This is a genomic window from Modicisalibacter sp. (genome assembly GCF_055145905.1).
This window is the reverse complement of record NZ_JBSREH010000053.1, coordinates 1-56,553: the sequence shown is the minus strand read 5'-3', so window position 1 is coordinate 56,553 and position 56,553 is coordinate 1. Positions and strand designations below refer to the sequence as shown.

The following is a 56,553-nucleotide window of genomic DNA, read 5'->3' as shown; positions in this document are numbered from 1 at the left end:
CCGGCGCTGACGCTGCCGCGCACCGCCCTTGTGGCCGGCACGGTCGGCGTGACCCTGAGTCTGGCCGTCTGGCTGACCAGCGGCTGGGTACAGCACCATGAACGCCTGGATGCAGCCGACAAGCTGGCCGCCAATGTCGCGAAAGGCTTCGTCCAGCGGCTCAGCGACAGAGTGCACATGCTCGAACGCCTCACGGAACGCTGGGAGGCACAGGACGGCCTGCCTGACTCGCGACTGCGCAATGTCGAGGCGCGCACCTACCTGAGCGATGAACCCAGCCTGAAGGCCATGGCCTATCTGGCCGCCAACGGCGCCCAGAACTGGCGCATCGGCCGTTCTACCGAGGACCTGCAGTGGCTGATGGCGCAGCTGGCGCAACCGGCCACACAAAGCTGGTTACATCGACAGAACGAACTCAGCAGCACGACCTTCTGGCGTTTTCCGGACCCGGAGCGACCGTATCTGGGCCTGCTCGCCATCACCCTGAACGGTGGGGTCGGCACCATGCTGGCCACCCTGGACATGCGCGATATCGTGCAACTGCAGGCCCATGTCGATACCGGCGGCTTTACCCTCCATTTCATGCTCGACAGCCAGCCGTGGGCCACTCTTTCCGACCGGGACTGGAGCAACAGCATCACTCCCCAGACGTTCGCCGCCCGGCAAATCCCGCTCCCCGGCGGCCCGGTCTTCACGCTCACGGTGCTCGATGGGCCGATGCCCCTGAGCAGCCTGGAGGGCACCCTGCCGTTCATCTTCGGTCTGCTGGGGCTGCTGTTCAGTCATCAGTTGATCCTGAGCCGCGCCCTGCTCGCCGTGCGTGCGGCGCAGGCCCAGGCGCTCGACTACAGCGAGCAGCGGTTTCGCTCCCTGTTCACCCGCCACCCCGATGCCGCCTTCGCCTACAATCTCGACGGCGCCTACACCGCCATCAACCCCATCACCGAGGCGATCGTGGGCGTGCCGGAACACAAGCTGCTGGGGCGCCACTTCCGCACCCTGATTTGCGAGCCGGCCTGCTCGAAGGCGGATATCCGGCGTACCGAAGCCGCCTTCCGACACGCCGCCAGCGGCCGTACCGACACCTACACCCTGCGTTTCTGGCGTGATGCCAGGACGGTGCAGGATCTCGAAGTCGTCATGGTGCCCATTATCGTCAACGGCACGGTGGACGGCGTCTTCGGCATCGCCAAGGACATCAGCGCGCGCGTCAGCTCGGAAGAACGCATGCGGGTGCTGGAGCGCAGCGTGGAAGCCAGCAGCAACGCGATCGTCATCCTCGACGCCCGGACCGCCGGGTATCCCGTGGCCTATATCAACCCGGCCTTCACCGCCATCACCGGCCACCAGAAACAGGATGTTCTCGGCCGCCCACCCCATGCCCTGACCGGCCACGCGGCAACCAGCGACATCGCCACCGCGATTCGCCAGACCATCGAGCAAGGCGAGACGCTGACCACAACCTTCCGTGCCCACAAGGCCGATGGCAGCCCCTACTGGAACCAACTGCTCATGTCGCCGGTACGCGATGCCGACCAGGGGATCACCCATTTCGTCGGTATCATGACCGACGTCACCGAACATCGTGAACAGGAACGCAAGCTGGCCTACCAGGCCACCCACGACGCGCTCACCGGGCTCGCCAATCGCGCCCTGTTCAGCGAACGGCTGAGCCAGGACGTGGACTTCGCCGCGCGCAAGGGGCGCACCGTCGCCGTGCTGTTCATCGACCTCGACGGCTTCAAGCCGATCAACGACACCCTCGGCCACAAGGTGGGCGACGAGCTGCTGGTCAGCGTGGCTCGTATCCTGACGCATAGCCTGCGCACCAGCGACACCCTCGCCCGCCTGGGCGGCGATGAGTTCGTGCTGCTGCTGCCCGACCTCAACACGCCCGAGGAAGCCGAGGATGTTGCAGGGCGCCTGCTCGACGAACTCAACAAGCCGCATCGAGTCGGCCCGCACGAACTGCACATCTCGGCGAGCATCGGCATCGCGACCCACACCGGGCCGCTGCATGAACCGGAAGAACTGCTGCAACATGCCGACATGGCCATGTACAAGGCCAAGCAGCAGGGACGCAACGCCTGGGAGCGCTATACCGTGGACCTCGACAGCCGGCAGAGCGGGCGCGTCACCCTGCGCACCCAGCTCCAGGAGGCCATCGAGCAACACCAACTCAGCCTGCACTACCAGCCGCTTCTCGACCGCCATGGCCGCGTCGAAAGCCTGGAGGCCCTGGTTCGCTGGCACCACCCCACCGAGGGGGTGATCTCGCCGGGTGTCTTCATCCCCTTGGCCGAGGAAACCGGGCAAATCATCGCCCTGAGCCGCTGGGTGATGCGCCAGGCCTGTCAAGACGCCTGTCGGCTGGTCGACGAGGGGCTTCTCCACGGCCGGATGGCCGTCAACCTTTCTCCGCTGCAGTTCCACCGCGCCAACTTCCTCACCGCCCTTCGCGACACCCTGGCCGCTACGGGATTGAGCGCTCGCCACCTGGAGCTGGAGTTGACCGAAGGCATCCTGATGCACGATACCGGCGGCGCCATCGACACCCTCAACGCGCTGCGCGGCATGGGCGTCAGCACCGCCATCGACGACTTCGGCACCGGCTTCTCCAGCCTCAGCTATCTGCGCGACCTGCCCATCGACAAGATCAAGATCGATCGCAGCTTCGTCACCGACGTGGCGACCAGCGACAAGGATGCCGCCATCTGCCGCAGCGTCATCACCCTGGCTCGGGATCTGAACCTGAAGATCGTGGCGGAAGGGGTCGAAACCGAGGAGCAGCATGGCTACCTGCTGTCGCTCGGCTGCCATACCTTCCAGGGCTATCTGTTCGCCAAGCCCATGCCGCTGGAAATGCTGATGCCCTGGCTGGCACAACGGGCCGAGTCCGTCGGTACGAGCCCATCGGTATCGCGACCGGCCTCACCTGAGCCATCTCCGGCTTCTCCCGGGCATCTCGGCCCGGGAGCGCGGCACCGACACCCGGCACGCTCCCGGCGACACCCCGCCTATCATTTTGCCAAACGATGTTTTAGGATCAGCGCTCCTTTGGGGAGTAGCCGATCCTCGACCCTGACATCGAGGAGGCCTGCATCAACAAACTCGACACCACCGTGTCGTGGTGCAGGCGACCGACTCCGGTTGGCGAGACCAAGGGTATGCCGTGTGCTCGAGGTCGGGCGCGCGCGGCATGCCCCTGGCCAATCGCCCGACCCGGAGATAACCATGACCCTGGCTTCCACCCTCCTGCTGGCCTTTGCCATGTCCACGGACGCCTTCGCCGCCGCCATCGGCAAGGGAGCGGCCCTCCAGCGCCCCCACTTCCGTGAAGCCCTGCGTACCGGCCTCATATTCGGCACCATCGAAGCCACTACCCCCGTCATCGGCTGGGCCATGGGCATGGCCGCCTCGCGCTACGTCGCCGAGTGGGACCACTGGATCGCCTTCACCCTGCTGCTGCTGCTCGGTGGCCACATGATCAAGGAAGGCTTCTCCCAGAACGACGACGAGGCCGATGAGCGCCCCACGCAGCACTCCTTTTTGCGCCTGGCGCTGACCGGCTTCGCCACCAGCATCGACGCGATGGCGGTGGGCGTCGGGCTCGCCTTCGTCGACGTCAATATCGTCTCCACCGCCGCGTTCATCGGTCTGGCGACCCTGACCATGGTGACGCTGGGCGTCATGCTCGGCCGCGTGCTCGGCCATGTGGTCGGTCAGCGTGCCGAGATCGTCGGCGGCGTGATCCTGATCGGCATCGGCACGCTGCTACTGATGGAGCACCTCGGCATGCTGGCCTGAGCCGGGCCATGGGCGCCACAGTGGCCCGCAGGCGGCGACTCGCGTAGGGTATAGCCTGCGTCGACGGCCATCCCGGCAGGACGCGCAGGCCCTCGGCAGTGACAGGACCCGGCACCATGAACTCTCCTTCTCTCCATCTCCAGGACTGGCGCGCCTGGCTCCCCGACGGCGATGCCGGAGGCGACACCCGCATCGCCACCGACACCCGACCCGGCGGCCGCTCGCTGCCGGCGATGCTGCGCCGCCGCGTCAACCTCGCCGGGCGGGCGGTCGCCGACCTGCTCGCCGAGCTCGACCCCGACGCGGACAGCATCCTGCTGCACGCGTCGCGTCATGGGGATGGCGAGCGCACACTCGAACTGCTCTACGCGCTGGCCGAGGATGCTCCCCTGTCACCGGCCCGCTTCGGCCTATCCGTGCACAACGCCGTGCTGGGTGTCTACTCCATCGCCAGCGGCAACCGCCGCTCGCTGCAGGCGATCGCCGCCGGCGGCGACGAGCTGGCCGCCCTGTTCAGCGAGGCCCGCGGCTACCTGGCCGAGGGCGCACCGCAGGTCATCGCCGTGTTCAGCGATGTACCGGTACCGCCGCGCTTTGCCGATCATGCTCCCGCCTCCCGCGGGGCGGCGGCACTCGCCATGCGTCTGTCGCTCGACAACGGCCGGGCGATCCACGAATCCCCCTGGCAGGGCGGCGGCGACCCGCCGCAGCCCGTCGACGTCATCGCCTGGCTGCGGGACGGCGGCGAGCTGGGCAGCCCCCTGCGAGGCCGCGCCTGGACGCTGGCCCCCTGATGGCGCTTGCCTCGAATCCGGCGCCTCGCATGATTCGTCACCTCGACCCGCTATGGCGCCGGCTGATCACCCCGCTGGCCTTCGTCGGCTTCGCCGTCGCCGCCCTCACGATCGGTGCCCTGTTCGCACCGATGACGCGGCTGATCAGCCCCGACCGGGCTACCGCCCAGCGTCGCACCCGACATCTGGTGCGCCTGACCTGTCGCGCCTACCTGGCCTCGCTGCGTCATGCCCGGCTGATCGACTACCGGGTGTCCGGCATCGATCGGCTGGCCGGCGGTGGCCGCCTGCTGCTGGCCAACCACCCCACCCTGCTCGACGCCCTGTTCCTGCTCGCCTACACGCCGAATGCCAACTGCATCGTCAAGGGCCCGCTCGCCCGTCACCCGGTGACGAGTGGCGTGATTCGCGCCGCCGGCTTCATCACCAACCGCCGGCCATGCGCCACGTTCAAGGCCGCCTGCCGGGCACTGCGCGGCGGCCAGTCGCTGATCGTGTTTCCCGAAGGCACGCGTTCGACGCCCGGCCAGCCGGTACGCCTGCGCCGCGGCGGCGCCGCCATCGCCGTGACCAGTCGCACCGCCGTCACGCCGGTCCGCATTCGCTGCCGTCCCAGTACCCTGACCAAGGGCGAGCCGTGGTATCGTGTGCCGCCGCGCCGCCCCGACTTCCGTATCGAGGTCGGCCGACCGCTCCCGTCCACCGTGCCGTCGCCGACGACACAAGAGGCGGTCGGCGACCTGACGCAGCGCCTGGAAACCTATTTCAACCGCCCCCACAAGGGATGAGGGAGCCCATGACGACAGAACTGGAACTCGAGCTCAAGCAGCTGATCATCGACACCCTGGAACTCGAGGACGTCACCCCCGAGGATATCGACCCCGACGAACCGCTGTTCGTCGAAGGCCTGGGACTCGATTCCATCGACGCGCTCGAACTGGGCCTGGCCCTGCAGAAACGCTACGGCATCCAGCTGGAGGCCGACAGCGAGGAAACCCGGCGCCATTTCGCCAACCTGCGCACCCTGGCGGCGCTGGTCGAGGCGCGCCGTACCCAGTAACCCGGCCACTGACGCACGCCCCTCATGGACCGGCCCTCCGTCTCACGCTCGCCCGCCGGCCTGCTGATCGGCGCCGCGACCCTGGCCTGGCCGTGGCTCGTCACCCGCTGGCAACCGGCCGGCGGTTGGCCCTGGCTGGTGCTGCTGACCGCACTCGTCGCCTGGCGCCTGCCGGTCGGACACAAGCGCTGGGCCCTCGGGCTGGGCATCCCCGCCGTGCTGCTGGCGGCCGGCGGACAGGCGACTCTGGTCATGCGGCTCTGGCCGGTGCTGGCCAACGCCGCCCTGCTGGGCCTGTTCGCCCGCTCGCTGCGTCACCCGCCGAGTGTCATCGAACGGCTCGCGCGGCGTCAGACGCCGGACCTGCCGCCCAGCGGCGTGCGCTATACCTACCGGGTCACCCAACTGTGGTGCGGTTTCTTCGCCGTCAATGGCACGCTGGCGCTGGCCACGGTGATCCATGGCGACCCCGCGTTATGGTCGCTGTACAACGGCGGGCTGGCCTATCTGGCGATGGCCCTGTTGTTCGCCGGTGAATGGCTCGTGCGCCAGCGCGTCAAGAAGAGGGCTTCGTGATGAACGACTCCCCCCTGCGCCAGGCTCGCTGGCGCGACCCGGACCCGTCGCGGTGCGTCGGCTGGCTGCCCGCCGGCCGCGTCACGCTGGCCGACTTCCAGCGGCGCATCGGTGCCTGGCAGGCCTGCCTCGACACGCTCGCCGCCCCCGGCCGCTGCTATGCCCTGCATGACCGCGACCCGCTGGCCTTCGCCAGCGCCCTGCTGGCCCTGTGGGAGCGCGGCGACAGTGTCCTGCTGCCCGCCGACGACCGCCCCGAGACCCTGGCCGGCGTGGATGCCCTGACCCAGGCCCGACTGGGCGATGTGCCCGGCGGCCATCGCCCGGGCACCGGCGCCGCCCCGCGCTGGGGAACACTGAATGCCGGGCGCACGGCGCTCTGGCTGTACACCTCCGGCTCCACCGGCGCGGCGAAGCGCATCCCCAAGTCCTTCGCCCAGCTCGATGCCGAACTGGCCACGCACCGCGACCTCTGGCCGCTCGAAGGGCGGCTGACGATCAGCCAGGTCAGCCACCAGCACATCTACGGCCTGCTGTTCGCCATCCTGCGCCCGCTGGGCGAGGCGGCGCCGATGGCCGGCGTCCTGTGCCGCTACCCGGAAACCCTGCACGCCTGGCTCGCCGCGCTGGACGATACCGGTCAGGCCGAACTGATCAGCGCCCCGCCGCCGCTGGAGCGGCTGCCCGATACGCTCGACTGGCCCCGGGTGCGACAGCGCCTGGCCGCCGTCTACAGCTCCGGCGCCCCGCTGCCGGCCGCGGACGGGCAGCGCGCCCACCGGCTGCTGGATGCCCCGGTTCGCGAGCTCTACGGCAGTTCGGAGACCGGCGGCATCGCCTGGCGCGACACCCATCGGCAGGACGACGCCTGGACGCCGCTGCCCGGCGTCGCAGTGCGCGCCGACCGCGACGATGACCACCTGTGGCTGCATTCGCCCTATCTCGACACCCGCGACTGGCAACGCCAGGCCGATCGCATCCGGGAAGCCGCCGACGGCCGCTTTCACTTGCTCGGCCGTGCCGACCGTATCGCCAAGGTCGGTGGCAAGCGGTTGTCGTTGACCGCCATGGACTGCGCCCTGGAGGCCGCCCCCGGCGTGCACCGGGCCCGTACCGTGGTACTGCCCGACCACAGCGGCCGGCTCGGCGCGATCGTTCAGCTCGACCCGGCCGACATCCCTGTCGAGCACGGCGCCCGTCGGCGCCGCATCGCGGCCTTGCGCGAGCCACTGATACGCGCCTTCGAGCCCACGGTGATCCCCCGCGCCTGGCGCTTCGTCGAGACCTGGCCGGTCAATGCCCAGGGCAAGCTCACCGCTGAGCGCGTCGAACGATTGTTCCGCGACCGCCGGGACCCCACGCAGCCGCGCTGGCTGGGCGTCGACACGCCCGGCGACGCCCACTGCCGCGTTACCCTCGAGGTGCCGGAACGCCTGGCTCACCTAGCCGGGCATTTCCCCGGCCGGCCGGTGGTGCCGGGTGTGGTGATGGTCCAATGGGCGTCCGATCTGGCCCGCGAGCACCTCGGCGTGACGGGGGCCTTTTCGCACCTGGAACGGGTCAAGTTCCCCCAGCTGCTGCTCCCCGGCGAGCGCGTCACCCTGGCCCTAGAGTGGCACGGCGACACGCAGCGACTGGACTTCCGCCTCACCGGCCGTCACGGCTGCCATGCCAGCGGCCGGATGTACTTCCGTGCAGGAGACCCGCCATGACAACGGCTCGCCCCTGCGTACTGATCCCGGTCTACAACCACGAACACGCCATCGGCCGCACCTACGCGGCGATCCGGGAGCGTCTCGGCTTGCCACTGCTGCTGGTCGATGACGGCAGCGACCCGGCGTGCGCCGCGACTCTCGATGCCCTGGCGGCGGCCGAAGATATCCAGCTGATTCGCCTGCCGCGCAATCGCGGCAAGGGCGCGGCGGTCAAGGCCGGTCTCGCCGAGGCGGCACGCCTGGGCTATACCCACGCCCTGCAGGTCGATGCCGACGGGCAGCACGACCCTGCCGACCTGCCCGCCTTCGTCGCCGACCTGTCCGCCGACGACGCGCGACTGCGCATCGGCTATCCGCGCTTCGATGCCAGCGTCCCGCGCCATCGTTTCTACGCCCGCTACCTGACCCATGGCATGGTCTGGCTCGATACCCTGTCGTTCGCGCTGCGCGACACCATGTGCGGCGTCAAGCTGTTTCCCGTGGCCGCCACGCGCCGGCTTCTCGCCCGTCACGGCTGTGGCGAGCGCATGCAGCTCGATACCGAACTCCCGGTGCGCTGGGTCTGGGCGGGCGGTGAGGTGCTCAACCTGCCGGTTCGGGTACACTATCCGCTCGACGGGGTGTCGCACTTCGCCCTCGGCCGCGACAACGCGCTGCTGGTGGCGATGCACCTGCGGCTGTTCGCCGGCATGCTCTATCGCCTGCCGCGCCTGGTGTGGCGCCTCGTCCAACGAGCCACCGGGAGGAACGACGCGTGAACGCCACGGAAAAGGCGCCGCGCCACTGGGCGCGCATCCAGGAATCGGGCAGCGTCGCCGGCATGCGGATCATGGTCTGGATCCGCCGCCGGCTGGGCCCCCTGCCGTTTCGCTTCATGCTGGCATGGGTGATTCTCTACTACTATCTGCGCCGCCCGCTGGCCCGGCGTGCCTCGCGGCGCTATCTCAAGCGCATCTGGCCGTACCATGCCGGCGGCGCGCCCGGCGGCATGGCGTTGCTGGTGATGCGCCACTTCTGGGCCTTCGGGCGCTCACTGATGGACAAGGTCGACGTCTGGAGCGGCCTGGCGCTGGATGTACGCATCCCCGATGCCGACCGCGCCCGGCTGGACGCCGCCATCCGCAGCGGCCGGGGCGGGCTGATGCTGGTCTCGCATCACGGCAACCTCGAGATCTGCAGCGCCATGAGCCACACCCGGGACGACTTCCACGTCACCCAGCTGATGCACACCCGCAACGCCGAGAAGTTCAACACCCTGCTGGCCCAGGCGACCCACCGTCGCCCCCCCGAGATCGTCGAGGTCAGCGAGATCACGCCCGCCACCGCGATGCGCCTGGCCCGGCGCATCGATGCCGGCGGCTTCGTGGTGATCGCCGCCGATCGCGTGCCGGTGGGCGAGTCCGGGCGCACCCGGGACCTGGACTTCCTCGGCGACGCCGCGCCCTTTCCCGAAGGCCCGTTCCGGCTGGCCGCGCTGCTGCGCTGTCCGATCTACACGCTGGGCTGCGTGCGCGACGGCGATCATCACCGCATCACCTTCGAGCCGTTCGATGACACATCCACCCTGAGGCGCCGTGATCGCGACGCCTGGTGCGATGCCGCCATGCCCCGCTACGTCGCCTGGCTGACCGAGCAGTGCCGGCGTCACCCGCTGCAATGGTTCAACTTCTTTCCCTTCTGGCACGCCGATGACCGCTGACAACACTCGCCCCTGGCTGACGCTGGACGGCACCCCCGTCCCGCTCGAGAGCGTCGCGCGGGTCGCGCGGCGCGACTGCCGCGTGCGCCTCACCGACGCCCCTGCCTTCCGCCGCCGCATCGAGGCCGGCCCGGCCTTTCTCGAGCGCCTGCTCGACGAGGACGGCGTCATCTACGGCGTGACCACCGGCTTCGGCGACGCCTGTACCCGCGCGGTACCCGCCGACCAGCTCGAGGCCCTGCCCCGACAGCTGTATACCTTCCATGGCTGCGGCCTGGGCGAGGTGCTGGACGTCGAGACCGCCCGCGCCGTGGTCGTCGTGCGGCTGATCTCGCTGTGCCGCGGCCTGTCCGGGGCGTCGTGGACCCTGCTCGAACGCCTCGTCTGGCTGCTCGAGGAGGACGTGATACCGGTCATCCCCACCGAAGGCTCGGTGGGCGCCAGCGGCGACCTCACCCCGCTGTCGTACCTGGCCGCGGTGCTCTGCGGCGAACGCGAGGTCTACGACCGCGGCCACCGCCGCGCCACCGCCGAGGCCTTCGCCGAGCGCGGCCTCGCCCCCTACCGGCTGCGCCCCAAGGAAGGCCTGGCGCTGATGAACGGTACCGCGGTGATGACCGCCCTGGCCTGCCTGGCCTGGGAGCGCGCCGAACATCTCTCGCGGCTCGCCACTCGGGCCACGGCGATGAACGTCTGGGCGCTGGACGGCAACCCCTACCACTTCGACGCCACCCTGTTCGCCGCCAAGCCGCATCCCGGCCAGCAGCGCATCGCCGCCCGCCTGCGCGCCGATCTTGCCGTCGACGCCGAGGCCCGCACCCCACGCAACTCGCCGCGCCTGCAGGACCGCTACTCGACCCGCTGCGCGCCGCACGTGATCGGCGTGCTCGAGGACAGCCTCGGCTGGCTGCGCCGCTTCATCGAGGACGAGCTCAACAGTGCCAACGACAACCCGCTGATCGACCCCGACGGCGAGACGGTGCTGCACGGCGGCCATTTCTATGGCGGTCACATCGCCTTCGCCATGGACGCGCTGAAGCCCCTGGCCGCCAACCTCGCCGACCTGCTCGACCGCCAGCTGGCCCTGCTGGTCGACCCCCGCTACAACCACGGCCTGCCGGCCAACCTGAGCGGCGCCGAGCCCGAGCGCGCGGCGCTCAACCACGGCTACAAGGCGGTGCAGATCGGTGTCTCGGCGTGGACGGCCGAGGCGCTCCAGCACAGCCTGCCGGCCAGCGTCTTCTCGCGCTCCACCGAGTGCCACAATCAGGACAAGGTGAGCCTGGGCACCATCGCCGCCCGCGATGCCCTGCGCGTGCTCACGCTCGTCGAGCAGGTCGTCGCCGGCGTGCTCCACGCCGCCTGCCAGGCACTCGAGCTGCGCCGGAGCCTGAGCGACGAGCCGCCGGCGGTGCTGGCCGCCTGGCTCGCCGCCTGCCGCACGCACATCGCGCCGCTGGCCGAGGACCGCCCCCTCGAGGACGAGCTGCGACGGCTGTGTCGGGTCCTGCCCGAACTCGCCGCCACGCTGTACCCCGACACCCCGGCCCACACCGCCGACTGACCCATCGACCGGAGATTGTCATGCGCCTGTTCGTACTGCTCATGCTGGGACTGCTGTCGAGTCCGGCCCTGGCCTTCGACCTCGCCGACCTCCAGCACCGGCTCGGCGACACCCAGGGGTTGAGCGGTCGCTTCGTGCAGACCCGCCACCTCGCCGACCTGGATACCGATCTGGAGAGCCGCGGGCACTTCACCTATCAGCGCGGTAAGCGGGTCGTCTGGGCGCTGGAGCAACCGGTCGAGGACCGCCAGGTCTTCACGCCCGCCGACGCCCGCGCGGCGGACGACGCGCCGGGCGATACCGGCGATGACCGACGCCGTCGCCAGATCGCCGCACTGCTGCTGAACCTGCTCGACGGCGACTGGCAGGCGCTCGAACGGCGCTTCTCGCTGACCCTGAGCGGCGACGCCACGGCCTGGCAGGTGGCGCTCGCGCCCCGCCAGGCCGCCCTGCGCGAGCGTCTCGCCGAGGTGACGCTCGCCGGCGGCCGCTACGTCGAGCGCCTGCGGCTCGAGACCGCCGACGGCGACACCCTCACGGTACGCTTCAGCGACCTGCAGCCCCTGGCCGGAAGCGACCCGTGACGCGCCCGGCGGCCCTCGGCAAGCACCTCGCCCGGCTATGGGGGCTGGTGCTGTTGGCCGGCGTGGTGAGCCTGGCCTGGCAGCTGCGCGACGGGCTGCCCAGCGACACGCGACTGACCGCGCTGCTGCCCCAGGACCGCCAGAATCCGCTGCTCGAACGCGCCGACGCCCGGCTCGGCCGCGCCTTCGAGGATCGCTTCGTGCTGCTGCTTGACGCGCCGGCCCTGCCCCGGGCCACCGCCGATCTCGCCGAGCGGCTCTCCGCCGCCGACGGCGGCCGGCTGCTGACCCGCCTCGACTGGCGGGACGTGGACTTCGCCGACAGCGATCCCGCCGCCGTTTTAGGCCCTTACCGCTACCGGCTGCTCACTCCGTCGCTGCGGCAGGCGATCGAGCAGGACGGCGGCACCTCGCTGGTTCAGCCGGCCCTGGCGCGGCTGTTCTCGCCGGGTGGCGACCCCGAGCCGGTGGCCGACCCCTTCGGGCTGCTCGACCGCTGGCTGGCCCAGCAGGACGACAGCCCCGTCTCGAGCTGGCAGGGCCTGCTCACGGTGCGTGACCGGGATGGCACGCGCCGCTCGCTGCTGATCGGCCGGCTGGCCGACACCCCCTATGCCCCGTCGGCCCAGCAGGCACTCACTCGGGCGCTGCGTGCCTTCGAAGCCGCGCATCCCGATGCCCGGCTGCTGCATTCGGGGCTGATCTTCCACGCCGCCGGCGGCGCGCGTCAGGCCCGCCACGAGATCACCACCATCGGGCTGGGGGCCTTTCTGGCGCTGATCGTCATCCTGCTGGCGGTGTTTCGCTCGCCACGCACCCTGCTCGCCCTGCTGCTGCCGCTGGCCGGCGGCCTGCTGGTCGCCACGCCGCTGACGCTGGCGCTGTTCGGCCGGCTGCACCTGCTCACCCTGGCCTTCGGTGCCAGCCTGATCGGCGTGGCCATCGACTATGCCCTGCACCTGCAGTGCGAACGCGCCGTCCAGGGCCGGCGCTTTCACCTGCGGCCGCTGCTACCCGGCCTGGCCCTGGGGCTGGTTTCCAGCCTCGCCGCCTATCTGGCCCTGGCCCTCGCACCGATGCCGGGGCTGCGCCAGATGGCCCTGTTCGCCGCCGCCGGGCTCGCCGGTGCCTGGCTGACCGGCGTGCTGTGGCTGCCCCGCCTGGCGCTGCCGGTGCACCCCGCCACCGCCCGGATCGCCGCACGCTGGTGGTCGCTCACCACGCCGCGTCGTACGCTGGCGCCCGGCTGGTTGGCCGTGGTGGCACTGATCCTGCTGGGCGTGATCGCCTGGCGGCTGACCGCCGACGACAGCCTGCGCCTGCTCAACCCCTCGTCGTCCGCGCAGCTGGCCGAGGAGCGCCAGGTCCAGAGCCTGCTGGGCCGTGACACCGGCAGCCGCTACTTTCTGGTGACCGCCGACGACGAGCCCGCCCTGCTCGAGCGGCTGGCCACCCTCGGTCAGCGACTGGACACGGCCAGCGCCGACGGCCTGACGATCGGCTACCGCAATCTGGCCGACCGCGTGCCGCCGCCCCGCATGCAGGACGCCAATCTCGCCGCGGTGCGCCGCCTCTACGGCGAGCCGCTGGCGACGCTGGTCGAACGCGCCGGCCTGCCGGGCTCGGTGATCGACAAGGCCCGCGCCACCCTCGACAGCGTACCGCGGCTGGATGTCGCCACCTGGCTCGACGCCCCCGCCGGCACGGCCGACCGCCGGCTGTGGCTGGGGCCGGTCACGGCCGACGACGGCACCACGCGCCTGGCCGCCACCCTGGTGCTCAACGGCGTCGACAGCGCGGCGGAAGGCCGGCGCCTGGCGGCCCTCGCCGACGCCCGGCCCGATGTCTGCTACGTCGATCGCGTGGCGCGCCTGTCGCGACTGCTCGGCGAGCTGCGCCGGCACGTCAGCCTGTGGGTCGGCCTGGCCCTGGCCCTGCTGACCGCCGGGCTCGTGCTGCGCTACCGTCGGCAGGCCTGGCGCGTGGTCACGCCCGCGCTGGGCGCCCTGCTCGGCACCCTGGCGGTGTACGCCGTCGCGGGGGTGCCGTTGAACGTGTTCAGCCAGCTGGGCATGCTGCTGGTGCTGGGGATCGGCCTGGACGCCGGCATCTTCAGCGCCGAGCATGCGCGGCGCCCGGCGACCTGGCTGGCGGTCAGCCTGTCCACGCTGACCAGCGTGCTGGCCTTCGGCCTGCTCGCGTTCAGCGCCACGCCGGCGCTGCACTACCTGGGGCTGACCTGCCTCATCGGCCTGACGCTGGTCGGGCTGCTGGTGCCCTGGGTGCGTCCCGCCCCGCCTCGCATCAAGGAGAGACCGCATGGCGAACACTGACACCAGCGACGTGGTCGTGATCGGCGCCGGCCCAGCCGGCGCCCTGGCCGCCGCCCGACTCGCCGATGCCGGCTATCGAGTGCAGGTCGTCGAACGCACGCAATTCCCCCGCTTCTCGATCGGCGAGAGCCTGCTGCCCCAGTGCATGGAACACCTCGAGCGCGCCGGGCTGCTCGATACCGTCCTGGCCGGCGACTACCAGCTCAAGAACGGCGCCGCCTTCACCCATCGCGGCGTATCGACCGTCATCGACTTCCACGACAAGACCACGCCGGGCTGGTCCACCACCTTTCAGGTGGAACGGGCCGACTTCGACCAGCGCCTGATCGAGGCCGCCCGGGCACGCGGCGCCCGGGTCGACTTCGCCACCACGGTGGATGCCGTCGAGCCCGACGCCCGGCACCCCCGGCTCACGGTGCGCGATGACACCGGCCACACTCGACGGCTCGAGACGCGCTTCATCCTCGATGCCAGCGGCTACGGCCGCGTGCTGGCCCGCCGGCTGGGGCTGGCCCGCGACCCGCGGCTCGAGTCCCGCACGGCCCTGTTCACCCATGTGGCGACCGAACTCGATGCGCGCTTCGACCGCGACAAGATCCTGATCGGCGTGCATCCCGATGACGCGCGGCTGTGGTACTGGCTGATTCCGTTTCGCGACGGCCGCGCCTCGGTGGGCGTGGTCGGCGACACCGCGACCCTCGAGGCCGCCGGAAGCGATGCCGAAAGCCGCTGGCGGGCGCTGGTCGACGCCGAACCGCGGTTCGGCGAGCTGCTCGCCGGGGCCCAGCCGGTGCGTCCGGTGGAGTCACTGGCCGGCTATTCCGCCGACGTCGAGCGCCTGCACGGCCCGGGCTTTGCGCTGCTCGGCAACGCCGGCGAATTCCTCGACCCGGTGTTCTCCTCCGGGGTGACCATCGCGCTGCGCTCGGCGGACATGGCCGTGCCGCTGGTCGAGCGTACGCTGGCCGACGAGTCGCCCGACTGGGCAGCCGAGTTCGAACGCCCGCTGCGCGCCGGGATTGCCACCTTCCGCGCCTTCGTCGACGCCTGGTACGACGGCCGCCTGCAGCGCATCATCTTTCACCCCGACCCGCCCGCCGAGCTGCGCCGCCGGATCAGCGCGGTACTCGCCGGCTACGCCTGGGACCGCGGCAACCCCCTGGTCACCGCCAGCCGGCGGCGGCTCGACCTGCTGGCCGAGCTGTGCGGGCCTCTTCCGGAGGCCCGCCCATGAAACGCCGTCCGGTCTGGCCGGCCGCCTGCCTGGCATTGCTGCTCGGCGGTTGCTCGCTGGCCCCGCCGCTGCCGCCCGCGCCGCGCCAGTCTCTGGCCGCGACGGCGACCACCGTCCAGCGGCGCATCAGCCTGATCCCGGACGACACGCGGCGCGCACCCCGGACCCTGCTGGCGGTGCTGCGCGTCCGGGGCGCCGGCTGGCGGGCGGCCTTCCTCACGCCCTACGGTCAGCGGCTGGTGACCCTGATCCACGAGGACGGCGACAGCCGCTATCGCGAGGGCGACGTGCCGCTGGCGACGCTCGGCGACACGCTGCCGCCGGCCGACTGGCTCGCCGCCCGGCTCGACTGGTGCCTGTGGCCGGTCGCCGCGCTGCAGGCCGCCTTCGACGGCACGCCCTGGACGGTGGACGTCGCCGACGGAGCCCGTATCATTCGCCATCATGGGCGCACGGTGGCTCGTATTACCCCGGCCGACGCCGAGTTCGCCCGCGCCGAGACGGTGCGGCTCGACGATCGCCGGGGCGGCTACCGCCTGCGCATTTCCCCGCTGCCGGAGACCTCCCATGAGTGATGCCACTGTTCGATCGCCGTGCCGTCTCTCCGCCCCCGGCGTGGTCTGCAGCCTGGGCGACGACCTGCTCCCGGTGATGGCCGCCCTGCGCGAAGGCCGCCGCGGGCTGACGGCGAGCGATGCCTTCACCCCCGGCCGGCGCCTGCCGCTGGGCCGGGTGACGGTGCCCCTGCCCGCCGACGCGGACTGGCCGGCGGCGCACCGCAGCCGCAACAACCGGCTGCTGGCCCGGGCCCTCGAGCGCCTGGGGCCAAGCCTCGAGGCCGTGCTGGCACGCCACCCCCGCGAGCGCATCGGCGTGGTGCTGGGCAGCAGCACCTCGGGAATCGGCGAGACCGAGCAGGCCCTGGCCGTCGCCGGGCGTGACGGCCCGCTGCCCGAGGACTTCCAGTATGCGCGCCAGGAGCTGGGTGCCCCGGCCCGCTGCGTCGCCGAGCGGCTGGGACTGACCGGGCCGGTACATGTGCTGTCCACGGCGTGCAGCTCCAGCGCCCGGGCCCTGGCCAGCGCGCGACGCCTGCTGCTGGCCGGGGAGTGCGACGCGGTGATCGCCGGCGGCGCCGACAGCCTCTGCCGGCTGACGGTCAACGGCTTCGCCAGTCTCGAGGCGGTCAGCGACGCGCCCAGCCTGCCGTTTTCCGCCAACCGCGCCGGCATCAACCTCGGCGAGGCCGCCGCGCTGTTCTTGGTGACCCGCGAGCCCGGCGGCATTCAGCTGCTCGGCGCCGGCGAGAGCAGCGATGCCTACCATGTCAGTGCCCCGCGCCCCGACGGCAGCGGCGCCCGCGCGGCGATGGCCGCCGCCCTGGACCAGGCCGGTTGCGCGCCCGAGGCGGTGGACTACCTCAACCTGCACGGCACCGGCACCGGCCACAACGATGCCATGGAGGCCCGGGCGGTCAGCGAGCTGTTCGCCACACCCCCGGCCTGCAGCTCCACCAAGGCATTGACCGGGCATACGCTGGGTGCGGCCGGCGCGCTGGAGGCCGCGTTCTGCTGGCTGGCCCTGCACCACGGCTTCCTGCCGCGCCATGTGCATGACGGCGTCGACGACCCCGAGCTGCCGCGACTGCCGCTGGTCAACACTCCCGAAGGGGCGCCCCGCGTCGCGCTGTCCAATTCCTTCGCCTTCGGCGGCAACAACGTCAGCCTGCTGCTGGCCCGCGACGCGCCGGAGGACGGTCCATGACGCCCCTGCCCTGCGCGATCGCGCCCTACGTCCCCCAGCAGGGGGCCATGTGTCTGCTCGATCGCCTGCTGGCGGTGGACGAGACCTCGCTGAGTGCCAGCGTCGACCCCGCCACCAATCGCCTGTTCCATAGCGACGGCGCGGTGCCGGGCTGGGTCGCCCTCGAGTGGCTGGCGCAGGGCGTCGCCGCCTGGGCCGGCTGGCACGCCGCCCGGCACGGTGCGACCCCGGCGGTGGGGTTTCTCGTCGGCACGCGACGCTTCACCAGCCACCGCCCCGCCTTCCCGGTGGACCGGGCGCTGCGCGTGCAGGTCACGCGCGATTTCGTCGCCGACAACGGCCTGGCCCACTTCGCGGGCCGCGTGCTCGCGGCCGACGACGACACCCTGCTGGCCGAGGGCCGGCTGACCATCTTCCAGCCCGCCGACGAGGAGGCCACGCATGCCTGACTCCCGCCCCGACACCGTCCTCGTCACCGGCTCGAGCCGGGGGATCGGCCGCGCCGTGGCCCTGCGCCTGGCCCGCGACGGCTTCGATGTGGTGCTGCACTGCCGTCGCCAGCAGGCGCAGGCCGAGGCGGTCGCGGAGGAGATTCGCGCCATGGGGCGCGCGGCGCGGGTGCTGTGCTTCGACGTGACCGACCGTGCGGCGGCCCGCGCCACCCTGGAGGCCGACATCGCGGCCCACGGCGCCTACTACGGCGTGGTCTGCAACGCCGGCATCACCGCCGACGGCGCCTTCCCGGCGCTGACCGACACGGCCTGGGACAGCGTGCTGTCGACCAGCCTCGACGGCTTCTACAACGTGGTGCACCCGCTGGTCATGCCGATGATCCGCCGGCGGCGGCCGGGCCGCATCGTGGTGATGTCCTCGGTGTCCGGGCTGATCGGCAACCGCGGCCAGGTCAACTACAGCGCCGCCAAGGCCGGGCTGATCGGCGCGGTCAAGGCGCTGGCGGTGGAGCTGGCCAAGCGGCGCATTACCGTCAACGCCGTGGCGCCGGGGTTGATCGAAACCGACATGGTCGACGCCGAGGCCACCGAGGCGGCCCGGCGCGCCATTCCCATGCAGCGCCCGGGCACCGCCGACGAGGTCGCCGGCGCAGTGAGCTTCCTGTGCGGCCCGGATGCCGGCTACATCACCCGGCAGGTGCTCTCGGTCAACGGCGGGCTGTGCTAGGCAGGCCTCGACAGGCCATTGCCACAGGCTTGCTAAGTTTTTGCGCCCGTCGGCCGATAACATCGGGGAATACCGGATTTCTGCTCCGGCTCACGGATCGAGGGAGACGTGGTGTGATTGCAGTCGTTGTCATTATCGTGCTGGCCACGCTGGCGCTGGGCGGCCTGGGCGTCATGGCCAGCGCCCCGAGCTGGCCCCTGCCGGCCGATACGCTGGCCGCCTACGGCGGCTATGCCCTGTCCCTGGTTGCGGCCATGGGCGTGCTCATCCTGCTGGTGATGCTGGCCCACCAGCAGCGCCTGCAACAGCGCGCCCTGACCCGGAGCCTGGAACTCCAGCAGGCCCAGCAGCGCGGCCTGGAAACCACGCAGCTCATGGAGCGCTTCGTGCATCAGGCGGAACTGCTGCTGGAGCGAGAAAGCCTCGACCCCAACAAGCGCAGCGTACTGCGCTGCCTGTCCATCGATGCACTGCGCGGCAATACCGGCCGCGGCGATCCCAACTACCATCGCCTGGCGCGGCTGTTCGAGTGGCTGGCGCAGGAGGCCGAGGCGGCCGGTCAGGACCCGGTCCGGCAACGCCTGATGGAGCCCGTGCTGCGCCAGTATGCGGAAATCGCCGATCAGCTTTGCCACGTGGGCGAGGCCAACCCGGCGCGGCTGGAGCCTTTCCTGCGCTTCCAGCCGCAGGCCCGCCCCGACGCCGAACGCGTCGAGTCCTGACGGCCTTCAGTAGAGGCGGCTGCCGGTATCCCCCTGCCTGACCGCCGCCGTCACCGTGATTTCGACACGCAGCTCGTCGGCCGGCATCGGGGCGGTAATGCAGGTCCGCGCCGGGGCATGCCCTTCGGGGACCCAGGCATCCCAGACGGCGTTCATCGCCGCGAAATCGGCACCGTCCTTCAGATAGATCGTCGCCGCGAGCAGGTGCTCGCGGTCCGAGCCGATCTCGGCCAGCAGCGCATCGACGCGCGCCAGCATGCTTTCGGTCTGTTCGGTGATGTCGCCGTGGCGTGCCTCGGGGCCGGCCACCTGGCCGCACAGGTAGGCCACACCGTTGTGAATCACCGCCCGGCTCATGCGGGCCTTGGTATCGTGACGCTGGATCATCCGGTCTTTCCTCGTGGTTTCAGGGGGTCAGCGCAGCAGGAGCAGCGGCACATCGGCGCTGCGCAGCATGGCCGTGGTGGTGCTGCCGACCAGCAGGTGGCGAATGCGCGAATGGCCGTAGGCGCCCATGATCAGCAGGTCGATGGCCTGTTCGCGCTGATAGTCGCGCAGGGTGGCTTCCACGTCGCCGGCACGGATCGCCTTGTGGGCCTTGATGCCGGCATCGTTGAGGGTGTCGATCGCCCAGTCGAGCTGCGCCTGAATATCGGCGATATCCGCCCCGACCGTCACCACATGACAGGTCAGGCCGGCGAACAGCGGACTGGCGGCGATCATCTCGATGCCCTTGCGGGTGGTACGGCTGCCGTCGAAGGCGACCATGACCCGCTGGGGCGCGCGGAAGGTCTCGGGCACCATCAGGATCGGCCGATGCACGGCGCGCACCACCCGCTCCAGGTTGGAACCCAGGTGCTCGGACGCCCGGTGGGCGGACTCGCCGCGCTTGCCCATCACCAGCAGCCGTGTCTCGCCTTCCAGGTCATGCAGCGTCTCGACCAGCTCGCCGTTGCGCTGGCGACTGTGGGGTTCGTCAACGCCGTCGTCGACGGCCCGCTGGCAGGCCGCCTCGAGCATCACCCGGCCCTGCTCCCGGGACAGCTTGGCGCGGCGTTCATCCAGCGAGGCCAGTTCCTCGAGCAGGTGCTCGCGGCTGCCCAGGCCGATGTTGCCCGACAGGTTGCCGGCCTCGGGCGGCGCGTGATTGTCGATCACGTGCAGGAAGGTGAGCGGTGCCTCGAGGCGCTGGCTCGCCCAGGCAGCGTAGTCGCACACCGCCGTGGCATAGCCGGAGCCGTCGATGCAGGCCATGACGTGTTCTTTCATCGGGCACTCCCCAGGTTGTCCATCGTTCGCTTCATCGTCGGCGCATCGCGGCGTCGACTCAATGGCCGCTCATCAACTTCTCGACCGCATCGGGCTTGTCATGCACCGCGAAGCGGTCGACGAGCGTGGCGCTCGCCTCATTGAGACCCTCCACCTCGACCTCGGTGCCCTCGCGCCGGAAACGAATCACCACCTTGTCGAGCGCGTCCACCGCCGTGATGTCCCAGAAGTGCGCGCGCGACAGGTCGATGCGCACCCGCTCCAGCGACTCCTTGAAATCGAAGGCGTTGGTGAAGCGATCCGCCGAGGTGAAGAACACCTGGCCGATGACCCGATACTCGCGGGCCTGACCGTCGTCGCTGGCCTGACTGTCGATGTAGAGCACCCGGCCGACCTTGTTGGCGAAGAACAGCGAGGCCAGCAACACGCCGACGAACACGCCGATCGCCAGGTTATGGGTCGCCACCACCACGACCACGGTGGCCAGCATGACGATATTGGTGCTCATCGGATGCTTGCGCAGGTCGCGCAGCGACTCCCAGCTGAAGGTGCCGATGGAGACCATGATCATCACCGCCACCAGCGCGGCCATGGGAATCTGCGACACCCAGGGGCCGAGGAACACCACCAGAATCAGCAGGAACACCCCGGCGACCAGCGTGGACAGCCGCCCGCGCCCGCCGGATTTCACGTTGATCACCGACTGGCCGATCATCGCGCAACCCGCCATGCCGCCGAGCAGGCCGGTGGCGATGTTGGCCAGCCCCTGGCCGCGACACTCGCGGTTCTTGTCGCTGCCGGTATCGGTGAGTTCGTCGACGATGGTCGATGTCATCAGCGACTCGAGCAGACCCACCACGGCCAGGCCCAGCGAATAGGGCAGGACGATCAGCAGCGTCTCCAGGTTGAGCGGCACATCCGGCCACAGGAATACCGGCAGGCTGTCGGGCAGCTCGCCCATGTCGCCCACGGTACGGATATCCATGCCGGAGAGCATGTAGACGATCGTCAGGGTGACGATGCACACCAGCGGCGAGGGCAGCGACTTGCCGATCTTCGGCAGCAGCGGAAACAGATAGATGATCGCCAGACCCGCCGCCGTCATGGCATAGACGTGCCAGGTGACGTTGGTCAGCTCGGGCAGCTGGGCCATGAAGATCAGAATCGCCAGCGCATTGACGAAGCCGGTGACCACCGAGCGCGAGACGAAACGCATCAGCTCGCCGAGCCTCAGGTAACCGGCGATGATCTGGAACACACCGGTGAGCAGGGTCGCGACCAGCAGGTATTGCAGGCCGTGCTCCTTGACCAGAGTGACCATCAGCAGAGCCATGGCCCCGGTGGCCGCCGAGATCATGCCCGGCCGGCCGCCGGCGAAGGCGATCACCACGGCCATGGAAAACGAGGCGTAGAGCCCCACCTTGGGATCGACCCCGGCGATGATCGAGAAGGCGATGGCCTCGGGAATCAGCGCCATGGCGACCACCAGGCCGGCGAGGATGTCGTTCTTGGGGTTGAAGAACCAGGTCTGTTTCAGGGATCGGATCATGCAGTTGTCCAGGTATCGTCAGGGGCGACGTACCCTCGCCGCGCTCTCCGGGAGCGTCCCACAACAAGGGTACGTGCGGTATTCGGTCTTCAAAAACGGGAGCCGTTCGGGCGAACGGAATCGCAACGCTCACCGGCGGTCGAGACGCCGGGCGTCGCCGGGCGCGTGTCGGGCACGCAAGGCGGGGGCGGTACTAGGGCGGACTGGCGATGATCGCGCGCGACCTCATGGCGAGTTCATCCTTTCGTCGAAGCGGTACATGGCAAAGCGTCGCATTCTAGCAGGCCGGGAGGGCAAGATCATCCCGTCCACCAGCCCAGAAACGACCCGCGCACTCCGCCCGGGCACGGACCGAGGACATTCGCCTATACGATGCCCCGTGCGACGAGGGCCTCGCGGATGATGGGCACCGGCGTCATCAGGTGCTCGCGCATTCGTTCACAGGCACGCTCGCTGTCACGGGCCAGGATGGCGTCGACCAGGGCAGCGTGTTCGCGGCGCTTGGCTTCCAGCGCCGCCTCGGAAAAGACCGTCTCGCACAGCCACAGGTGCCGATAGCGCTCCGCCTGGTCGAACAGCGACTCGCGCACGCGCAGCAGGTGCGGCGACTGGCAGCCGGCGACGATGGCGTGGTGAAACGCCTTGTGGCGGGCATCCCAGACATCCAGCATCTCGTCGGCATTATGCACTTCCACCACCTTCGCCAGGGTATGCAGCTTGGCGAGGATGTCGGCCTCCCACTCGTCCCCGCCCCTGGCGATCGCCAGTTCGAGCATCAGCCCCTCGAGATGGGCCCGCGCATCGTAGATGTCGTTGAGCTCCTGCTCGGACATGGCGGCGACCCGGTAGCCGCGCTGGCTGACCGCCGTCACCAGATGCTCGCCGACCAGTTGCGACAACGCCTCGCGTACCGGCCCCACGCCCAGGTCGTAGCGCGCCTTGAGCCGACTCATCAGCAGCTTTTCACCGGGAGCGTAGACGCCGCGGATGATGTCGCGCTTGAGCTGACGGTAGGCGCTGATGGCCAGATTGGGACGCGGGGCGGGCTGGGTCATGAAGCATTCCTTGCGGTAGAGAAGCCCATCATACCCAACTCCGGTGAGGTCGGGAAAACGGCACAATTTCTCTAAAACCCAATAATTTTGACATAATAAAAAAATGTAGATATTTTTTTATTCCATGTTGGCTCCACGCATTCCCTAGCACAACCAAGAGGTTCGCCATGACAGCCCTGCCCTCGCTCGCCGAGATCAACACGCACGGATTCCGGCTCGCCCCCCTGCCCCAGTCGCCCCGCCTGTTGCAGCTGACCTTCGAGGCGGAGACGGTGACGGCCTTTCTCGACGCGGTCGACGACCTGCCCGTCCAGGCACTCGAGTACAAGTCCATGCTGCGCTTTCGCGTCGCCAAGGTGCTCGATGACCTGTGCCGCAACACGCTGCAGCCGCTGCTGGTGGACACGCTGGTCGATCGTGCTCACGGGGCGCTGCTGATCGATGCCGAGGGGGTGAACCAGGTCGAACAGGTCGACGCGATGATCAAGCTGTCGACCGCCGTGGCGCACTGCTTCGGGCGCTCCAACTTCGACGCCATGAGCGGCCAGTACTATGCGCGTTTCGTGGTCAAGAACGTCGACGCGTCGGACAGCTACCTGCGCCAGCCGCATCGCGTGATGGAACTGCACAACGACGGCACCTTCGTCGAGCAGGACACCGACTACGTGCTGATGATGAAGGTCGACGAGCGGAACATGGAGGGCGGCAATTCCCTGCTGCTGCACCTGGACGATTGGGAGGATCTGGAGCGCTTCTACCGCCATCCGCTGGCGCGCCGCGAGATGCGCTGGTCGGCACCGCCCAGCAAGAAGGTCGCCCGGGACGTTTATCACAGCGTGTTCGACGTCGATGCCGAGGGACGCCCGGTGATGGCCTACATCGACCAGTTCGTACAGCCCCGTGACTTCGAGGAAGGCAACTGGCTCACCGACCTCTCGGAATCCCTGGAAGGCAGCGACGCACGCCTGTCCCTGCCCGTCCCGGTCGGCAGCTTCCTGCTGATCAACAACCACTTCTGGCTGCACGGCCGCGACCGCTTCACCCCGCACCCGGAGCTGCGCCGCGAACTGATGCGCCAGCGGGGCTACTTCACCCACAAGAAGACACTGGCCACCTCACGGATCGACTGAGCCATCCGCCAGTCCACCCCACTCCCGCAACAGAGCCATCGCCGTTGGCTCCGGCAAGGGGCGCCGGGGACAGGCCAGCCCCTGGCAACAACGCTAACGGCGATACCCCTGACTCCCTCAACCTGCGAGATTCCGGTGTACGACTTCATCATCATCGGCGGCGGCATCCTGGGCATGTCGACCGCCATGCAGCTCATCGAAGCCTACCCCGACCGGCGCATGCTGGTCCTCGAGAAGGAAGGCGGGCCGGCGCACCACCAGACCGGCCACAACAGCGGCGTCATCCATGCCGGCGTCTACTACGCGCCGGGCAGCCTCAAGGCCCGTTTCTGCCTGGCCGGCAACCGCGCCACCAAGGCCTTCTGCGATACCCACGACATCGCCTACGAAACCTGCGGCAAGCTGCTGGTCGCCACCAACGACGTGGAAATGACCCGCATGCAGTCGATCTGGGAGCGTACCGGCGCCAACGGGCTGGAGCGCGAATGGCTGAACGCCGAGGCGCTGCGCGAAAGAGAGCCCGATATCACCGGCGTCGGCGGCATCTTCGTCCCCTCGAGCGGCATCGTGGACTACGCCGCAGTCACCGCCCGGATGGCCGACGTCTTTCGCCGCGCCGGCGGCGAGATCCGCTACGACGCGGACGTGACCGCCCTGGAGGAACGCCGCGACGAAGTGGTGGTGACCAGCTCGCAGGGCGCCTTCACCACTCGCCACCTGGTGTCCTGCTCCGGCCTGATGGCCGATCGCACGGTGCGCATGCTGGGGCTGACCCCTTCCTTCACGATCTGCCCCTTCCGCGGCGAGTACTATCGGCTGGCTCCGCAGCACAACACCATCGTCAATCACCTCATCTACCCCATCCCCGATCCCGGGATGCCGTTTCTCGGCGTGCACCTGACCCGCATGATCGACGGCACGGTGACCGTCGGCCCCAACGCCGTGCTGGCCTTCAAGCGCGAGGGCTATCGCAAGCGCGACATCTCGCTGCGCGACCTGATGGCCATGGGCACCAATCCCGGCATTCGCCGGGTGCTGCGCAGCCACTGGCGCGCCGGTCTCCACGAGATGAAGAACTCGCTGTTCAAGGGCGGCTACCTGGAGGAGGTGCGCAAGTACTGCCCGAGCCTGACGGCCGACGACCTGACGCCCTACCCGGCCGGCGTCCGGGCCCAGGCGGTCTCCCGCGACGGCCAGCTGATCGACGACTTCCTGTTCGTCAACACGGCCCGTACCGTCAACGTCTGCAACGCCCCCTCGCCCGCCGCGACCTCGGCCATCCCGATCGGCGCGCACATCGTCGAGAAGGTCAAGGCCCAGGTGGACGCCTGAGCGTCACCCCCTTCGGTCACGCGGTGCCTCCTTCCGGGCACCGCGACGGCGCGACACTTTCAAGTAGCGTTTCAAGGCCCGGCGCAGCCGATCGGCCTCGTGGCGCAGCCCCTCGCCGGAGACCATGCCGATGCCCATCACCAGCCCGCGGCGCGGATCGTCCCGCCCGCAGGCCAGGCTCAACGGGCGCACCACCAGCTGCGCCTCGAGCAGCCGCTGGGTCAGGGCCACATCGTCGATCTCGGGGTCGAGCTCGAGACACAGGCTGATCGAGCCGCTGGGCGCGGATAGCCGCCTGACGCCGGGCAGGTCGTAGAGTCGGTCGTGAAGGACCTGCTGGCGGGCGAGGTAGTCCCGGCGAATGCGCCGATTCCAGGCATCCAGATCCCCGTCGTCGATGAACTGTGCCAGCACCGCCTGGTCCATCATTCGCCCTTCGCGAAAGACCTCGCTGCGCAGCCGGTTGAGCGGGTCCGCCAGCCCTCGCGGCACCACCAGGTAGCCCAGCCGCAGCCCGGGAAACAGCAGCTTGGAAAACGTGCCCACCAACACGCCGGCGCTGCCCTGCGGATCGAAGAGCAGGTCGCTGCCGCCGTCGTCGGCGAACTCGTAGTCGTCCTCGATGACGAACGAGGCCCCCACCTCGCGACACAGCGCCCGCTTGTCCGCGGCGCGCGTCGGCACGCCCAGCGGATAGTGATGGCTGCCGGTGAAGTAGGCCAGATGCACCGGCCGCGAGCAGGTGCGCGGGACATACCCGGACTCGGGATGCCAGGCCAGGGTCTCGACCTCGAGCCCCGCCGCCATGAAGACGTTGCGCGCCCCCCAGTAGCAGGGTGAATCGAGCAGTACCCGCTGGCCGACATCGGCCAGCGCCAGCGTGCACAGCTCGATGCCGTGATGCGCCCCTTCGGTGATGATGATCTGGTCGGTCTCGCAGCGGATGCCGCGCCAGCGCTGCAGGAAATCGCGGATCGCGCGCTTGAGCGGGCCGTACCCGCCGGTGGAATAGGACAGCAGCAGGGTGTTCTGCGGCACGGTGACGCTGGCATAGAGCGAGCGCCACTTGCGCATCGGAAAGTGCGCGATGTCGGGGATGCCGGGCATGAAGGCGCCGCTCTGGATCGAGCTGGCTCCGGGGCTGGCCAGCACCGCCCTCGCCCGCGCCGACAGTGCCGCCTCGCCGGAACGCGACAGCGCGGCCTCGGCGAGCGGGGCCACCGGCGCCTGACAGGGCCGGCACACCCAGGTCCCGCTGCCCTGCCCGGTCACCAGCAGGCCCTCGTCGATGAGCCGCTGCAGGGCCTTGACCAGGGTGCCGCGCGCCAGCCCCAGCCGGGCGCAGATGCGTCGCTGGGAGGGCAGGCGCACCCCGCCGGGCCAGTGCGAATGAATCACGCCGCGCAGGGCCTGCTCGACGCGCACCTGCTTGCCGAGACTCTCGGGCTGTCGCCGATAGGCGGCCCACAACTCGCTCAGTCGGGCATCTTGCGTTGCCATCGTGTCTTTTTCCTCCCCACAAGGCGCCCATTCTCGGCGTGGACCGGCAATTGGTCCAGTCGAACGCCGAATTGGTCTATTCAATGCCGACCGGCACGCTGCTAGCGTGCCTTCAGGACCGGGCCTGCAAGGTAAGTCGGTCCTCACCATGACAACATCAAGAAACCTGGATTGGACAACAATGATGCAAGACACTTCCCATCAGACGGACAAGCTCGTCCGCGTGCTGGCCCGAGGCGACGTGCTCGCCCTGGCCTTCGGCGCCATGATCGGCTGGGGCTGGATCGTGCTCACCGGCACCGCCATCCTGGACGCCGGCAGCCTCGGCGCCATTCTCGCCTTCATCGTCGGCGGCATCGCCGTGCTGCTGGTCGGCCTGACCTACGCCGAGCTGGCCGCCGCCATGCCCAAGGTCGGCGGCGAGCACGTCTACAGCTATCGGGCGCTGGGCCATTTCGCCTCCTTCATCTGCACCTGGAGCATCGTGCTCGGCTACGTCGGCGTCGTCTCCTTCGAGGCGGTGGCCCTGCCGACGGTGGTCGAGCAGCTGCTGCCCGGCTATGCCGTCGGCCACCTGTGGACCGTCGCCGGCTGGGACGTCAAGGCCAGCTGGGTGGCGGTCGGCGTGATCGGCTCGCTGATCATGATGGTCATCAACTACCTCGGCATCTCGACGGCGGCGCTGATCCAGAAGCTGGTCACCGGCCTGATCCTGGTGGTCGGCGTGCTGTTCATCACCGGCGCGCTGTTCACCGGCGACGGCATCAACATGACCCCGCTGTTCAACCACGGCGCCGACGGCGGCCTGGCCGGCGGCATCATGGCGGTGATGGTGATGGTGCCCTTCCTGTTCGTCGGCTTCGACGTGATTCCCCAGGCCGCCGAGGAGATCAACCTGCCGTTCCGCGACATCGGCAAGGTGCTGATCGTCTCGGTGATGATGGCGGTGGCCTGGTACGCGCTGATCATCCTCGGCACCAGCCTGATGCTCGGCCACGACACCCTGGTCGAGAGCACGCTGAGCGTGCCCGATGCCATGGCCGTCGTCATGGGCAGCCCGTGGGGCAGCAAGCTCATGGTACTGGCCGGGATCGCGGGCATCATCACCAGCTGGAACGCCTTCTACATCGGCGGCTCCCGCGCCATCTACGCGCTGGCCCACTCGGGCATGCTGCCGGCCTTCCTCGCCAAGCTGCACCCCACCCACAAGACGCCCACCAACGCCATCCTGATGATCGGCCTGCTGTCGATGCTCGCGCCCCTGCTGGGCCGTCCGGCGATGGTCTGGCTGGTCGATGCCGGCGGCCTGGGCATCGTCATCGCCTACCTGTTCGTGGCGCTGTCCTTCATGGTCCTGCGGGTCCGCGAGCCGGACATGGAGCGCCCCTTCCGGGTCGGCAACGCCAAGCTGGTGGGCAGCCTGGCGGTGGCCTTCTCCTTCATCATGGCCTGCCTCTACCTGCCGGGCAGCCCCTCCGCCCTGACCGGCACCGAATGGCTGATCTTCGGTATCTGGATGGTGGCCGGACTGGCGATGTACGGCTACGCACTGAACCGCTACGGGCGGGACTACAGCAACCAAGTCATGCAAGACGTCTACGTACGCTGAGGAAACACGCTCCATGATCGACCTGTTCACCCAAGGTCAGCCCGTCGATGCCTGCATCGGCGGCGAGTGGCGCCCCGGACGGCGCCGCTTCCCGGTCACCGACCCCGCCAGCGGCGAGACGCTGGCGCAGGTCGCCGATCTCGACGCCGCCGACGCCCGCGACGCCGTGGCCGCCGCCCACCGGGCGCTACCGGCCTGGCGCGCCACCCCGGTGAAGGAGCGCAGCCGACGGCTGCGGGCCTGGTTCGACGCCATCGTCGACGCCGGCGAGACGCTCGCCGAGCTGATGACGCGCGAGCAGGGCAAGCCGCTCGCCGAGTCCCGGGGCGAGGTGACCTACGGCGCCTCGTTCGTCGAATTCTTCGCCGAGCAGGCCAAGACGCTGAGCGGCGAGACGCTGCCCATGCAGAGCCCGGACAAGCGCATGCTGGTCACCCGCGAGCCGGTCGGCGTGGTCGCGGCCATCACGCCGTGGAACTTTCCGCTGGCGATGATCACCCGCAAGTGCGCCCCCGCGATCGCCGCCGGCTGCACGGTGGTGATCAAGCCCGCCGAGGCGACCCCGCTGACCGCACTGGCGCTGGCCCGCCTGGCCGAGCAGGCCGGCATCCCGGCCGGGGTGCTCAATGTGGTCACCAGCGAGCAGCCCGCGGCGATCGGCGAGGTCCTGACCACCGACCCGCGGGTGCGCAAGGTCTCGTTCACCGGTTCCACCCCGGTCGGCAAGACCCTGCTGGCCCAGTGCGCGGGCACGGTCAAGAAGACCGCCATGGAGCTGGGCGGCAATGCGCCGTTCATCGTCTTCGACGATGCCGACCTGGACGCCGCCGTCGACGGCGCGATCGCCGCCAAGTTCCGCAACGCCGGGCAGACCTGCGTGTGCACCAATCGCTTGCTGGTGCAGTCGGGCGTCTACGATGCCTTCCTCGACAAGCTGACCGCCCGCGTGACCGCCCTCAAGGTCGGCGACGGCCGCGAGCCGGGCGTGCAGATCGGCCCGCTCATCAACGCCGCCGCGGTGGACAAGGTCCGGCGTCACGTCGGCGACGCGCTGGAAAAGGGCGCCCGCCTGCTGTGCGGAGGCGAGCCCCACCCCGCGGGCGCGCAGTTCTTCACGCCCACGGTGATCGCCGACGCCACCCGCGACATGGCCGTGGCCGAGGAAGAGACCTTCGGCCCGCTGGCCCCGGTGTTCCGCTTCGACAACGACGCGGAAGCCATCGCCCTGGCCAACGACACCCCCTTCGGCCTGGCCGCCTACTTCTACAGCCGCGACTACCGGCGCATCTTCCACACCCTGGAAGCCCTGGAGTACGGCATGGTGGGCGTCAACGAAGGGCTCATCTCCACCGAGCTGGCCCCCTTCGGTGGCATCAAGGAATCGGGGCTGGGCCGCGAGGGCTCGCATCACGGCCTCGAGGAGTTTACCGAGATGAAGTACGCCTGCCTCGGCGGCCTCTAGGCTTTGTCTGAAAACTGGCTGCGCTCGATCATGCTGCGTTAAAAATCAGCTCAAAATGCTCATTTACACTCCGTAAACTCCGCTTTTTCGCTGATTTTTGCCTTGCCTGATCGTCGCTCGCCGACTTTTCAGACAAACCCCGGGACAAAAGCGGGCTGCGCTTTTGTTTCCACCAACGATTCGCGATAGGCCTCGTGGGAGGGAATTCATTCCCGACGGCGCGCCACGGCAATCGACAGGGTGCGACGCTCTCGACCCCATTCGCTCTCGCTCAGGATCATCAACCACCCCTGGCCGCCGTTCACGGCGGCCAACCACTGGAGTCTGCCTGCATGACCAATGCCGAACTCAACGCCCTGAAGGACCAGTACGTCGCCAGCGGCGCCGCCTCGCCCACCACCGTCTTCGCCGATCGTGCCGAGAACGCCGAGATCTGGGACGCCGACGGCCGCCGCTGGATCGACTTCGCCGGCGGCATCGGCGTGCTCAACCTGGGCCATCGCCATCCCCGGGTGGTCGAGGCCGTCAAGGCCCAGCTCGACCGCGTGATGCACACCTGCGCCACGGTGATGCCCTATGCCCCCTACGTGCAGCTGGCCCAGCGGCTGTGCGAGTTGACCCCGACCCGCGACGCGACACGCAAGGCGCTGCTGGTCAACACCGGTGCCGAGGCGCTGGAGAACGCCGTCAAGATCGCCCGCGCCGCCACCGGCCGCAGCGGCGTGATCTGCTTCGACGGCAGCTTCCACGGGCGCACCTTCATGACGCTGGCCATGACCGGCAAGGTCATGCCCTACAAGAACGACTTCGGCCCCATGCCGGGCGACGTCTATCGCGCGCCCTACCCCAACCCGCTGCACGGCATCAGCGACGACGAGGCCCTGGCCGGCCTGAAGAAGGTCTTCAAGACCGACATCGCCCCGCATCGCACCGCGGCGATCGTCATCGAGCCGGTGCAGGGCGAGGGCGGCTTCTACATCGCCTCGACCTACTTCCTCGAGCAGCTGCGCGCCCTGTGCGACGAGCACGGCATCCTGCTGATCGTCGACGAGGTCCAATCCGGCTTCGCGCGGACCGGCAAGCTGTTTGCCATCGAGCACAGCGGCGTCGCGCCGGATATCGTCACCATGGCCAAGAGCCTGGCCGACGGCATGCCGCTGTCAGCGGTGGTCGGCAACGCCGCGGTCATGGACGCCTCCGGTCCCAACTCGCTGGGCGGTACCTACAGTGGCAACCCGCTGGCCTGTGCCGCGGCGCTGGCGGTCATCGAGGCCATCGAGGAGGAAGACATCCTCGCCAGGAGTGAACGCCTGGGCCGGGCCCTGGCCGAGCGCTTCGCGACCTGGGAGTCGCGCTTCGGCGCCGTCGCCCACGCCCGCCACCTGGGTGCCATGGCGGCCTTCGAGTTCGTCGACCCGGCAAGCGGCGAGCCGGACCCGGCACTGACCCAGGCGGTGTGTGCCAAGGCCCGCGAGAAGGGACTGATCCTGCTCTCCTGCGGTTTCTACGCCAACACCATCCGCATCCTGGTGCCGCTGACCGCCGAGGGCAGCCTGGTCGAGGAAGGCCTGGACATCGTCGAGTCGGCGATCGCCGAGCTGGCCGGCTGACCGCGCCGTCGCCGCCGTCGTTCGACGCCACCCTCAGCGGGTGGCGTCGTCGTTTCCGGGCGGCGCCTCGCCGTCATCACGCGGCGGCGCGCCGGCACCGGCCTGTGGAACCTTGCCCGCCATGGCGGAGAAGCCCTTGAGCAGGTCCATGGGCATGGGAAAGATGACCGTCGAGTTATTCTTGCCACTCATGTCGCTCATCGTCTGCAGGTAGCGCAACTGCAGGGCCATGGGGTTGGCCGCCATCACGTCGGCGGCCTCGAGCAGCTTGTGCGAGGCCTGCAGCTCACCCTCGGCGTGGATCACCTTGGCGCGCCGCTCACGCTCCGCCTCGGCCTGGCGGGCAATGGCGCGGATCATGCTCTCGTCGAGATCGACGTGCTTGATCTCGACGTTGGCGACCTTGATGCCCCAGCCTTCGGTCTGGGTGTCCAGGATCTCCTGGATATCGTCGTTGAGTCGGTCGCGCTCGGAGAGCATCTCGTCGAGATCGTGCTTGCCGAGCACCGAGCGCAGGGTGGTCTGCGCCAGCTGGCTGGTCGCCATGCCGAAGTGCTCGACCTGGATGATCGCCTTCTCCGGGTCGACCACACGGAAGTAGAGCACCGCGTTGACCCGCACGGTGACGTTGTCCTGCGAAATCACGTCCTGCTCGGGCACGTCGAGGGTCACCAGGCGCAGGTCGACCACCTGCATCTTCTGGATCACCGGGATGATGATGAACAGCCCCGGGCCCTTGACCGCCTGGAAGCGACCCAGGAAGAACACCACCCCGCGCTTGTACTCGGGCAGGATACGAATCGAGGCGCCGATCAACAGCAGCACCAGGACCAGCGGAACCAGGTAGGACAGCATCATGTCGATTCTCCCGATACGGAGGGTGGCGGGTCGGGCGATGCCGCATCGTCGGGCACGACCTCGACGGTCAGCCCGTCGATCGCCACCACCGTGAGTGACTCGCCGGCCTTTACCGGCCCCTGGCTGCGTGCCCGCCAGCGTTCGCCGTGCAGCCACACATGCCCCTCGGCCTCGACATCGCCCCGGAAATCGTCCAACGCGGTGGCACGGGCGCCGATCATCTCGTCCTGGCCGGTCTGGGGCCGGCGCCGTCGCAGACGCAGAAAGCGCATTGCCACCCACAGCATGAACCCCGAGGCGACCAGCGCCACGCCACCGATCAGCGGCAGCGACACGGCCAGGTTGCGATCGTCCATGAGAATGACCGAACCGGCGACGAAGGCGACGATCCCGCCGATGCCCAGCACCCCGAAGCTGGGCATCATCGCCTCGCCGACGATCAGCGCCAGCCCCAGGACCACCAGCCCCAGCCCGGCGTAGTTGATCGGCAGCACCTGGAAGGCGAACAGCGCCAGCAGCAGGCAGATTCCGCCGACCACCCCGGGCACCAGCGCCCCCGGGCTGAGCAGTTCGAAGACCAGCCCGTAGAAGCCGAGAATCATCAGAAAATAGGCAACGTTGGGGTCCGAGATCACGCTCAGCAGTTCGGTGCGCCAGTCGGGATCGAAGCGCACGATCGACAGACCGGCGGTATCGAGCGAGCGCGTGCCGTCGGCCATCACCACCTGGCGACCGTCGATCTTGTCGAGCAGGTCGGGCACGTCGCGGGCGATGACGTCGATGACATTGTTGTCGAGCGCCTCACGGGCCGTCAGGTTGACCGCCTCGCGCACCGCCTGCTCCGCCCAGTCGGCGTTGCGACCGTGTCGCTCGGCCAGGCTGCGAATGGTGGCCACCGCATCCTCGAGCACCTTGCGCTCCATGGCAGTGTCGCCGCGGCGTTTTGATCCGCTGTCGTCGGTGGGCGGAGTCTTTTCGCTACTCTTTCCATTCTGGCCCGATTCGCCGCTGCCCTTTTCCGGTTCCGACTCGGGCGAGCCGCCCGGCAGCAGACCACCGCCGCCGATCTGCACCGGTGTCGCCGAGCCAAGGTGCGTGGACGGCGCCATCGCCGCGACGTGGCTGGCGTAGAGCAGGTAGGTGCCGGCGCTCGCGGCGCGCGCGCCGTCGGGCGCGACGTAGACCGCGACCGGCACCGAACTGGTGAGCATCGCCTGGATCATGTCGCGCATCGCGGCATCGAGCCCGCCCGGGGTATCGAGGCGCAGCACGACGAGCGCCATGTCCTGGTCTTCCGCCCGGGCCAGGCCGCGCTGGAAATAGTCGCTGGTCGCCGGGCCCACGCTGCCGTGCAGGGTCATCACCAGGGCCTGGCGCTGGCCTTGAGACGCCTGTTGCGCGCTTGCCACCGCAAACAGCAGCAGTCCGCCCAGCAGAAGCATCAGCCAGCAGAGACGACGATGGAGGCTGGAACCCGAACGCCTGGATAGCATGGCACCTCTCGCTTGTCGATTGGCGCTGTAGTAAAGCTAGTGCTCTCCCAAGGAAGCCGCTATCTAATTGCAGCGGCAAAGCGTCACTGCCGGGTGCGCGCCCGCTCGTAGAGTGTCGAATCGGGCGGGGAATGCGACGAATCACCGCCCACGGCCGAGTCGCCCTGCTGGCTGTCCGGCGTCGACTGGCTATCCGGATTGGCCTGAGGTCGCTGGCCTTCCTCGGGATTCTGGTTCTCCTTGCCTGCCTGGCTCTTGTCCGGCTCCTCGTTGCCGCCGGTCATCTCGGAGAGCGTCTCGAGCGGCGAGGAGATCAGATTTTCCAGCGCCTCGCGGATCGCCTGACCGACCACGCTGCCGACATCGAGCGACGGATCGTCGAGCGGCATGGTCAGCGGCACGTCGAGGCGAATCACCCCGTCGCCCCCCTGCAGCAGGCCCACGATCATCTTCACCGGCAGATCGATCTTCTCGCCTGGCACCGGCTTGCCGAGCTCCAGTTGATGCAGCACGACATGGTTCTCGGCGCGCAACCGCCCGCTGTCGAGCCGATAGGCGACGTCCAGGGTCAGTCGCCCCTGGTCGATGTGATAGCCGCCGAAGTGACGGATATAGGGAGCGAAGGTGGTCAGCGCCAGCTTCTCGACGTGCAGGTGCATGTCGCCCTGCATCCGCTTGCCCAGCGGATCGAAGGTGCCGTCGATGCGCAGCGGAGAGGACGCATCGACCCGGCCCCGCAGCGCCAGGGGCCCACCGCCGCCCTTGACGTTGGAAAGATCCTTCCAGTCGCCCTCGAGCTCCTCGAGATCGAGGGTCACGGCTTGCGAGAGATGACGGTCGTCGAGCGCCACCTCGCCCTTTGCGATGCTCAGCCGGGCGATGGAAAAACCCAGGCCCCCGCCCCCGCCGTCGCCACCGGAATCGGGCGGCAGCCAGGTACTCAGGTTGGTGGACAGCGACTCGTCGAGGGTCACCTTGAGCCAGGGGCGGTCGAGCGCGATCGACTCGATGGCGAGCCGCTGGTCGTCGCTGGTGAAGTGAAGCCCCTTCACCCGAACCCGGGCGAAGCGTCCCAGCGGCTGGCCGCCGGGCGTCGCCGCCTCGAGATCGGCGAGCGAGCCCTGCGCCGCCACCGTGGTGCCGTGCCGACTGGCCGCCCCGGCCTGCAACTGGACCTGGCTGCTCAGGCTCCCCTGGCGGATGTCGGCACGGGTCAGGTGGGCGAGATAGCCACGCAGCACCGAAAGCGGCAACGACTCGACGCTCAGGTCGAGGTCGGCCTGCCAGGGCGCGAAGCCCAGCTTGCCCTTGGCGGTCAACGGCTGGCCCGCCCAGCTCGCCCGGGCGTCGAGATCCATCGGCGTCTTGTTGCGCGGATCGAAACCGGTGGCGGTCAGCGACACCTGATCGAGCGACAGCGTCACCGGCTGGGCGAGACGGCGGTTGATCCAGTCGAAATGCCCCCGCTCGGCACTCACCCGGTCGATGCGCAGGCGGGAGCCCTGCTTACCGCCATCGTCACTCCTGTTTCCACCGTCGTCGCCAAACATGCGAGCCAGGTTCCAGTCGCCGCCGGACAGCCAGATCAAGCGCAGCCGCGGAGCGCTGAAGTGCAGCCGCTCGATGTGCCAGCCGCTGTGCCATAGCGATGCCCAGGCGATCCGGGCCGTTACCGCGGGGCTGACCAGCACCGGTTGCTCGCCCTTCCCGGCGATGCGCAGCCCCTCGATCCGCACCCGGGCCTGCCAGGGCGTCACCTCGACGGCATCGATCGTCACCTCGCGACCGGTAGTCGCGGAAAGCGCCTCGACGAGCTGCGATTCGATGATGCGCGGCAGCGCCCACCAGCCGGCGGCAAGCAACATGACCACTACCGCGATCAGCGTCAGGGCGATCGTCCAAGGGCGCTTTCGCGAGCGAGGCTTTCCTGTTCGGGTGTCTGGCTGTGCGGCATCGTCCTCTGCCATGCACGACTCCTGCGATGAGATCCTTTCAGCGTGGCAGTTGGCGACGATACCGGCCAATCCCCTGCACAGACGTCACTGGTCAAGGTGCATCTTTAAGGGCACGCTGCACGTAAAGGAAAAACGTCCCGACTCATCCGTAGCCAGGAGGCCTTGCGATGCCCCTTTTACCACGCCGAGCGGCTCGCGCCCTGTCGCTGGCCGTGCTGGCGCTCGTCGCCGGTACCGCCCAGGGCTATGCCCTCGACGATTGGTCCACGGTCACCGACGAGGCCGCCGGCCAGACGGTCTATTTCGCCGCCTGGGGCGGCGACGCCGACGTCAACGGCTATCTCGACTGGGTGAGCGCTCAGATGCAGCAGCGCTACGACGTCGGGGTGGTTCACGTCAAGCTCGGCGATACCGCCGAGGCGGTCTCCCGGGTGCTGGCGGAAAAGGCCGCCGGCAACGCCGATCACGGTGCCATCGATCTGGTGTGGCTCAACGGCGAGAACTTCGCGGCCATGAAGGAGAACGGGCTGCTCTACGGTCCCTTCGCCACCCGACTGCCCCACTACGCGCTGACCGCCCCCGAGTCCCATCCCGAGGTGAGCCACGACTTCACCCTGCCCACCGAGGGCTACGAGTCGCCCTGGGGCAAGGCGCAACTCACCTTCTACTACGACAGCGCCCGCGTCGACACGCCACCGCGCGACATGAACGCACTGCTCGACTGGGCCCAGGCCCATCCGGGACGCTTCACCTACCCGCTACCGCCCGACTTCCTCGGCTCGAGCTTTCTCAAGCAGGCGCTGCTGGGGCTGGTCGACGACCGCGAGCCGCTCTACCACCCGGTCGGCGAGGCCGACTTCGACGCCGTCACCGCGCCGCTGTGGGATTACCTGGATCGACTACACCCCTACCTGTGGCGCGAGGGGCGCACCTTCCCGGCCAGCGGCTCGGCCCTGCGCCAGCTGATGGGCGACGGCGAACTGAGTCTGGCCTTGACCTTCACGCCCTCGGCGCCGGCCGCGGCGGTCGCCGATCATCAGTTGCCGCCGACCACCCGTAGCTATCTGCTCGACGGCGGCACCCTGGGTAACGTCCACTTCGTCGCCATCCCCTTCAATGCCTCGCACAAGGCCGGCGCGCTGGTGCTCGCCAACTTCCTGCTCGCTCCCGAGGCGCAGGCGCGCAAGCAGGCGCTAGACGGCTGGGGCGACGCCACGGTGCTGGCCATGGAGCGTCTCGACGCGTCGCAGCGCGCGGCCTTCGAGACACCCGACGACAACCCCACCCGGCTGCCGGCCGGGGCCCTGGGCAAGACCCTCGCCGAGCCGCACCCGAGCTGGATGGCGCGCCTGGAGTCGGCCTGGCAGGCCCGCTACGGCGCCCGATGATCGACCCGCACGCGCTGTGGACCAGACCCGCACCGTGGCTCGCCATGGCGGTGCTCGGTCTGCCGGTCGCCGCCGGCCTGGGCGCGGTGATCGCCCCGGCCTTCGGCTGGCTGCCGGCGCTGGGCGGCACCTCGCCGACGCTCGCCCACTGGCAGGCCCTGTGGGAAACGCCCGGCCTCGTCGACATGGTGCGCCTGAGCGCTGTCACCGGGCTGGCCAGTGCGGGGCTGTCGCTGGCCATCGTGATGCTGTTCCTCGGCGCCTTCCTGCACACCCGGCTGTTCGGCGTGGTTCGACGTCTGCTGTCGCCGCTGCTCGCCGTGCCCCATGCCGCGGCAGCGATCGGCCTGGCGTTCCTGTTCACGCCCTCGGGGCTTGCCGCGCGCCTGGTCTCGCCCTGGCCAAGCGGTTGGGAGTACCCGCCGGACTACCTGTTCCCCGGCGACCCCGACGGGCTGGCGCTGATCATCGGGCTGACGATCAAGGAAGTCCCCTTCCTGTTGCTGATGAGTCTCGCCGCCCTGCCCCAGTGCCGCGCCGGCGAACGCCTCGACGTCGCCCGTGGACTCGGCTATCGCCCCATGGCCGCCTTCCTCAAGGCGGTCCTGCCGGGGCTCTACCCGCTGCTGCGCCTGCCGGTCTACGCGGTGATCGCCTTCGCCACCTCCGCCGTCGACGTGGCGCTGATCCTCGGCCCGACCACCCCGCCGCCGCTCTCGGTCGCGGTGCTGCGCTGGCTCAACGACCCCGACCTGACGATGCGCTTCATGGCTTCTGCCGGGGCGCTGCTGCAACTCGGCGTGACACTGGCGGCTCTGCTCGTCTGGTGGACGCTGGAAGGCCTGACGGCACGCGCCTGCCGGGGCTGGCTGAGCGACGGCCGCCGCGCTTTCGGCGATACGGCATTGCGCTGGACCGGGTTGGGGCTACTGGGTGCCGCCCTGGTCCTGATCATCGGCAGCCTGATCGGCCTCATGCTATGGTCGCTGGCCGGCTACTGGCCCTTCCCCGAGGCGCTGCCCTGGCCCTGGATCGCCGACAACTGGTTAGGCGCGCTCGACGGACTCGCCGCGCCGCTCGAGCACGCCGCCGAGGTGGGACTTGCCGCCACGCTGGTCTCGCTGGGGCTGGTACTCGGCGCGCTGGAAGCGGAGAGCCGGCGCACCCGCCCCGTCAGGCGCTGGAGCGAATGGCTGCTCTACCTGCCGCTGCTGGTGCCGCCGGTGGCCTTCCTGTTCGGGCTGGTGCTGATCCAGACCCAGCTCGGTCTGGCGCCGGGGATCGCGGCGGTGATCGGCGCCCACGTGGTGTTCGTGCTGCCCTACGTGTTTCTCTCGCTGGCCGAGAGTCACCGGCGTCTCGACCCGCGCTGGACGCAGCTCGCCCGTAGCCTGGGTGCCTCGCCCTCGCGGGTCTTCTGGCGGGTTCGCCTGCCGCTGCTGACCGCGCCGCTGCTGACCGCCGCGGCGGTGGGCTTCGCGGTAAGCATCGGTCAGTACCTGCCCACGCTGTTGCTGGGCGCGGGCCGAGTGGCAACCATCACTACCGAGGCGGTAAGCCTGGCCAGCGGCGGCGACCGGCGCCTGACCGCCGTCTACGCCCTGCTGCAACTGCTGCTGCCGGCCGCGGGCTTCGCCCTGGCGCTGGGCCTGCCGCGCCTGCTGTTTCGCCATCGAATCGGCCTGGTGAGCCCTTCATGACCGACCTCTCCCATACCGGCCTCGCCCCCGCGTCGCTGCACCTCGAACGGCTGGTCATCAACCTGGCGGGGCAGCCGCTGGTGAGGCTCGACACCGACATCGCCCCCGGCGAGATCCTCACCGTGATGGGGCCATCGGGCAGCGGCAAGTCGACCCTGCTGGCGGCCATCGCCGGCTTTCTGGCGCCGGCCTTCACGGCAGCGGGATGCGTCCGCCTCGGCGATACGCCGCTCGATGGCCTGCCACCGGAATCCCGCCACGTCGGCCTGCTGTTTCAGGACCCGCTGCTGTTCCCGCATCTCTCGGTGGGCGGCAACCTGGCCTTCGGCATGGCTCCCGGCGGCCGACGCCGCGAGCGCCGCGCCCGCGTCGCCGAGGCGCTCGCCCGGGCCGGACTGGCCGGTTACGCCGAGCGCGACCCGGCCACCCTGTCGGGCGGCCAGAAGGCGCGGGTCGCGCTGCTGCGGGTACTGCTCTCCGCGCCCCGGGCGATGCTGCTCGACGAGCCCTTCTCGAGTCTCGATGTCGCGTTGCGCGACGACCTGCGCCGGCGGGTCGTCGCCGAGATCGCCCGACGCGGCCTGCCGGCCCTGCTGGTGACCCACGACCCCGCCGACGCCGAGGCGGCTGGCGGACGTATCGTCACGCTGGGCGGCAGCTGATCAGCCCAGGCGCTCGGCGAGCTCGTCGAGGGACGACACCGTCAGATCCGGCTCGCCGCCCCAGGTGTCGAACGGCGCCTCGGCGCTGCGCCGCACCCAGGCCGCATGCAGGCCGGCGTGCTTGGCGCCGATCACGTCGAAGGGGTTGCACGACACCAGCCAGGTCTCGTGGGCCGGCACCTCGAGCCGGTTGTGCAGAAAGGCGTAGACCGCCGGATCGGGCTTGAAGCGCTTGACCTCCTCGACGCTGACGATGTCATCGAACTGCCCGAGTACCCCGGCCTGGTCGAGCAGCCCCTCGACCGCCCGGCGGCTGCCGTTGGAGAACGCGACCCGCTTGAGGTTGAGCTCGGCCATGCGCGACAGGGCCGGCGCCACGTCATCGAAGGCCGGCAGCCGCCCGTAGACGCCCATCAGCCGCTCCTTGTCGGTCTCGCCGAGGCGCGTGCCCATCGCCCGATCGACGAATTCCAGGGCATCCCGGGTGCATTGCGAGAAGTCGGCGAAGGCGCCCATCAGGCCCCGCCGGAAGGCATATTCGAGCTGCTTGTCGCGCCAGCGCCGCGAGAACTCCTCGGCGCTGTCGCCCAGGTGCTGGTGCAGGGACTCCACCACGCCGTGGGTGTCGATCAGGGTGCCATATACATCGAATGCGAGAACTCGTTTCATGCCGTGCTTCCTGTCACTGCGTGCGTGTCGCTTCAGACTGGTCGCTTTGGCGACCCTCGACAAGGGACCCATGGCAATAACAGCGCCCCCTCGTAGACCTGTCGACGGCTCAGCCCTGGCGATCACCGTAACGGCGACAGCCCTGACAAGGGCCCCTTGGCATATGACAAGCAAGGGGTAAACGCCGCACAATAGCCCCTCCTGATCGACGACTGGAATGAGAGACCCGCGATGGCGTTCAACGTGTATGTGGATGGGCAGGAAGGGACCACCGGCCTGCGCCTGCTCGACTATCTCGAGGCGCGCGACGATATCGAGCTGCTGCGCATCGACAGCGACCGGCGCAAGGACACCGCCGAACGTGCCCGACTTCTCAACGCCGCCGACGTGGCCTTCCTGTGCCTGCCGGACGAAGCCTCGCGCCAGGCGGTCGAACTGCTCGACAATCCCGACACCTGCCTGATCGACGCCAGCACCGCCTTTCGTACCGCCGAGGGCTGGACCTACGGCCTGCCCGAGCTGGTCCCCGGCCAGCGCGAGGCCATCCGGCGCAGCAAGCGCATCGCCAACCCCGGCTGCCATGCCAGCGCCTTCATCCTGCTCGTGCGCCCGCTGATCGAGGCCGGACTGCTGCCCGCCGACTATCCGCTGTCGGCCTTCTCGCTGACCGGCTACAGCGGCGGCGGCAAGAAGCTGATCGCCGAATACGAGGCTGCGGAGCCCGGCCGCCTGGCGGCGCCGCGCCCCTATGCCATGACCCTGGCCCACAAGCACCTGCCGGAGATGCGCCTGCACGGCGGCCTCGCCCAGGCGCCGGTCTTCACGCCCGTGGTGGGACCCTTCCTCAAGGGACTGTCGGTCACCGTGCCACTGCACGTCGACCGCCTGGCCGCGGGCGCCGACGGTGCCGCGATCCACGACGCCTATGCCCGCCACTACGCGAACGAGCCCTTCGTCAACGTCATGCCCCTGGCCGACGAGGCCAGCCTCGACCACGGCTTCTTCGAGGTGCAGGGCGCCAACGACACCAACCGGGTCGACCTGTTCGTCTACGGCGGCGAGGAGCGTCTGGCGCTGGTCGCCCGGCTGGACAACCTCGGCAAGGGCGCGGCGGGCGCCGCGGTGCAGTGCATGAACATCCACCTGGGCCTGGACGAGGACACCGGCCTGACCGTCGGTTGACGCGGCGACCGCCGCCCGAAACGACGCTGCCCACCCCGGCCGGGGTGGGCAGCATCGCGAGCAACCTGCAACACCGGGTCAGTCGGCGAGGCGCTGCAGGGCGAAGGCAGCGATCGCGGTATCCTGCACCCCGGTGCCGGTCAGGTCACAGACGGTGATGCTGGCGTCCGAGACCCGCAGGCGCTGGTTCTCGGCGATCGCCTGTCCCAGCTCGTAGACCTTGAACGGCGCACTGGCCTCGTCTTCGCCGGGCTTGACGAAGGCCTTGAGCTCACCGTTGGTCCGGCTCTGCGCGCGGGTGTCGCAGACGAAGGCATCGGCACGGATCATCACCTCCTCGTCGAGCTCACGCTTTTCCGGGCTGTCGGAGCCCATCGCCGTGACATGCACCCCTTCGGGCAGGTCCTGGGCGGTGAGAATCGGCTCCCGGGCGGGCGTGGTGGTGACGATGATGTCGGCCTGTTCGCAGGCCTCCCTGACCGAGTCGTGGACGTTGACGCTCAGCCCCTGCGCGCGCATGCGCTCGGCATAGGCCTCGGCGGACTCGCGGTGCCGCGCCCAGACATCGACGGTATCGATGTCGCGGACCAGCTGCAGCGCCCTGACCTGCAACTCGGCCTGCTCGCCGGCCCCCAGCACGGCGACCCGGCGGCTGGCCTCGCGCGACAGGTGCTTGGCGGCAATCGCGCCGGCCAGCGCGGTGCGCACGGCGGTCAGGTAGCCCTCGTCGAAGAGCACCGCGTCCACCAGCCCGGTTTTGGCGGAAAACACCATCATCAGCCCGTTGAGACTCGGCAGGCCGATCTTGGGGTTGTCGAAGAAACCGGGGCTGACCTTGATGGCGAAACGCTCGGCGCCGCGAATGTGCGCCGTCTTGACGTCCACTTCGCCGTTGGCCTCCTCGATCGCCATCGACAGGATCGGCGGCTGTACCACCTCGCCGCGCCCCAGCGCGGCAAAGCCGTTTTCCACGGCCGTCAGGGCCTCCTGGTCGAGCCTGACCGCCGCCTCGATGTCATCGCGTTGATAGAGTTCCATGAATCCGTCCTCAGTTCTCGACTGTATCTCTCGCGGGCGCGCCGCCCTGCCGGAAGGGCAGCACGCTCAACGGGTTCCGGCAAGCTCCCGGGCACGATCAAAGGTTTCCAGCGCCACGCCATTGCCCGAGACGATCAGTGCCACCTTCTGGCCGCGCACGTCCAGGCCGTGCTCGTCGAGAGCCGCCAGCCCCACCGCCGCGGCGCCTTCCACCAGCATCTTCTCGTCGGCCAGCATGTCGACCATGGCGCGCGCGATGGCGGCCTCGGCAACCTGGTAGTGATCGTCCATGACCTCACGAACCAGCGCGAAGGTGCAGCGATTGTCCAGGCCGATGCCACCGCCCAGCGAATCGCCGAGGCTCTCGACCTCCTCGACATCGACCGGATGCCCGGCCTGGAGGCTCTCCCACATCGCCGCCCCCTGACTGAGGCTGATGCCGGTGACCCGGGTGGCCGGGCGAATCCCCTTGATCGCGGCACCGATGCCGCCCAGCAGCCCGCCCCCGGACAGACCGACGATCACCCGGTCCAGATCGGGCTGATCCTCGAGCAGCTCCAGCCCGATGGTACCCTGACCGCTGGCGATCAGCGGGTCATCGAAGGGCGGGATCAGCGTCATGCCCTCCTCGTCGACCAGCCGCGCGACCTCGCCGAAGGCTTCATCCTGGCTCCGGCCGACACGCCTGACCTCGGCGCCCAGTGCCTCGATGGCCCGCACCTTGTTATCGGGCACCAGGTTCGACAGGCAGATGATCGCCGGCACCCCAAGGCGCGAGGCCGCCAGCGCCACGGCGCGCCCGTGGTTGCCGGTGGAAGCGGTGGTCACGCCACGCGACAGCGCATCGGCGCCGCCCCGCTCGCGCAGGGCGCGGATCATGTTGGTCGCGCCCCGCAGCTTGAAGGCCCCACTGGGCTGGCAGTTTTCCAGCTTGAGAAAGACTTCGGCGTCGAAACGCCGCGACAGGGCCTGGGAGCGGATCAGCGGGGTGCGCGTCACCTGACCGGCAATGCGCGCCCGGGCCTGATAGAGCGAGGCCAGGGTCACGCCATGCGTCGGCTGCGTCATCGTTGACTCCTTGTTGAACGGCATGGGCCAGACAGGACGACGCCGCAAGAAACTTGCGGCGTCGTTACCGGCCGACCGGCCGGTGTCTTTCGTGAAGCATAGCAACCGTGGCTATGTAGCATAGGTTGCCTGAAAACTCGGCGAACGACGGCCAGACAAGGCAAAAATCAGCGAAAAAGCGGAGTTTACGAGCTGTAAATGAGCATTTTGAGCTGATTTTTAACGCCGTATGGCCGAGTGCAGGCCGTTTTCAGCCAAACCTATGCCCCGTCGCCCAGATCGCCGGACTTGGTCAGCTCGTCGGCGACCTTGTCCACGGCACGCTTGGCGCGGGCGACGATCTCGTCGACATCGTCACGGGTGGCGACCAGCGGCGGCGCGAAGCCGAGGATGTCGCCCTGCGGCATGGCACGGGCGATCAGGTTCTCCTCCAGCGCGGCGGAGCTGATGCGCGCCCCGACCTTCAGGGCCGGATCGAAGTGGGCACGCTTGGCGGCCGCCGGCGAGAACTCCAGTGCCGCGAGCATGCCCACGCCACGCACGTTGCCGACGATCGGGTGCTCGCCGAAGGCTTCCTGCATCTTCTGCTGCAGGTAGGCGCCGGTCTCGGCAGCATTCCGGGTCAGCCCTTCGCGCTCGATGATCTCCAGGTTGGCCAGGCCGGCCGCACAGCCCAGTGCATGACCGGAGTAGGTCCAGCCGTGGCCGATCGGGCCGAACTCGCCGGTGCCGTGCTCGAGCACCTGCCAGACCTTGTCGCCGACGATGACGCCGGAGAGCGGCTGGTAGGCACTGGTCAGCCCCTTGGCGATGGTGATCAGGTCCGGCTTGATGCCGTACTGATGGCTGCCGAAGTCGCTGCCGATACGGCCGAAGCCACAGACCACCTCGTCGGCGATCAGCAGCACGTCGTACTTGGACAGCACGGTCTGGATCTCGTCCCAGTAGCCTTCCGGCGGCGGCACGATGCCCCCGGTGCCCAGCACCGGCTCGCCGATGAAGGCGGCGACGGTATCCGGACCCTCGGCCAGGATCAGCTCCTCGAGCTTGGCGGCGCAATGCTTGGAGAATTCACGCTCGCTCATGCCTTCCAGTTCGGGGGCACGATGGTAGTAGTACGGCGCCTCGGTGTGCAGGATGCCGGTCATCGGCAGATCGAACTGATCGTGGAATGCCTTGAGGCCGGTCAGCGAACCAGTGGCCAGGCCGGAGCCGTGGTAGCCGCGCATCCGCGAGATGACCTTCTTCTTCTGCGGACGACCCAGCACGTTGTTGTAGTAACGCACGATCTTCAGCTGGGTCTCGTTGGCATCGCTGCCGCCGAGGCCGTAGTAGACCTTGGACATGCCCGGGCCGGCCAGCTCGAGGATCTTCTCGGACAGCGCGATCTGCGGCTCGTTGGAGTGGCCCACGTAGGTGTGGTAGTAGGCCAGCTCCAGCGCCTGCTTGTAGATGGCCTCGGCCACCTCGGTGCGGCCGTAGCCGATGTTGACGCAGTACAGGCCGGCGAAGCCGTCGATGAACTCGCGGCCGTCCTTGTCGACGATGTTGATGCCCTTGCCACCGGTGATCACGCGACCCGGCGCATTGCCGTGGGCGAAGTCACGCAGGTGCGTGGACGCATGGAAGGTAACCTTGCGATCGCGATCGATCAGATCCTGATGGGTGGTCATGGCACTCTCCTGTCAAAAAGTCATCTTGCTGAAAGCAATAAACGGTTCGTCAAACGTCGTGCGTTCGATCAACTGCCGGAAACGGAACCCAGCCCGCCGAGGCAGTAGTACTTCGTCTCGAGATACTCCTCGATCCCCGCGGTGCCGCCCTCGCGGCCCAGGCCCGACTGCTTTACCCCCCCGAAGGGGATGGGCGGCCCGGTCATCTTCACCGTGTTGATCGCCACCATGCCGTTCTTCAGCGCGCGCATGATCTTCCAGATGCGCCGAATGTCATGGGTGAAGATGTAGGCTGACAGCCCATACTCGGTATCGTTGGCCATCTCGATGACTTCGTCATCGGTGCTGTAGCGGGTGATGCCCGCCACCGGCGCAAAGTTTTCCTCGCGCCAGACCTTCATGTCCGCCGTGACCTCGGTCAGCAGGACGGGCATGAAGAAGTTGTCGCCCGGCGCGGCCGACTGGTCGCCGTGAACCAGCGTGGCGCCCTTGGACAGCGCGTCGTCGACGATCGCCGCGGCCTTGTCCACCGCCCGACGGTGAATCAGCGGCCCCAGATCGACCTCGCCGTCCAGGCCGTTGCCGACGGTGAAGGCCTGCATGCGCTCGGCGAAGTGCGCCACGAATTCGTCGTGCACGGACTCGTGGACCAGGATGCGGTTGGCGGCCAGGCAATCCTGTCCGGCGGTCTGGAACTTGGCCGCCACGGCGGCGTAGGCCGCTTCCTTGGGATCGACATCCGGGCCGACAATGAACGGCGCGTTGCCGCCCAGCTCCAGCGAGACGCGCTTGACCGTGCCGGCGCTCTGCTCGAGCAGCAACCGGCCGACCGGCGTGGAACCGGTGAACGACAGTGCCTTGACGCGCTCCTCCTTGCAGAGAATCTCGGAGACCATCGGCGCATCGCCCAGCACCACGTTGAACACCCCGGCCGGGATACCGGCCCGCTCGGCCAGCTCGGCCAGTGCCAGGGCGGAGAACGGCGTCTCGCCGGCCGGCTTGACGACCACCGTGCAGCCCGCTGCCATCGCCGCGGCGGCCTTGCGAGTGATCATCGCCAGCGGGAAGTTCCAGGGCGTGATCAGTGCGGCCACGCCCACCGGCTCCTTGAGGGTACCCAGGGCGGCATTGGGGATGTGGCTGGGAATCGTCTGGCCGAAGGTGCGCTTGCCTTCCTCGGCGAACCAGCGGATGAAGCTCGCGCCGTACTCCACCTCACCGCGCGCATCGGGCAGCGGCTTGCCCTGCTCGCGGGTCATGATGTAAGCGAGATCCTCGCGATGGGCCTGCAGCAGGTCGTACCAGGCCAGCAGCCGCTCGCAGCGCTCGTCGGCGCGCAGCGCCCGCCACTGCACGAAGGCGGCATCCGCGGCGTCCACGGCGGCGCGGATCTGCTCCGGCTCGAGCAGCGGAATGTGGCCCAGCGTCTCGTTGGTCGCCGGGTCGATCACGGCCTCTTCGCGACCCGCGTCGCCATGGGTCCACTTGCCATCGATATAGGCGTACTGACGAAACAGGCGGGGATCGTCGAGTTTCATCCTGCACCTCCGCAGAAACGGAAAAACGGGTTCCGGGTATTGCTACCCGCTTGCTGCCCAGAGTAAGGGAGGCGGCGCTCGACGTGTTTCTGTTAGCCAGGGGGGAAAGGCGGTATTTTTTTGGAGATGTGGGGAAGAGTTGAGGTTTTTTCTCGCCGGCTCAATCGAGGTGGCCGCTGAACAGCTCCAGCCGCTTCCCCCGGTGGCAGCACACCAGATTGAGCTCGCAGGCCCGCGCCACCTCGACCGCCAGGGCGGACGGCAGCGACAGCGTGGCCAGGGTGGGAATGCGCGCGCGCACGGTCTTCTGCACCAGCTCGAGGCTGCAGCGGCTGGACACCAGCACCGCCTCGGGCGGAGTGTCGTTCAGCAGGCTCTCGCCGATCACCCGATCGAGGGCGTTGTGGCGGCCGATATCCTGCCCCTGCGCCACGACCTCGCCGCGGGCATCCAGCCCCAGGGCGGTGTGCTGGCCCCGGCAATGCCGCGCCTCGAGCGCCGCCAGGCCATGCCGCAGGGCCTCGCCGGAGAGGACCGGGCGCGGCGGCAGGCGGGTCAGCCCGGCCATTACCTCGGCCTCCTCGCTGGCACCGCAGGCACCGCAGCTGGATACCGAGGCCTCGCGCGGGGCGCGCCGCGCCGCCTGTCGCGCCAGCCGCGCCGGGACCGCCAGGCGCACCCGCAGGCCGTGGCGCAGCCGCGAAATCGTGATGTCCGCGACCTGATCGCCGCGGGTGATCCAGCCGGCGGTGAAGGCGTGGCCGATCGCCAGCGGCTCGAGCGACTCGGGGGTGGCCAGCAGCGTGGCCACCGCCTCATCGTTGAGCGCCAGGGTGATGGGCATTTCACGGGGGCCGTCGAGATCACGCAACGGCTGGTCGCGCCGGTCTACGTAATCATCGACGGGCGCGGCAGGGGCAGGCAGCATATTCATGGATATAGCGTAATCACCCCGACGGGCGACGCCAAGTGGCTACCGATCCGGCGCGGCCAGAGTCAGCCGGCATCGTCGACGGTAAGGGGCGGGGCCTCGTCCTTGACGGTCTTGGTGACGATGTAGGTGAAGTAGCGCTCGATGCCCAGATCGGACATCAGCCAGTCGTCGATCAGGCGCTGGTAGGCATCGATCGAGTCCGCCTCCACCTTGACCAGGTAGTCGACGCCGCCACCGACAGCGACGCACTCGGTGACCAGCGCCTCCTCGCGAATGGCTTTCTCGAAGCGCTGAAAACTCTCGGCGTTGTGGGCCTTGAGCTCGATCTGCACCCACACCGGCGTGCGCTTGATCAGCACCCGGGAATTGATCCGCGCCGTGTACCCTTCGATGACGCCGGCCTTCTCGAGGCGGCGCACCCGCTCCCAGCAGGGGCTGACCGAGAGATTGATCGCTTCGGCCAGGCGCGACTTGGTGATACGGCCGTCCCTGGCCAGGATATCGAGAATCTTGAGGTCGTATCGGTCTAGCTTCATGCCGGTCCACTATCGGGCCGGCCGCCGGGCGTGGCGGCCGGGACGCTTGCGGTAGGCTGCGTTCAGCCGTCGAGAGAATCCACCACCTCGGCGATCACCGCAATGGTGTCGCCCATGTTGACCTGCGCCGGAAAGCGCCTCGCCACCAGCATGCCGTCACGCTGAGCGTGATAGACCACGGGCTCGGCACCGGTGCGGGTCATGTCGTAGACGCGGGCGATGATCTGGCCCTTTTCCACCCGGTCGCCAAGGCTCACGGTCAGCTCGAGCAGCCCTGTGTGCTCGCTCTGCACGTAGCAGGAGGCATCCGGCATGTCGACGTAGACCTGAGGCTCGGCGGGCACCTCCAGCTCACCATCGATCAGGCCGTAGTGGATCAGGAAGTTGCGTACGCCACGCTCGGTGATCGCCATGCGCTCCGGCGTGGTGGTGCCGCCGCCGCCCAGCTCGGTGGCAACGAAGATCTTGCCCTGACTTTCCACCGCCGTGTCATACAGCTTGGCGGCATCCAGCTCGAACATCATCATCGCCGTGGGCGCGCCGAACGCCTTGGCGCCGGCCAGTGCCTGACGTTGCTGGTCCTTGTTCTCCAGATGGTGCGAGGCGGCGAACGGCACGATGTCCAGGGTCCGGCCACCGGAGTGCAGGTCCAGCGCCACGTCGATCATCGGCACCAGGTAGCGGGTGAAATAGTCGGCGACCTGCTCGGTCACGCCGCCGTCGGGATCACCGGGGAAGCTGCGATTGAGGTTGCCGCCATCCATCGGTGAGGTCCGGCGGCCGGCCTGTGCCGCCGGCACGTTCATCATCGGCACGATGATTACCCGACCATGCACGTCCTCGGCCTTGAGGGTGCTGGCCAGCTTCATCAGGGCGGTGATGCCCTCGTACTCGTCACCGTGATTGCCGCCGGTGAGCAGCGCCGTGGGGCCCTCGCCGTTGGCGACCACGGTGATCGGAATCATTACCGCGCCCCAGGCCGACTCGTCGTTGGAGATCGGCAGCTTGAGAAAGCCGTGCTGGACGCCGTCGGCGTCGAAGTCGACGGTCGCGGAGATCGGGCTCGGCCGCAGGTCGCGGGCTCGCTGAGTCATGGTGCCACTCCTTGCTTGACGAACAGCTGACTTACTTGACGAACAGCTGGCGCGGGAAGTTGGCCAGCGGTTCTGCGCCGTTTTCGGTGATCAGGATGCTTTCGGTGATCTCGAGACCCCAGTCGTCCATCCACATGCCGGGCATGAAGTGGAAGGTCATTCCCGGCTCGAGGATCGTCTCGTCGGAGGGACGCAGACTCATGGTTCGCTCGCCCCAGTCCGGCGGATAGCTGATACCGATCGGATAGCCGCAGCGCGCGCCGCCGCGGTCGAAGCCGTACTTGTCCATGGCCGCGCCCAGCGCCATGGCGATGTCGGCACAGCGATTGCCGGGCCGGGCCACGGCCAGGCCATTCTCGATACCCTCGAGCAGGGCCGACTCGCCACGCACGAATTCCTTGGGCGGCTTGCCGAGGAAGACGGTGCGCGACAGCGGGCAATGATAGCGCTTGAAGCAGCCGGCGATCTCGAAGAAGGTCCCCTCGCCCTCGCGGAACGGCGTGTCATCCCAGGTCAGGTGCGGCGCCGCGGCATCGGAGCCGGTCGGCAGCAGCGGCACGATGGCCGGATAGTCGCCGCCGTACACCTTGCCGTCGGCATCGGTCCAGCCCTCGATACCCACGCGATAGATCTCCGAGACCAGCTTGCTCTTGGCCAGTCCCGGCTCGATCATCTCGAGGATGCGCGAATGCATGCCCTCGACGATGCGCGCCGCGACGCGCATGTACTCGATTTCCTGCGGCGACTTGATCGCCCGGCACCAGTTGACCAGCGAGTTGGCATCCTGAAAACGCGCGTGGGGCAGTTCCTGGACCAGGCTGGTATGCGCCTTGGCGGAAAAGTAATAGTTGTCCATCTCCACGCCGACGACGCCCTCGTGCCAACCACGCTCGGGCATGATCGACTGCGCCAGGTAGTCCATCGGGTGCATGTCCGGATTCTGGACGTAGTAATCCGGATAGTAGGTGATGTTCTCGGGGTCCATCCAGCAGGTGCGCAGCGCCCCGTTGCTGTCCTGCCGACGCCCGTACCATACCGGCTCGCCCTCGAGTCCGAGCAGCACGCACTGATGCACGTAGAAAGACCAGCCGTCGTAGCCGGTCAACCAGGCCATGTTGGAAGGGTCACTGATGACCATCACGTCAATGCCGCGACTGGCCATCGCCTGACGCACCTTCCAGAGGCGCTGGGCATATTCCTCACGAGTGAAAGGCAGGGAAACCTGGATCATGTGCCTCGTTCCAAAACACGAAATCGCCAGAACCGACCCTCCAGCGGGAGTGCGGGGGTCGGGCCGTCAAGGGGACGCTGAAACAGCTCGTTGGCAATTTTGATTGTCATGACACTGGATTATTGAAATCATGACAATTACCTGCCAATGTCCTGCCGCTGATACTAGCACCAACGTAGAGCCAGCCGTCAAAGCCTTTATTGAATCATGACAATTGATCTGACGCCCTACCTGTCATCACAGGGCCCGAAATACCTGGCCATCGCCCGTGCGCTGTCCGAAGCCATCCGCCAGGGTGAGCTGACGCCCGGCACGCGGCTCCCTCCGCATCGGCAGTTGGCCGACGCGCTGGGCGTCAGTGTCCAGACCGTGTCACGCGCCTATGCTCAGGCCGAGAAGATGGGGCTGGTCCAGGCCCGCGTGGGCAGCGGCACCTGGATCAACACCCTCGATGACAACCGCGAGGCGGAGTACCTGCGGACCGGCGAGCCACGTACCGAATCCGCCCTGATCGACCTGTCGATCGCCCATCCGGTCTGCCCGCCGACCCATCACCTGCGTTTCCGCGAGACGCTCGTCACGCTGGCCGAACAGGCCTCGCCGGACGTAATCTCCGCGAGCCGCCCCATCGCCGGGCTCTCCTACCAGCGCGAACGCGCGGGATACTGGCTGCGCGACCGGCTCGGCGTGCCCGGCGACGTGGAGGAACGCATTCTCTGCAACGGCGCCTCCCACGGGCTGATGCTGGCCGTCGCCACCGTGGTCCAGCACGGCGACCTGGTCCTGACGGAAGCACTGACTGATCATGGTCTGATCGCCCTGTCGCGAACCCTGGGCTTTCAATTGCGCGGGGTCGCCATCGACGACGAAGGCATGATGCCCGATGCGCTCGACACCGCCTGCCGTCGTTTCCGCCCCCGCGCCATCTGCCTGACGCCGACCCAGCTCAACCCCACCGGCGCAACCATGAGCCAATCGCGGCGTGACGCCATCGCCGAGGTGCTGATCCGCCACGGCGTGTGGCTGATCGAGGACGACGTTCACGCCCTGCTCGAGCCACCCGGCCTGACCCCGCTCACGGCACGGCTGCCGCGCCAGAGCTTTCATGTCACTAGCCTCACCAAGGCCACCGTGCCGGGGCTGCGCGCCGGCTATCTCACGGTGCCCCGGGGCCAGCTGCATCATGCCCTGCCCCGCCTGCGCGCCACGACCTGGATGGCCACCCCGCTGATTCTCGAGATCGCCGATGCCTGGCTGGCCGACGGCACCGTCGAGGCACTGGCCGGCGAGCAGCGCGAGCTGCTCGCCGAACGCCAACAGCTCGCCGCGCAGCGACTCAACGGCCATGTCTTCGCCTCCCGGGCATCCAGTCTCCATGTCTGGCTGTCCCTGCCCGACTCCTGGCGTGCGGAGGAGCTGCGCCAGCAGGCCGAACAGGAAGGCGTGGCGATCACCGCCTCGCAGCCCTTCATGGTCGAGCAGACGCCCGCCCCGCGCCGCGTGCGCCTGAGCCTCGGCGCCGAGCCCGATCTGGAGCGTCTCGATCGCGGCCTGGAGCTGGTCGCCCGCTTGCTCAACGAATCCCCGCCCCCCATGCTGGAGATCGTCTACTGAACGGTCGCCGGTCATCGCCGGACAAGGCAAGGAGAGAACAGAGAATGCGCGTACTGGTTCACATCGACGAGGCCGACACCTGGCGCGAGGCGCTGGCTCGCCGCCTGCCCGACGCCGATATCGTCACCAGCGACGACCCCGGCGACACCCCCGCCGACTATCTGGCGGTCTGGAAGCCACCCGCCTCGCTGTTCGAGGGTCAGACGCGTCTCAAGGGCATCATCAACCTGGGCGCCGGTGTCGATGCCCTGCTCGCCAATCCCGGCCTGCCCCGCGACGTGCCCATCGTCAAGTTGCGCGACGCCGGCATGGCACCGCTGATGGCCGACTATGTACGCTTCGGAGTGCTCTATTTCCAGCGCGATTTCGACCGCTACTTCGCCCAGCAGGGCCACACCACCTGGCACGAGCAGCCGCTGACCGACAAGGCCGACTGGCCGGTGGGCGTGCTGGGCCTCGGCGCGATCGGCGCTCACGTCGCCCGCACGCTGGCCGAGGACGGCTTTCCCGTCCACGGCTGGAGCCGTTCCGCCAAGTCGCTCGACGGCGTGACCTGCCACCACGGCGAGGCCGGCCTGCCCGAGCTGCTCGGTCGCGTACGCACCCTGATCACCCTGCTGCCCGACACCGACAGCACCCGCGGCATCGTCGACGCAAAGACACTGGCACAGTTGCCTGAGGGCGCGACGCTGATCAACCCCGGGCGCGGCAGCCTGATCGACGCGGCCGCGCTGCTCGACGCCCTCGGTCCCGGCGAGAAGGAAGGCCGCCTGCGCGGCGCCCTGCTCGACGCTTTCACGGAGGAACCGCTGCCCCGCGACAACCCGCTGTGGAGCCACCCCCGCGTGCGCATCACGCCACACATGGCCGCGCCGACCCCGGTACGCGACGCCGCCGATCAGGTCGCCGAGCTGATCCGCGCACTGGACAACGGCGAGGACGTCGAGGCCATCGACCCCCGAGCGGGCTACTAAGCAAAAGCCCGCGCCCTACAGTCGTTCCCGGGTCACCTCCAGCACACGGCCATCCACCGTGCGCTGGAGCTTGTCCTCGATCTCCTGACACAGCGACTCCACCTGGCGACCGTCGATACCGGTCACCACAAAGGTCCATTCGCTCGTCTCCAGACTGTCGAGTGCGCCGCTTTCGCAGACCGCGACCGCCGGGTTGTGCCCGAAACGCTCATGCAGACCGCCCATGCGCTGGCGCTTTTCCTTGAGCGAGCGACAGCCCGGCAGCGAAATCCTGATGGTCATCACAACAATATGCATGGGTCCTCCTCGAGACTGCGCAAGCCCGCACGGTGGGCCGGCCGCGCACTGCCGCGTGTCGGCTTTCGCGGCCACCCTGCCTGTTCTCGCCTGTGGTATAACTCCCGGCCGCGACAACCGACAAGGAGAAGGCCATGGGCCGCTTCGTTTTCTCGCTCGTCCTGCTGGCCGGCCTTGCCTATGGCGGGCTCTATGTCTATTACGACACCAGCGTGACGCAAGCCGTCGCGGCACGCCTGGACGGGCTCGGCTTGACCGCAGTCACCGTGGACGGGCTCGACTTCCCCCCGCTGGCGCCACTCAGCGATGATGCCCGTATCGCCGCCGAGGTTCACTACGGCGGTGCCGAAGCCACGCTGGACATGCACCTGACGGGTCATCCGTTGTTCACCCGCCAGATGCATCTCGCATTCGACGGGCTCCAGGCGTTGCGGCTGACGCTCGGCACCGGCGGCTGACGGCTCTCACCCGTGAGCCGTCCACTCACCGGGCAGACGGATATGCTAAGGTGCCGTCACACGCCCCTGGCGGCGAGCCACTCCTGCGGATGCACGCCATGACCGATACGCCAACCGCAACCCAGCCGACGCCCTCGGCGGCGAGTCCCGCTGCGCACGAGGCACCGATCATCCAGATCGACAAGCTCGACAAGACCTACGCCTCGGGCTACCAGGCCCTGAAGTCGATCGATCTGGAGATCCAGCGCGGCGAGATCTTCGCCCTGCTCGGCCCCAACGGGGCCGGCAAGACTACCTTGATCAGCATCATCTGCGGTCTGGTCAACCCCACCGGCGGCCGGGTGATCGCCGACGGCCACGACATCGTCCGCGACTACCGTGCGGCCCGCGCGACCATCGGCCTGGTCCCGCAGGAACTGACCTCGGAAGCCTTCGAGACGGTTTGGAACACGGTCAGCTTCAGCCGCGGACTGTTCGGCAAGTCGCCCGATCCCGCGCATATCGAACGGGTACTCAAGGACCTGGCGCTGTGGGACAAGCGCAACAACAAGCTGATCACCCTCTCCGGCGGCATGAAACGGCGCGTGCTTATCGCCAAGGCACTGGCCCACGAGCCGCGCATCCTGTTTCTCGACGAGCCCACCGCGGGCGTCGACGTGGAGCTGCGGCGCGACATGTGGAACGTGGTACGCCGGCTGCGCGAGTCGGGGGTGACCATCATCCTCACCACGCACTACATCGAGGAAGCCGAGGAGATGGCCGACCGCATCGGCGTGATCAGCAACGGCGAGATCATCCTGGTCCGCGAGAAACAGGCGCTGATGCGCCAGCTCGGCCGCAAGGAGCTGACCCTCCAGCTCGCCGCGCCGCTGGCCGCGCTGCCCGACGCGCTCGCCGGGCGGGGATTGACCCTCGACGACGAGGGCCGGCAGCTGGTGTATACCTACGACGCCCAGCAGGACGCCACCGGCATTCCCGAGCTGCTGCGCGCCGTGGACGCCGCCGGTCTCGAGGTGACCGACCTGCAGACCCGGCAGAGCTCGCTGGAGGACATCTTCGTCGGTCTGGTCAAGGAGCGCCCATGAACTGGTACGCCATTCGCACCATCTACCGCTTCGAGATGGCCCGGGCCCGGCGCACGCTGCTGCAGAGCATCGTCTCGCCGGTGCTCTCCACCTCGCTGTACTTCGTGGTCTTCGGCGGCGCGATCGGCTCACGCATCACCCAGATCGACGGCGTCAGCTACGGCGCCTTCATCGTGCCGGGGCTGATCATGCTGATGCTGCTCACCCAGAGCGTTTCCAATGCCTCGTTCGCGATCTTCTTTCCCAAGTTCTCGGGCACCATCTACGAGCTGCTCTCGGCACCGGTATCGCATTTCGAGATCGTGCTCGGCTATGTCGGGGCGGCGGCCACCAAGTCGATCATCCTGGGGCTGCTGATCCTCGGCACGGCGAGCCTGTTCGTGCCGCTGACGATCGCCCACCCCGTATGGATGGCTCTGTTTCTGGGCCTGACGGCCGTCACCTTCAGCCTGCTCGGCTTCATCATCGGTATCTGGGCGGACAATTTCGAGAAGCTGCAACTGGTGCCGCTGCTGGTGATCACACCGCTGACCTTCCTCGGTGGCACCTTCTACGCCATCGACATGCTGCCACCGCTCTGGCAGACGGTGACCCTGGCCAACCCGGTGGTCTATCTCGTCAGTGGCTTCCGCTGGAGCTTCTTCGGCAGCGCCGATGTCAGCGTGGCCGCCAGTCTGGCGATGATCCTGCTGTTCCTGACGGTATGCCTGGGCATCGTGGCGTGGATCTTCCGCACCGGCTATCGGATTCGTCCCTGAGCCCGACAGGACGAGGAACCGGGCTATCGGAATGGATAGCCCGAAGCAACAACGTCTGGGAACGTCTGGGAGGTGAGCTCAGTCCAGCAGGGCGTTGAACTGCTTGAGCCACTCCGGGTGGGCCGGCCAGGCGGGCGCCGTGACCAGCTTGCCGTCGGTGACCGCCTGATCCACGGCGATGTCGGCATAGTCGCCGCCGGCCAGGCGCACCTCGGGCGCACAGGCCGGGTAGGCCGAAACCCGCAGCCCCTCCAGCGACACGGCGGCGGCCAATAGCTGGGCGCCGTGGCAGATCGCCGCCACCGGCTTCTCGGCTTCCATGAAGTGACGCACCACCTCGAGCACCCGCTCGTCGAGACGCAGATATTCCGGCGCGCGGCCGCCGGGAATCACCAGGGCGTCATACTCGGCGGGATCGCTCTCGGCAAAGGTGGCGTTGAGGGTGAAGGCGTGCCCGGGCTTCTCGCTGTAGGTCTGATCCCCCTCGAAGTCATGGATGGCGGTCCTCACACTGTCGCCCTCGCGCTTGTCGGGGCAGATGGCATGCACCGTGTGCTCCATCGCCTGCAGCGCCTGGAACGGCACCATGATCTCGTAGTCCTCGACGAAGTCCCCTGCAATCAACAGAATCCTGGCCATGTCGGCATCTCTCCTGTTCTCTTTCATAGGCACTGTCTGAAAAGTCGACGAGCGAAGGTCAGGCAAGGCAAAAATCAGCGAAAAAGCGGAGTTTACGGGGTGTAAATGAGCATTTTGAGCTGATTTTTAACGCAGTATGGCCGAGCGCAGACAGTTTTCAGA

At 68.7% G+C, this 56,553-nt stretch carries 51 protein-coding genes, 1 pseudogene and 1 riboswitch (1 of these 53 only partly in view); of the genes and pseudogenes, 32 read left to right on the top strand and 20 right to left on the bottom strand.

Going from position 1 to position 56,553, the window contains the following annotated elements:
• A protein-coding gene (locus ACTCB7_RS15330) for a hypothetical protein (RefSeq protein WP_463007371.1) crosses the window boundary here: on the bottom strand, positions 1-378 show its 5' portion. It extends 615 nt beyond the left edge of the window; 378 of the gene's 993 nt are visible here — the first part of the coding sequence; the start codon lies at positions 376-378; its stop codon lies beyond the left edge, outside the window.
• Here ACTCB7_RS15330 and ACTCB7_RS15325 point away from each other — a divergent pair.
• The 18 genes and pseudogenes from ACTCB7_RS15325 to ACTCB7_RS15240 form a co-directional block, all read left to right on the top strand.
• A pseudogene (locus ACTCB7_RS15325) lies at positions 289-2,790 on the top strand (putative bifunctional diguanylate cyclase/phosphodiesterase); the annotation flags it as partial. The gene ACTCB7_RS15330 and the pseudogene ACTCB7_RS15325 sit on opposite strands and share 90 nt — an antisense overlap.
• Positions 2,791-3,054: 264 nt before the next feature.
• Positions 3,055-3,222: riboswitch (yybP-ykoY riboswitch) on the top strand.
• 12 nt (positions 3,223-3,234) lie between these two features.
• Positions 3,235-3,807: a manganese efflux pump MntP gene (gene mntP / locus ACTCB7_RS15320; RefSeq protein ID WP_463007370.1), complete on the top strand. Its 573-nt coding sequence runs from the start codon at positions 3,235-3,237 to the stop codon at positions 3,805-3,807.
• A 116-nt stretch (positions 3,808-3,923) separates the two neighbouring features.
• Positions 3,924-4,601: a beta-ketoacyl synthase chain length factor gene (locus ACTCB7_RS15315; RefSeq protein WP_463007369.1), complete on the top strand. Its 678-nt coding sequence runs from the start codon at positions 3,924-3,926 to the stop codon at positions 4,599-4,601.
• A 29-nt stretch (positions 4,602-4,630) separates the two neighbouring features.
• Positions 4,631-5,389 (top strand): lysophospholipid acyltransferase family protein, encoded by a 759-nt coding sequence (locus ACTCB7_RS15310; RefSeq protein WP_463007368.1) that lies wholly within the window; start codon positions 4,631-4,633, stop codon positions 5,387-5,389.
• 8 nt (positions 5,390-5,397) lie between these two features.
• Positions 5,398-5,661 (top strand): phosphopantetheine-binding protein, encoded by a 264-nt coding sequence (locus ACTCB7_RS15305; RefSeq protein ID WP_463007367.1) that lies wholly within the window; start codon positions 5,398-5,400, stop codon positions 5,659-5,661.
• A gap of 24 nt (positions 5,662-5,685) precedes the next feature.
• Entirely contained in the window at positions 5,686-6,237 is a 552-nt protein-coding gene (locus ACTCB7_RS15300) for a COG4648 family protein (RefSeq protein ID WP_463007366.1), read from the top strand.
• A complete protein-coding gene (locus tag ACTCB7_RS15295; protein WP_463007365.1) occupies positions 6,237-7,949 on the top strand; it encodes an AMP-binding protein in 1,713 nt (570 codons plus the stop codon). The genes ACTCB7_RS15300 and ACTCB7_RS15295 overlap by 1 nt, the downstream gene beginning before the upstream one ends.
• Positions 7,946-8,710 (top strand): glycosyltransferase family 2 protein, encoded by a 765-nt coding sequence (locus ACTCB7_RS15290; protein WP_463007364.1) that lies wholly within the window; start codon positions 7,946-7,948, stop codon positions 8,708-8,710. Before ACTCB7_RS15295 ends, ACTCB7_RS15290 begins: the two co-directional genes overlap by 4 nt.
• Positions 8,707-9,651 (top strand): LpxL/LpxP family acyltransferase, encoded by a 945-nt coding sequence (locus ACTCB7_RS15285; RefSeq protein ID WP_224421496.1) that lies wholly within the window; start codon positions 8,707-8,709, stop codon positions 9,649-9,651. Before ACTCB7_RS15290 ends, ACTCB7_RS15285 begins: the two co-directional genes overlap by 4 nt.
• Entirely contained in the window at positions 9,641-11,215 is a 1,575-nt protein-coding gene (locus ACTCB7_RS15280; protein ID WP_224421497.1) for an HAL/PAL/TAL family ammonia-lyase, read from the top strand. Before ACTCB7_RS15285 ends, ACTCB7_RS15280 begins: the two co-directional genes overlap by 11 nt.
• Before the next feature lie 20 nt (positions 11,216-11,235).
• Entirely contained in the window at positions 11,236-11,799 is a 564-nt protein-coding gene (locus tag ACTCB7_RS15275; protein ID WP_224421498.1) for a LolA family protein, read from the top strand.
• On the top strand, positions 11,796-14,132 hold the full coding sequence (locus tag ACTCB7_RS15270) for an MMPL family transporter (protein WP_463007363.1): 2,337 nt from the start codon (positions 11,796-11,798) through the stop codon (positions 14,130-14,132). The genes ACTCB7_RS15275 and ACTCB7_RS15270 overlap by 4 nt, the downstream gene beginning before the upstream one ends.
• Positions 14,119-15,366 (top strand): NAD(P)/FAD-dependent oxidoreductase, encoded by a 1,248-nt coding sequence (locus ACTCB7_RS15265; RefSeq protein ID WP_463007362.1) that lies wholly within the window; start codon positions 14,119-14,121, stop codon positions 15,364-15,366. Before ACTCB7_RS15270 ends, ACTCB7_RS15265 begins: the two co-directional genes overlap by 14 nt.
• Positions 15,363-15,941 carry a DUF3261 domain-containing protein gene (locus ACTCB7_RS15260; RefSeq protein WP_463007361.1) on the top strand — a complete coding sequence of 193 codons (579 nt, stop codon included), beginning with the start codon at positions 15,363-15,365 and terminating at the stop codon, positions 15,939-15,941. The genes ACTCB7_RS15265 and ACTCB7_RS15260 overlap by 4 nt, the downstream gene beginning before the upstream one ends.
• On the top strand, positions 15,934-17,130 hold the full coding sequence (locus ACTCB7_RS15255; protein WP_463007360.1) for a beta-ketoacyl-ACP synthase: 1,197 nt from the start codon (positions 15,934-15,936) through the stop codon (positions 17,128-17,130). The genes ACTCB7_RS15260 and ACTCB7_RS15255 overlap by 8 nt, the downstream gene beginning before the upstream one ends.
• A complete protein-coding gene (locus ACTCB7_RS15250) occupies positions 17,127-17,579 on the top strand; it encodes a hotdog family protein (protein WP_163648332.1) in 453 nt (150 codons plus the stop codon). The genes ACTCB7_RS15255 and ACTCB7_RS15250 overlap by 4 nt, the downstream gene beginning before the upstream one ends.
• On the top strand, positions 17,572-18,309 hold the full coding sequence (fabG, locus tag ACTCB7_RS15245) for a 3-oxoacyl-ACP reductase FabG (protein ID WP_463007359.1): 738 nt from the start codon (positions 17,572-17,574) through the stop codon (positions 18,307-18,309). The genes ACTCB7_RS15250 and fabG overlap by 8 nt, the downstream gene beginning before the upstream one ends.
• A gap of 113 nt (positions 18,310-18,422) precedes the next feature.
• Complete coding sequence (locus tag ACTCB7_RS15240) at positions 18,423-19,031, top strand: hypothetical protein (protein WP_463007358.1); 609 nt, start codon at positions 18,423-18,425, stop codon at positions 19,029-19,031.
• A gap of 6 nt (positions 19,032-19,037) precedes the next feature.
• Here the strand turns inward: ACTCB7_RS15240 and ACTCB7_RS15235 are convergent, their stop codons facing one another.
• From ACTCB7_RS15235 to csiR, 4 genes are all read right to left on the bottom strand, one after another.
• Complete coding sequence (locus ACTCB7_RS15235; protein ID WP_463007357.1) at positions 19,038-19,418, bottom strand: RidA family protein; 381 nt, start codon at positions 19,416-19,418, stop codon at positions 19,038-19,040.
• Positions 19,419-19,445: 27 nt separating this feature from the next.
• Positions 19,446-20,300 carry a universal stress protein gene (locus ACTCB7_RS15230; protein ID WP_224421501.1) on the bottom strand — a complete coding sequence of 285 codons (855 nt, stop codon included), beginning with the start codon at positions 20,298-20,300 and terminating at the stop codon, positions 19,446-19,448.
• Between the two features lie 58 nt (positions 20,301-20,358).
• Positions 20,359-21,849, bottom strand: a complete 1,491-nt coding sequence (locus ACTCB7_RS15225; protein WP_463007356.1) for a SulP family inorganic anion transporter — start codon at positions 21,847-21,849, stop codon at positions 20,359-20,361.
• 365 nt (positions 21,850-22,214) lie between these two features.
• Complete coding sequence (gene csiR, locus ACTCB7_RS15220; RefSeq protein ID WP_224414320.1) at positions 22,215-22,904, bottom strand: DNA-binding transcriptional regulator CsiR; 690 nt, start codon at positions 22,902-22,904, stop codon at positions 22,215-22,217.
• A 167-nt stretch (positions 22,905-23,071) separates the two neighbouring features.
• Between csiR and glaH the strand changes: the two genes are divergently transcribed.
• Positions 23,072-24,034: a glutarate dioxygenase GlaH gene (gene glaH / locus ACTCB7_RS15215; RefSeq protein ID WP_463007355.1), complete on the top strand. Its 963-nt coding sequence runs from the start codon at positions 23,072-23,074 to the stop codon at positions 24,032-24,034.
• Positions 24,035-24,169: 135 nt separating this feature from the next.
• Complete coding sequence (gene lhgO, locus ACTCB7_RS15210; RefSeq protein WP_463007354.1) at positions 24,170-25,366, top strand: L-2-hydroxyglutarate oxidase; 1,197 nt, start codon at positions 24,170-24,172, stop codon at positions 25,364-25,366.
• Positions 25,367-25,369: 3 nt separating this feature from the next.
• Here the strand turns inward: lhgO and ACTCB7_RS15205 are convergent, their stop codons facing one another.
• A complete protein-coding gene (locus ACTCB7_RS15205; RefSeq protein ID WP_463007353.1) occupies positions 25,370-26,866 on the bottom strand; it encodes an aminotransferase-like domain-containing protein in 1,497 nt (498 codons plus the stop codon).
• A 184-nt stretch (positions 26,867-27,050) separates the two neighbouring features.
• Between ACTCB7_RS15205 and ACTCB7_RS15200 the strand changes: the two genes are divergently transcribed.
• From ACTCB7_RS15200 to gabT, 3 genes are all read left to right on the top strand, one after another.
• Entirely contained in the window at positions 27,051-28,475 is a 1,425-nt protein-coding gene (locus ACTCB7_RS15200) for an APC family permease (protein WP_463007352.1), read from the top strand.
• Positions 28,476-28,488: 13 nt separating this feature from the next.
• Positions 28,489-29,937, top strand: a complete 1,449-nt coding sequence (locus ACTCB7_RS15195) for an NAD-dependent succinate-semialdehyde dehydrogenase (protein WP_463007351.1) — start codon at positions 28,489-28,491, stop codon at positions 29,935-29,937.
• Positions 29,938-30,269: 332 nt separating this feature from the next.
• Positions 30,270-31,547, top strand: coding sequence for a 4-aminobutyrate--2-oxoglutarate transaminase (gene gabT / locus ACTCB7_RS15190; RefSeq protein WP_463007350.1), 1,278 nt, complete (start codon positions 30,270-30,272; stop codon positions 31,545-31,547).
• A 33-nt stretch (positions 31,548-31,580) separates the two neighbouring features.
• Here the strand turns inward: gabT and ACTCB7_RS15185 are convergent, their stop codons facing one another.
• From ACTCB7_RS15185 to ACTCB7_RS15175, 3 genes are all read right to left on the bottom strand, one after another.
• A complete protein-coding gene (locus ACTCB7_RS15185) occupies positions 31,581-32,405 on the bottom strand; it encodes a slipin family protein (protein ID WP_463007349.1) in 825 nt (274 codons plus the stop codon).
• Positions 32,402-33,898 (bottom strand): NfeD family protein, encoded by a 1,497-nt coding sequence (locus tag ACTCB7_RS15180; protein WP_463007348.1) that lies wholly within the window; start codon positions 33,896-33,898, stop codon positions 32,402-32,404. Before ACTCB7_RS15180 ends, ACTCB7_RS15185 begins: the two co-directional genes overlap by 4 nt.
• 83 nt (positions 33,899-33,981) lie before the next feature.
• Positions 33,982-35,865 (bottom strand): AsmA family protein, encoded by a 1,884-nt coding sequence (locus ACTCB7_RS15175; protein ID WP_463007347.1) that lies wholly within the window; start codon positions 35,863-35,865, stop codon positions 33,982-33,984.
• Positions 35,866-36,020: 155 nt separating this feature from the next.
• Here ACTCB7_RS15175 and ACTCB7_RS15170 point away from each other — a divergent pair, with 155 nt between their 5' ends.
• From ACTCB7_RS15170 to ACTCB7_RS15160, 3 genes are read left to right on the top strand one after another with little or no spacing between them, the layout of a single operon-like run.
• Entirely contained in the window at positions 36,021-37,241 is a 1,221-nt protein-coding gene (locus tag ACTCB7_RS15170; RefSeq protein ID WP_463007346.1) for an ABC transporter substrate-binding protein, read from the top strand.
• A complete protein-coding gene (locus tag ACTCB7_RS15165; RefSeq protein WP_463007345.1) occupies positions 37,238-38,941 on the top strand; it encodes an ABC transporter permease in 1,704 nt (567 codons plus the stop codon). The genes ACTCB7_RS15170 and ACTCB7_RS15165 overlap by 4 nt, the downstream gene beginning before the upstream one ends.
• Positions 38,938-39,603, top strand: a complete 666-nt coding sequence (locus tag ACTCB7_RS15160) for an ATP-binding cassette domain-containing protein (RefSeq protein WP_463007344.1) — start codon at positions 38,938-38,940, stop codon at positions 39,601-39,603. Before ACTCB7_RS15165 ends, ACTCB7_RS15160 begins: the two co-directional genes overlap by 4 nt.
• Here the strand turns inward: ACTCB7_RS15160 and ACTCB7_RS15155 are convergent, their stop codons facing one another.
• Positions 39,604-40,272, bottom strand: a complete 669-nt coding sequence (locus tag ACTCB7_RS15155) for a haloacid dehalogenase type II (protein ID WP_463007343.1) — start codon at positions 40,270-40,272, stop codon at positions 39,604-39,606.
• A gap of 231 nt (positions 40,273-40,503) precedes the next feature.
• Here ACTCB7_RS15155 and argC point away from each other — a divergent pair, with 231 nt between their 5' ends.
• Positions 40,504-41,454 (top strand): N-acetyl-gamma-glutamyl-phosphate reductase, encoded by a 951-nt coding sequence (gene argC / locus ACTCB7_RS15150; protein WP_463007342.1) that lies wholly within the window; start codon positions 40,504-40,506, stop codon positions 41,452-41,454.
• Between the two features lie 78 nt (positions 41,455-41,532).
• On the opposite strand, the gene ACTCB7_RS15145 is transcribed toward argC, so the two are convergent.
• The 8 genes from ACTCB7_RS15145 to doeA all read right to left on the bottom strand — a co-directional run bounded on the left by ACTCB7_RS15145 (position 41,533) and on the right by doeA (position 50,566).
• Complete coding sequence (locus ACTCB7_RS15145) at positions 41,533-42,492, bottom strand: cyclodeaminase (RefSeq protein WP_463007341.1); 960 nt, start codon at positions 42,490-42,492, stop codon at positions 41,533-41,535.
• 66 nt (positions 42,493-42,558) lie between these two features.
• On the bottom strand, positions 42,559-43,560 hold the full coding sequence (eutB, locus tag ACTCB7_RS15140; RefSeq protein ID WP_463007340.1) for a hydroxyectoine utilization dehydratase EutB: 1,002 nt from the start codon (positions 43,558-43,560) through the stop codon (positions 42,559-42,561).
• A 260-nt stretch (positions 43,561-43,820) separates the two neighbouring features.
• Complete coding sequence (locus ACTCB7_RS15135) at positions 43,821-45,233, bottom strand: aminotransferase (RefSeq protein WP_224414305.1); 1,413 nt, start codon at positions 45,231-45,233, stop codon at positions 43,821-43,823.
• A gap of 68 nt (positions 45,234-45,301) precedes the next feature.
• A complete protein-coding gene (locus ACTCB7_RS15130; protein ID WP_224414304.1) occupies positions 45,302-46,771 on the bottom strand; it encodes an NAD-dependent succinate-semialdehyde dehydrogenase in 1,470 nt (489 codons plus the stop codon).
• A gap of 160 nt (positions 46,772-46,931) precedes the next feature.
• On the bottom strand, positions 46,932-47,705 hold the full coding sequence (locus ACTCB7_RS15125) for a formate dehydrogenase accessory sulfurtransferase FdhD (protein WP_224414303.1): 774 nt from the start codon (positions 47,703-47,705) through the stop codon (positions 46,932-46,934).
• 62 nt (positions 47,706-47,767) lie between these two features.
• Positions 47,768-48,241: an Lrp/AsnC family transcriptional regulator gene (locus tag ACTCB7_RS15120; RefSeq protein ID WP_224414302.1), complete on the bottom strand. Its 474-nt coding sequence runs from the start codon at positions 48,239-48,241 to the stop codon at positions 47,768-47,770.
• 62 nt (positions 48,242-48,303) lie between these two features.
• Positions 48,304-49,335, bottom strand: coding sequence for a N(2)-acetyl-L-2,4-diaminobutanoate deacetylase DoeB (gene doeB / locus ACTCB7_RS15115; protein ID WP_463007339.1), 1,032 nt, complete (start codon positions 49,333-49,335; stop codon positions 48,304-48,306).
• Positions 49,336-49,366: 31 nt separating this feature from the next.
• Positions 49,367-50,566, bottom strand: a complete 1,200-nt coding sequence (gene doeA, locus ACTCB7_RS15110) for an ectoine hydrolase DoeA (RefSeq protein WP_224414300.1) — start codon at positions 50,564-50,566, stop codon at positions 49,367-49,369.
• A 207-nt stretch (positions 50,567-50,773) separates the two neighbouring features.
• Between doeA and ehuR the strand changes: the two genes are divergently transcribed.
• Together ehuR and ACTCB7_RS15100 are read left to right on the top strand one after the other, a co-directional pair.
• Entirely contained in the window at positions 50,774-52,180 is a 1,407-nt protein-coding gene (gene ehuR, locus ACTCB7_RS15105; protein ID WP_463007338.1) for a MocR-like ectoine utilization transcription factor EhuR, read from the top strand.
• Between the two features lie 44 nt (positions 52,181-52,224).
• On the top strand, positions 52,225-53,154 hold the full coding sequence (locus ACTCB7_RS15100) for a 2-hydroxyacid dehydrogenase (RefSeq protein WP_463007337.1): 930 nt from the start codon (positions 52,225-52,227) through the stop codon (positions 53,152-53,154).
• A gap of 15 nt (positions 53,155-53,169) precedes the next feature.
• Here the strand turns inward: ACTCB7_RS15100 and ACTCB7_RS15095 are convergent, their stop codons facing one another.
• Positions 53,170-53,451 (bottom strand): DUF503 domain-containing protein, encoded by a 282-nt coding sequence (locus ACTCB7_RS15095; RefSeq protein WP_463007336.1) that lies wholly within the window; start codon positions 53,449-53,451, stop codon positions 53,170-53,172.
• 134 nt (positions 53,452-53,585) lie between these two features.
• Here ACTCB7_RS15095 and ACTCB7_RS15090 point away from each other — a divergent pair, with 134 nt between their 5' ends.
• The 3 genes from ACTCB7_RS15090 to ACTCB7_RS15080 all read left to right on the top strand — a co-directional run bounded on the left by ACTCB7_RS15090 (position 53,586) and on the right by ACTCB7_RS15080 (position 55,752).
• Positions 53,586-53,909: a hypothetical protein gene (locus ACTCB7_RS15090; RefSeq protein WP_463007335.1), complete on the top strand. Its 324-nt coding sequence runs from the start codon at positions 53,586-53,588 to the stop codon at positions 53,907-53,909.
• 98 nt (positions 53,910-54,007) lie between these two features.
• Positions 54,008-54,994, top strand: coding sequence for an ABC transporter ATP-binding protein (locus ACTCB7_RS15085; protein ID WP_463007334.1), 987 nt, complete (start codon positions 54,008-54,010; stop codon positions 54,992-54,994).
• The gene (locus tag ACTCB7_RS15080; protein WP_463007333.1) at positions 54,991-55,752 is read left to right on the top strand and encodes an ABC transporter permease; all 762 of its coding nucleotides are present in this window, start codon (positions 54,991-54,993) and stop codon (positions 55,750-55,752) included. Before ACTCB7_RS15085 ends, ACTCB7_RS15080 begins: the two co-directional genes overlap by 4 nt.
• A gap of 78 nt (positions 55,753-55,830) precedes the next feature.
• Here ACTCB7_RS15080 and ACTCB7_RS15075 read toward each other — a convergent pair whose 3' ends face one another.
• Entirely contained in the window at positions 55,831-56,391 is a 561-nt protein-coding gene (locus ACTCB7_RS15075; protein WP_463007332.1) for a DJ-1/PfpI family protein, read from the bottom strand.
• Positions 56,392-56,553: the final 162 nt, after the last annotated feature.

Bases quoted from the DNA above. Each gene is read 5' to 3' on its own strand.
- ACTCB7_RS15250 (WP_163648332.1), top strand. From the start codon at position 17,127: ATGACGCCCCTGCCCTGCGCGATCGCGCCCTACGTCCCCCAGCAGGGG.
- ACTCB7_RS15280 (WP_224421497.1), top strand. From the start codon at position 9,641: ATGACCGCTGACAACACTCGCCCCTGGCTGACGCTGGACGGCACCCCC.
- ACTCB7_RS15275 (WP_224421498.1), top strand. From the start codon at position 11,236: ATGCGCCTGTTCGTACTGCTCATGCTGGGACTGCTGTCGAGTCCGGCC.
- doeA (WP_224414300.1), bottom strand. From the start codon at position 50,566: ATGATCCAGGTTTCCCTGCCTTTCACTCGTGAGGAATATGCCCAGCGC.
- ACTCB7_RS15230 (WP_224421501.1), bottom strand. From the start codon at position 20,300: ATGAAAGAACACGTCATGGCCTGCATCGACGGCTCCGGCTATGCCACG.
- eutB (WP_463007340.1), bottom strand. From the start codon at position 43,560: ATGACGCAGCCGACGCATGGCGTGACCCTGGCCTCGCTCTATCAGGCC.
- ACTCB7_RS15170 (WP_463007346.1), top strand. From the start codon at position 36,021: ATGCCCCTTTTACCACGCCGAGCGGCTCGCGCCCTGTCGCTGGCCGTG.
- ACTCB7_RS15135 (WP_224414305.1), bottom strand. From the start codon at position 45,233: ATGACCACCCATCAGGATCTGATCGATCGCGATCGCAAGGTTACCTTC.
- ACTCB7_RS15160 (WP_463007344.1), top strand. From the start codon at position 38,938: ATGACCGACCTCTCCCATACCGGCCTCGCCCCCGCGTCGCTGCACCTC.
- ACTCB7_RS15130 (WP_224414304.1), bottom strand. From the start codon at position 46,771: ATGAAACTCGACGATCCCCGCCTGTTTCGTCAGTACGCCTATATCGAT.
- ehuR (WP_463007338.1), top strand. From the start codon at position 50,774: ATGACAATTGATCTGACGCCCTACCTGTCATCACAGGGCCCGAAATAC.
- ACTCB7_RS15305 (WP_463007367.1), top strand. From the start codon at position 5,398: ATGACGACAGAACTGGAACTCGAGCTCAAGCAGCTGATCATCGACACC.
- ACTCB7_RS15225 (WP_463007356.1), bottom strand. From the start codon at position 21,849: ATGATCCGATCCCTGAAACAGACCTGGTTCTTCAACCCCAAGAACGAC.
- ACTCB7_RS15125 (WP_224414303.1), bottom strand. From the start codon at position 47,705: ATGAATATGCTGCCTGCCCCTGCCGCGCCCGTCGATGATTACGTAGAC.
- ACTCB7_RS15075 (WP_463007332.1), bottom strand. From the start codon at position 56,391: ATGGCCAGGATTCTGTTGATTGCAGGGGACTTCGTCGAGGACTACGAG.
- ACTCB7_RS15265 (WP_463007362.1), top strand. From the start codon at position 14,119: ATGGCGAACACTGACACCAGCGACGTGGTCGTGATCGGCGCCGGCCCA.
- ACTCB7_RS15145 (WP_463007341.1), bottom strand. From the start codon at position 42,492: ATGGAACTCTATCAACGCGATGACATCGAGGCGGCGGTCAGGCTCGAC.
- ACTCB7_RS15185 (WP_463007349.1), bottom strand. From the start codon at position 32,405: ATGATGCTGTCCTACCTGGTTCCGCTGGTCCTGGTGCTGCTGTTGATC.
- ACTCB7_RS15290 (WP_463007364.1), top strand. From the start codon at position 7,946: ATGACAACGGCTCGCCCCTGCGTACTGATCCCGGTCTACAACCACGAA.
- ACTCB7_RS15155 (WP_463007343.1), bottom strand. From the start codon at position 40,272: ATGAAACGAGTTCTCGCATTCGATGTATATGGCACCCTGATCGACACC.
- csiR (WP_224414320.1), bottom strand. From the start codon at position 22,904: ATGACCCAGCCCGCCCCGCGTCCCAATCTGGCCATCAGCGCCTACCGT.
- ACTCB7_RS15175 (WP_463007347.1), bottom strand. From the start codon at position 35,865: ATGGCAGAGGACGATGCCGCACAGCCAGACACCCGAACAGGAAAGCCT.
- gabT (WP_463007350.1), top strand. From the start codon at position 30,270: ATGACCAATGCCGAACTCAACGCCCTGAAGGACCAGTACGTCGCCAGC.
- ACTCB7_RS15315 (WP_463007369.1), top strand. From the start codon at position 3,924: ATGAACTCTCCTTCTCTCCATCTCCAGGACTGGCGCGCCTGGCTCCCC.
- ACTCB7_RS15310 (WP_463007368.1), top strand. From the start codon at position 4,631: ATGATTCGTCACCTCGACCCGCTATGGCGCCGGCTGATCACCCCGCTG.
- glaH (WP_463007355.1), top strand. From the start codon at position 23,072: ATGACAGCCCTGCCCTCGCTCGCCGAGATCAACACGCACGGATTCCGG.
- ACTCB7_RS15235 (WP_463007357.1), bottom strand. From the start codon at position 19,418: ATGATCCAGCGTCACGATACCAAGGCCCGCATGAGCCGGGCGGTGATT.
- ACTCB7_RS15200 (WP_463007352.1), top strand. From the start codon at position 27,051: ATGCAAGACACTTCCCATCAGACGGACAAGCTCGTCCGCGTGCTGGCC.
- ACTCB7_RS15095 (WP_463007336.1), bottom strand. From the start codon at position 53,451: ATGCATATTGTTGTGATGACCATCAGGATTTCGCTGCCGGGCTGTCGC.
- ACTCB7_RS15080 (WP_463007333.1), top strand. From the start codon at position 54,991: ATGAACTGGTACGCCATTCGCACCATCTACCGCTTCGAGATGGCCCGG.
- ACTCB7_RS15260 (WP_463007361.1), top strand. From the start codon at position 15,363: ATGAAACGCCGTCCGGTCTGGCCGGCCGCCTGCCTGGCATTGCTGCTC.
- doeB (WP_463007339.1), bottom strand. From the start codon at position 49,335: ATGACTCAGCGAGCCCGCGACCTGCGGCCGAGCCCGATCTCCGCGACC.
- ACTCB7_RS15120 (WP_224414302.1), bottom strand. From the start codon at position 48,241: ATGAAGCTAGACCGATACGACCTCAAGATTCTCGATATCCTGGCCAGG.
- ACTCB7_RS15165 (WP_463007345.1), top strand. From the start codon at position 37,238: ATGATCGACCCGCACGCGCTGTGGACCAGACCCGCACCGTGGCTCGCC.
- ACTCB7_RS15295 (WP_463007365.1), top strand. From the start codon at position 6,237: ATGAACGACTCCCCCCTGCGCCAGGCTCGCTGGCGCGACCCGGACCCG.
- ACTCB7_RS15180 (WP_463007348.1), bottom strand. From the start codon at position 33,898: ATGCTATCCAGGCGTTCGGGTTCCAGCCTCCATCGTCGTCTCTGCTGG.
- argC (WP_463007342.1), top strand. From the start codon at position 40,504: ATGGCGTTCAACGTGTATGTGGATGGGCAGGAAGGGACCACCGGCCTG.
- ACTCB7_RS15090 (WP_463007335.1), top strand. From the start codon at position 53,586: ATGGGCCGCTTCGTTTTCTCGCTCGTCCTGCTGGCCGGCCTTGCCTAT.
- ACTCB7_RS15205 (WP_463007353.1), bottom strand. From the start codon at position 26,866: ATGGCAACGCAAGATGCCCGACTGAGCGAGTTGTGGGCCGCCTATCGG.
- ACTCB7_RS15100 (WP_463007337.1), top strand. From the start codon at position 52,225: ATGCGCGTACTGGTTCACATCGACGAGGCCGACACCTGGCGCGAGGCG.
- ACTCB7_RS15195 (WP_463007351.1), top strand. From the start codon at position 28,489: ATGATCGACCTGTTCACCCAAGGTCAGCCCGTCGATGCCTGCATCGGC.
- ACTCB7_RS15300 (WP_463007366.1), top strand. From the start codon at position 5,686: ATGGACCGGCCCTCCGTCTCACGCTCGCCCGCCGGCCTGCTGATCGGC.
- ACTCB7_RS15255 (WP_463007360.1), top strand. From the start codon at position 15,934: ATGAGTGATGCCACTGTTCGATCGCCGTGCCGTCTCTCCGCCCCCGGC.
- ACTCB7_RS15085 (WP_463007334.1), top strand. From the start codon at position 54,008: ATGACCGATACGCCAACCGCAACCCAGCCGACGCCCTCGGCGGCGAGT.
- mntP (WP_463007370.1), top strand. From the start codon at position 3,235: ATGACCCTGGCTTCCACCCTCCTGCTGGCCTTTGCCATGTCCACGGAC.
- fabG (WP_463007359.1), top strand. From the start codon at position 17,572: ATGCCTGACTCCCGCCCCGACACCGTCCTCGTCACCGGCTCGAGCCGG.